61 protein-coding genes and 1 riboswitch (2 of these 62 cut by a window edge) are annotated in these 57,671 nt (G+C 40.5%); of the genes, 36 read left to right on the top strand and 25 right to left on the bottom strand.

Annotation, left to right across the window (positions count from 1 at the left end; translation table 11 throughout):
* The 4 genes from ACFFGV_RS12740 to ACFFGV_RS12725 all read right to left on the bottom strand — a co-directional run.
* On the bottom strand, window positions 1-174 hold the 5' portion of the coding sequence (locus tag ACFFGV_RS12740; RefSeq protein ID WP_377348433.1) for a DUF4282 domain-containing protein. The gene continues 96 nt to the left of window position 1, outside the view; the window shows 174 of its 270 coding nt (coding positions 1-174); its start codon is at window positions 172-174; its stop codon lies beyond the left edge, outside the window.
* An 820-nt stretch (window positions 175-994) separates the two neighbouring features.
* Window positions 995-1,978, bottom strand: a complete 984-nt coding sequence (gene guaC, locus ACFFGV_RS12735; protein WP_377348432.1) for a GMP reductase — start codon at window positions 1,976-1,978, stop codon at window positions 995-997.
* A gap of 375 nt (window positions 1,979-2,353) precedes the next feature.
* A complete protein-coding gene (locus ACFFGV_RS12730; protein WP_377348430.1) occupies window positions 2,354-3,268 on the bottom strand; it encodes a hypothetical protein in 915 nt (304 codons plus the stop codon).
* Between the two features lie 186 nt (window positions 3,269-3,454).
* Window positions 3,455-3,775: a hypothetical protein gene (locus ACFFGV_RS12725; RefSeq protein ID WP_377348428.1), complete on the bottom strand. Its 321-nt coding sequence runs from the start codon at window positions 3,773-3,775 to the stop codon at window positions 3,455-3,457.
* 208 nt (window positions 3,776-3,983) lie between these two features.
* Between ACFFGV_RS12725 and ACFFGV_RS12720 the strand changes: the two genes are divergently transcribed.
* On the top strand, window positions 3,984-4,352 hold the full coding sequence (locus ACFFGV_RS12720) for a thiol-disulfide oxidoreductase DCC family protein (protein WP_377348426.1): 369 nt from the start codon (window positions 3,984-3,986) through the stop codon (window positions 4,350-4,352).
* 31 nt (window positions 4,353-4,383) lie between these two features.
* On the opposite strand, the gene ACFFGV_RS12715 is transcribed toward ACFFGV_RS12720, so the two are convergent.
* Together ACFFGV_RS12715 and ACFFGV_RS12710 are read right to left on the bottom strand one after the other, a co-directional pair.
* Window positions 4,384-5,208: a hypothetical protein gene (locus ACFFGV_RS12715; protein WP_377348424.1), complete on the bottom strand. Its 825-nt coding sequence runs from the start codon at window positions 5,206-5,208 to the stop codon at window positions 4,384-4,386.
* A 107-nt stretch (window positions 5,209-5,315) separates the two neighbouring features.
* A complete protein-coding gene (locus ACFFGV_RS12710) occupies window positions 5,316-6,437 on the bottom strand; it encodes an NADH-dependent flavin oxidoreductase (RefSeq protein WP_377348422.1) in 1,122 nt (373 codons plus the stop codon).
* Window positions 6,438-6,615: 178 nt separating this feature from the next.
* Here ACFFGV_RS12710 and ACFFGV_RS12705 point away from each other — a divergent pair, with 178 nt between their 5' ends.
* Window positions 6,616-6,900 carry a hypothetical protein gene (locus tag ACFFGV_RS12705; protein ID WP_377348420.1) on the top strand — a complete coding sequence of 95 codons (285 nt, stop codon included), beginning with the start codon at window positions 6,616-6,618 and terminating at the stop codon, window positions 6,898-6,900.
* A gap of 36 nt (window positions 6,901-6,936) precedes the next feature.
* Here ACFFGV_RS12705 and ACFFGV_RS12700 read toward each other — a convergent pair whose 3' ends face one another.
* Together ACFFGV_RS12700 and ACFFGV_RS12695 are read right to left on the bottom strand one after the other, a co-directional pair.
* Window positions 6,937-7,827: a manganese catalase family protein gene (locus tag ACFFGV_RS12700; RefSeq protein ID WP_377348418.1), complete on the bottom strand. Its 891-nt coding sequence runs from the start codon at window positions 7,825-7,827 to the stop codon at window positions 6,937-6,939.
* Window positions 7,828-7,860: 33 nt separating this feature from the next.
* Window positions 7,861-8,070 (bottom strand): YuzF family protein, encoded by a 210-nt coding sequence (locus ACFFGV_RS12695; RefSeq protein WP_377348416.1) that lies wholly within the window; start codon window positions 8,068-8,070, stop codon window positions 7,861-7,863.
* 321 nt (window positions 8,071-8,391) lie between these two features.
* On the opposite strand from ACFFGV_RS12695, the gene ACFFGV_RS12690 reads away from it, so the two are divergent.
* On the top strand, window positions 8,392-8,565 hold the full coding sequence (locus ACFFGV_RS12690) for a hypothetical protein (RefSeq protein ID WP_377348414.1): 174 nt from the start codon (window positions 8,392-8,394) through the stop codon (window positions 8,563-8,565).
* A 392-nt stretch (window positions 8,566-8,957) separates the two neighbouring features.
* Here the strand turns inward: ACFFGV_RS12690 and katA are convergent, their stop codons facing one another.
* Together katA and ACFFGV_RS12680 are read right to left on the bottom strand one after the other, a co-directional pair.
* A complete protein-coding gene (gene katA, locus ACFFGV_RS12685; RefSeq protein ID WP_377348412.1) occupies window positions 8,958-10,415 on the bottom strand; it encodes a catalase KatA in 1,458 nt (485 codons plus the stop codon).
* 407 nt (window positions 10,416-10,822) lie between these two features.
* Window positions 10,823-12,160: an FAD-dependent oxidoreductase gene (locus tag ACFFGV_RS12680; RefSeq protein ID WP_377348410.1), complete on the bottom strand. Its 1,338-nt coding sequence runs from the start codon at window positions 12,158-12,160 to the stop codon at window positions 10,823-10,825.
* A gap of 303 nt (window positions 12,161-12,463) precedes the next feature.
* Between ACFFGV_RS12680 and yknW the strand changes: the two genes are divergently transcribed.
* The 15 genes from yknW (at window position 12,464) to ACFFGV_RS12605 (ending at window position 28,759) form a co-directional block, all read left to right on the top strand.
* Window positions 12,464-13,135, top strand: a complete 672-nt coding sequence (gene yknW, locus ACFFGV_RS12675) for a YknW family membrane protein (RefSeq protein ID WP_377348408.1) — start codon at window positions 12,464-12,466, stop codon at window positions 13,133-13,135.
* Window positions 13,135-14,256, top strand: coding sequence for an efflux RND transporter periplasmic adaptor subunit (locus ACFFGV_RS12670; RefSeq protein WP_377348406.1), 1,122 nt, complete (start codon window positions 13,135-13,137; stop codon window positions 14,254-14,256). Before yknW ends, ACFFGV_RS12670 begins: the two co-directional genes overlap by 1 nt.
* Window positions 14,253-14,939, top strand: a complete 687-nt coding sequence (locus ACFFGV_RS12665; RefSeq protein ID WP_377348404.1) for an ABC transporter ATP-binding protein — start codon at window positions 14,253-14,255, stop codon at window positions 14,937-14,939. Before ACFFGV_RS12670 ends, ACFFGV_RS12665 begins: the two co-directional genes overlap by 4 nt.
* A complete protein-coding gene (locus ACFFGV_RS12660) occupies window positions 14,936-16,129 on the top strand; it encodes an ABC transporter permease (protein ID WP_377348402.1) in 1,194 nt (397 codons plus the stop codon). Before ACFFGV_RS12665 ends, ACFFGV_RS12660 begins: the two co-directional genes overlap by 4 nt.
* Before the next feature lie 392 nt (window positions 16,130-16,521).
* Entirely contained in the window at window positions 16,522-17,193 is a 672-nt protein-coding gene (locus ACFFGV_RS12655; RefSeq protein WP_377348400.1) for a GNAT family N-acetyltransferase, read from the top strand.
* Entirely contained in the window at window positions 17,177-18,136 is a 960-nt protein-coding gene (locus tag ACFFGV_RS12650; protein ID WP_377348398.1) for an alpha/beta hydrolase, read from the top strand. Before ACFFGV_RS12655 ends, ACFFGV_RS12650 begins: the two co-directional genes overlap by 17 nt.
* Window positions 18,137-18,151: 15 nt before the next feature.
* Window positions 18,152-19,540, top strand: a complete 1,389-nt coding sequence (locus tag ACFFGV_RS12645) for an aspartate aminotransferase family protein (protein ID WP_377348396.1) — start codon at window positions 18,152-18,154, stop codon at window positions 19,538-19,540.
* A 13-nt stretch (window positions 19,541-19,553) separates the two neighbouring features.
* A complete protein-coding gene (locus ACFFGV_RS12640; RefSeq protein WP_377348394.1) occupies window positions 19,554-21,056 on the top strand; it encodes a pyridoxal phosphate-dependent decarboxylase family protein in 1,503 nt (500 codons plus the stop codon).
* The gene (locus tag ACFFGV_RS12635; protein ID WP_377348392.1) at window positions 21,038-22,867 is read left to right on the top strand and encodes an IucA/IucC family protein; all 1,830 of its coding nucleotides are present in this window, start codon (window positions 21,038-21,040) and stop codon (window positions 22,865-22,867) included. The genes ACFFGV_RS12640 and ACFFGV_RS12635 overlap by 19 nt, the downstream gene beginning before the upstream one ends.
* The gene (locus ACFFGV_RS12630; RefSeq protein ID WP_377348390.1) at window positions 22,848-23,426 is read left to right on the top strand and encodes a GNAT family N-acetyltransferase; all 579 of its coding nucleotides are present in this window, start codon (window positions 22,848-22,850) and stop codon (window positions 23,424-23,426) included. The genes ACFFGV_RS12635 and ACFFGV_RS12630 overlap by 20 nt, the downstream gene beginning before the upstream one ends.
* Window positions 23,410-24,717 carry a lysine N(6)-hydroxylase/L-ornithine N(5)-oxygenase family protein gene (locus ACFFGV_RS12625; RefSeq protein WP_377348388.1) on the top strand — a complete coding sequence of 436 codons (1,308 nt, stop codon included), beginning with the start codon at window positions 23,410-23,412 and terminating at the stop codon, window positions 24,715-24,717. Before ACFFGV_RS12630 ends, ACFFGV_RS12625 begins: the two co-directional genes overlap by 17 nt.
* A 29-nt stretch (window positions 24,718-24,746) precedes the next feature.
* Window positions 24,747-26,555 (top strand): IucA/IucC family protein, encoded by a 1,809-nt coding sequence (locus ACFFGV_RS12620; protein ID WP_377348386.1) that lies wholly within the window; start codon window positions 24,747-24,749, stop codon window positions 26,553-26,555.
* 103 nt (window positions 26,556-26,658) lie between these two features.
* Window positions 26,659-26,910, top strand: a complete 252-nt coding sequence (locus ACFFGV_RS12615; protein ID WP_377348384.1) for an alpha/beta-type small acid-soluble spore protein — start codon at window positions 26,659-26,661, stop codon at window positions 26,908-26,910.
* A 276-nt stretch (window positions 26,911-27,186) separates the two neighbouring features.
* Window positions 27,187-28,485, top strand: coding sequence for an alpha/beta hydrolase (locus ACFFGV_RS12610; RefSeq protein WP_377348382.1), 1,299 nt, complete (start codon window positions 27,187-27,189; stop codon window positions 28,483-28,485).
* A 118-nt stretch (window positions 28,486-28,603) separates the two neighbouring features.
* On the top strand, window positions 28,604-28,759 hold the full coding sequence (locus tag ACFFGV_RS12605) for a hypothetical protein (protein WP_377348380.1): 156 nt from the start codon (window positions 28,604-28,606) through the stop codon (window positions 28,757-28,759).
* On the opposite strand, the gene ACFFGV_RS12600 is transcribed toward ACFFGV_RS12605, so the two are convergent.
* Both ACFFGV_RS12600 and ACFFGV_RS12595 read right to left on the bottom strand, forming a co-directional pair.
* On the bottom strand, window positions 28,756-29,451 hold the full coding sequence (locus ACFFGV_RS12600; RefSeq protein ID WP_377348378.1) for a PdaC/SigV domain-containing protein: 696 nt from the start codon (window positions 29,449-29,451) through the stop codon (window positions 28,756-28,758). The genes ACFFGV_RS12605 and ACFFGV_RS12600 overlap by 4 nt on opposite strands.
* A 277-nt stretch (window positions 29,452-29,728) precedes the next feature.
* Window positions 29,729-29,884, bottom strand: a complete 156-nt coding sequence (locus ACFFGV_RS12595) for a DUF1540 domain-containing protein (RefSeq protein ID WP_377348376.1) — start codon at window positions 29,882-29,884, stop codon at window positions 29,729-29,731.
* 133 nt (window positions 29,885-30,017) lie between these two features.
* On the opposite strand from ACFFGV_RS12595, the gene ACFFGV_RS12590 reads away from it, so the two are divergent.
* The 4 genes from ACFFGV_RS12590 to ACFFGV_RS12575 all read left to right on the top strand — a co-directional run bounded on the left by ACFFGV_RS12590 (window position 30,018) and on the right by ACFFGV_RS12575 (window position 34,833).
* Window positions 30,018-31,439, top strand: coding sequence for an amidase (locus ACFFGV_RS12590; protein WP_377348374.1), 1,422 nt, complete (start codon window positions 30,018-30,020; stop codon window positions 31,437-31,439).
* Between the two features lie 107 nt (window positions 31,440-31,546).
* Entirely contained in the window at window positions 31,547-32,755 is a 1,209-nt protein-coding gene (locus tag ACFFGV_RS12585; RefSeq protein ID WP_377348372.1) for a cation:proton antiporter, read from the top strand.
* 129 nt (window positions 32,756-32,884) lie between these two features.
* On the top strand, window positions 32,885-33,718 hold the full coding sequence (locus ACFFGV_RS12580; RefSeq protein WP_377348370.1) for a CAP domain-containing protein: 834 nt from the start codon (window positions 32,885-32,887) through the stop codon (window positions 33,716-33,718).
* Window positions 33,719-33,963: 245 nt separating this feature from the next.
* Window positions 33,964-34,833 carry a 5'-3' exonuclease gene (locus tag ACFFGV_RS12575; protein WP_377348368.1) on the top strand — a complete coding sequence of 290 codons (870 nt, stop codon included), beginning with the start codon at window positions 33,964-33,966 and terminating at the stop codon, window positions 34,831-34,833.
* Window positions 34,834-34,894: 61 nt separating this feature from the next.
* Here ACFFGV_RS12575 and ACFFGV_RS12570 read toward each other — a convergent pair whose 3' ends face one another.
* Window positions 34,895-36,283, bottom strand: a complete 1,389-nt coding sequence (locus tag ACFFGV_RS12570) for a cell wall-binding repeat-containing protein (RefSeq protein ID WP_377348366.1) — start codon at window positions 36,281-36,283, stop codon at window positions 34,895-34,897.
* A 267-nt stretch (window positions 36,284-36,550) separates the two neighbouring features.
* Here ACFFGV_RS12570 and ACFFGV_RS12565 point away from each other — a divergent pair, with 267 nt between their 5' ends.
* The 8 genes from ACFFGV_RS12565 (at window position 36,551) to ACFFGV_RS12530 (ending at window position 43,072) form a co-directional block, all read left to right on the top strand.
* Window positions 36,551-37,162: a trimeric intracellular cation channel family protein gene (locus tag ACFFGV_RS12565; RefSeq protein WP_377348364.1), complete on the top strand. Its 612-nt coding sequence runs from the start codon at window positions 36,551-36,553 to the stop codon at window positions 37,160-37,162.
* A gap of 64 nt (window positions 37,163-37,226) precedes the next feature.
* A riboswitch (TPP riboswitch) is annotated at window positions 37,227-37,328 on the top strand.
* Window positions 37,329-37,419: 91 nt separating this feature from the next.
* Window positions 37,420-38,181: a thiazole synthase gene (locus ACFFGV_RS12560; protein WP_377348362.1), complete on the top strand. Its 762-nt coding sequence runs from the start codon at window positions 37,420-37,422 to the stop codon at window positions 38,179-38,181.
* A 15-nt stretch (window positions 38,182-38,196) separates the two neighbouring features.
* Window positions 38,197-39,300 (top strand): 2-iminoacetate synthase ThiH, encoded by a 1,104-nt coding sequence (gene thiH / locus ACFFGV_RS12555; RefSeq protein WP_377348360.1) that lies wholly within the window; start codon window positions 38,197-38,199, stop codon window positions 39,298-39,300.
* A gap of 20 nt (window positions 39,301-39,320) precedes the next feature.
* Window positions 39,321-39,917 carry a thiamine phosphate synthase gene (locus ACFFGV_RS12550; RefSeq protein ID WP_377348358.1) on the top strand — a complete coding sequence of 199 codons (597 nt, stop codon included), beginning with the start codon at window positions 39,321-39,323 and terminating at the stop codon, window positions 39,915-39,917.
* Window positions 39,914-40,117, top strand: coding sequence for a sulfur carrier protein ThiS (gene thiS / locus ACFFGV_RS12545; protein WP_377348357.1), 204 nt, complete (start codon window positions 39,914-39,916; stop codon window positions 40,115-40,117). Before ACFFGV_RS12550 ends, thiS begins: the two co-directional genes overlap by 4 nt.
* Window positions 40,117-41,151: a MoeB/ThiF family adenylyltransferase gene (locus tag ACFFGV_RS12540; protein WP_377348356.1), complete on the top strand. Its 1,035-nt coding sequence runs from the start codon at window positions 40,117-40,119 to the stop codon at window positions 41,149-41,151. Before thiS ends, ACFFGV_RS12540 begins: the two co-directional genes overlap by 1 nt.
* Window positions 41,152-41,162: 11 nt before the next feature.
* Window positions 41,163-41,978: a bifunctional hydroxymethylpyrimidine kinase/phosphomethylpyrimidine kinase gene (gene thiD, locus ACFFGV_RS12535; RefSeq protein WP_377348354.1), complete on the top strand. Its 816-nt coding sequence runs from the start codon at window positions 41,163-41,165 to the stop codon at window positions 41,976-41,978.
* Between the two features lie 242 nt (window positions 41,979-42,220).
* A complete protein-coding gene (locus ACFFGV_RS12530) occupies window positions 42,221-43,072 on the top strand; it encodes an SDR family oxidoreductase (protein WP_377348352.1) in 852 nt (283 codons plus the stop codon).
* A gap of 44 nt (window positions 43,073-43,116) precedes the next feature.
* Here ACFFGV_RS12530 and ACFFGV_RS12525 read toward each other — a convergent pair whose 3' ends face one another.
* Window positions 43,117-44,355: a YeeE/YedE family protein gene (locus tag ACFFGV_RS12525; RefSeq protein WP_377348350.1), complete on the bottom strand. Its 1,239-nt coding sequence runs from the start codon at window positions 44,353-44,355 to the stop codon at window positions 43,117-43,119.
* Between the two features lie 87 nt (window positions 44,356-44,442).
* Complete coding sequence (locus ACFFGV_RS12520; RefSeq protein WP_377348348.1) at window positions 44,443-44,625, bottom strand: hypothetical protein; 183 nt, start codon at window positions 44,623-44,625, stop codon at window positions 44,443-44,445.
* A 194-nt stretch (window positions 44,626-44,819) separates the two neighbouring features.
* Here ACFFGV_RS12520 and ACFFGV_RS12515 point away from each other — a divergent pair, with 194 nt between their 5' ends.
* Window positions 44,820-45,221 (top strand): secondary thiamine-phosphate synthase enzyme YjbQ, encoded by a 402-nt coding sequence (locus tag ACFFGV_RS12515; protein WP_377348346.1) that lies wholly within the window; start codon window positions 44,820-44,822, stop codon window positions 45,219-45,221.
* Between the two features lie 85 nt (window positions 45,222-45,306).
* Here the strand turns inward: ACFFGV_RS12515 and ACFFGV_RS12510 are convergent, their stop codons facing one another.
* The 4 genes from ACFFGV_RS12510 to ACFFGV_RS12495 all read right to left on the bottom strand — a co-directional run bounded on the left by ACFFGV_RS12510 (window position 45,307) and on the right by ACFFGV_RS12495 (window position 47,076).
* Complete coding sequence (locus tag ACFFGV_RS12510; RefSeq protein ID WP_377348344.1) at window positions 45,307-45,666, bottom strand: hypothetical protein; 360 nt, start codon at window positions 45,664-45,666, stop codon at window positions 45,307-45,309.
* A gap of 129 nt (window positions 45,667-45,795) precedes the next feature.
* Complete coding sequence (locus ACFFGV_RS12505) at window positions 45,796-46,131, bottom strand: four-helix bundle copper-binding protein (protein ID WP_377348342.1); 336 nt, start codon at window positions 46,129-46,131, stop codon at window positions 45,796-45,798.
* Window positions 46,132-46,201: 70 nt separating this feature from the next.
* Window positions 46,202-46,672 (bottom strand): flavodoxin, encoded by a 471-nt coding sequence (locus tag ACFFGV_RS12500; protein WP_377348340.1) that lies wholly within the window; start codon window positions 46,670-46,672, stop codon window positions 46,202-46,204.
* 20 nt (window positions 46,673-46,692) lie between these two features.
* Complete coding sequence (locus tag ACFFGV_RS12495) at window positions 46,693-47,076, bottom strand: hypothetical protein (RefSeq protein WP_377348338.1); 384 nt, start codon at window positions 47,074-47,076, stop codon at window positions 46,693-46,695.
* Window positions 47,077-47,239: 163 nt separating this feature from the next.
* On the opposite strand from ACFFGV_RS12495, the gene pgmB reads away from it, so the two are divergent.
* Window positions 47,240-47,899, top strand: coding sequence for a beta-phosphoglucomutase (gene pgmB / locus ACFFGV_RS12490; RefSeq protein WP_377348336.1), 660 nt, complete (start codon window positions 47,240-47,242; stop codon window positions 47,897-47,899).
* Window positions 47,900-47,989: 90 nt separating this feature from the next.
* On the top strand, window positions 47,990-48,970 hold the full coding sequence (locus ACFFGV_RS12485) for a zinc-binding dehydrogenase (RefSeq protein ID WP_377348334.1): 981 nt from the start codon (window positions 47,990-47,992) through the stop codon (window positions 48,968-48,970).
* Window positions 48,971-49,032: 62 nt separating this feature from the next.
* Here ACFFGV_RS12485 and ACFFGV_RS12480 read toward each other — a convergent pair whose 3' ends face one another.
* Complete coding sequence (locus ACFFGV_RS12480) at window positions 49,033-49,563, bottom strand: hypothetical protein (protein ID WP_377348332.1); 531 nt, start codon at window positions 49,561-49,563, stop codon at window positions 49,033-49,035.
* A 151-nt stretch (window positions 49,564-49,714) separates the two neighbouring features.
* Here ACFFGV_RS12480 and ACFFGV_RS12475 point away from each other — a divergent pair, with 151 nt between their 5' ends.
* A complete protein-coding gene (locus ACFFGV_RS12475) occupies window positions 49,715-50,140 on the top strand; it encodes a pyridoxamine 5'-phosphate oxidase family protein (RefSeq protein ID WP_377348329.1) in 426 nt (141 codons plus the stop codon).
* 48 nt (window positions 50,141-50,188) lie between these two features.
* Here the strand turns inward: ACFFGV_RS12475 and ACFFGV_RS12470 are convergent, their stop codons facing one another.
* Complete coding sequence (locus tag ACFFGV_RS12470) at window positions 50,189-50,713, bottom strand: hypothetical protein (RefSeq protein WP_377348327.1); 525 nt, start codon at window positions 50,711-50,713, stop codon at window positions 50,189-50,191.
* 133 nt (window positions 50,714-50,846) lie between these two features.
* On the opposite strand from ACFFGV_RS12470, the gene ACFFGV_RS12465 reads away from it, so the two are divergent.
* Both ACFFGV_RS12465 and ACFFGV_RS12460 read left to right on the top strand, forming a co-directional pair.
* On the top strand, window positions 50,847-51,536 hold the full coding sequence (locus ACFFGV_RS12465; protein WP_377348325.1) for a TspO-related membrane protein: 690 nt from the start codon (window positions 50,847-50,849) through the stop codon (window positions 51,534-51,536).
* Between the two features lie 56 nt (window positions 51,537-51,592).
* Window positions 51,593-52,906, top strand: coding sequence for an amino acid permease (locus ACFFGV_RS12460; protein WP_377348323.1), 1,314 nt, complete (start codon window positions 51,593-51,595; stop codon window positions 52,904-52,906).
* A 92-nt stretch (window positions 52,907-52,998) separates the two neighbouring features.
* On the opposite strand, the gene hutG is transcribed toward ACFFGV_RS12460, so the two are convergent.
* The 4 genes in view from hutG to hutH are tightly spaced (at most 23 nt apart) and all read right to left on the bottom strand, a layout consistent with a single transcriptional unit that may run on beyond the window.
* Window positions 52,999-53,937: a formimidoylglutamase gene (gene hutG, locus ACFFGV_RS12455; protein ID WP_377348321.1), complete on the bottom strand. Its 939-nt coding sequence runs from the start codon at window positions 53,935-53,937 to the stop codon at window positions 52,999-53,001.
* Window positions 53,918-55,189 carry an imidazolonepropionase gene (hutI, locus tag ACFFGV_RS12450; protein ID WP_377348318.1) on the bottom strand — a complete coding sequence of 424 codons (1,272 nt, stop codon included), beginning with the start codon at window positions 55,187-55,189 and terminating at the stop codon, window positions 53,918-53,920. Before hutI ends, hutG begins: the two co-directional genes overlap by 20 nt.
* A gap of 23 nt (window positions 55,190-55,212) precedes the next feature.
* The gene (gene hutU, locus ACFFGV_RS12445; RefSeq protein ID WP_377348316.1) at window positions 55,213-56,868 is read right to left on the bottom strand and encodes a urocanate hydratase; all 1,656 of its coding nucleotides are present in this window, start codon (window positions 56,866-56,868) and stop codon (window positions 55,213-55,215) included.
* A gap of 1 nt (window position 56,869) precedes the next feature.
* Window positions 56,870-57,671, bottom strand: partial view of a histidine ammonia-lyase gene (gene hutH, locus ACFFGV_RS12440; protein ID WP_377348313.1) — the 3' portion only. The gene runs 731 nt beyond the window's last position; only the last 802 of its 1,533 coding nucleotides appear in the window; its start codon lies beyond the right edge, outside the window — the gene reads right to left on this strand; the stop codon is at window positions 56,870-56,872.

Genomic DNA, 57,671 nt, shown 5'->3' with positions numbered 1-57,671 from the left:
TAAAATAATCGTTACTAGGCCTGTTAGAATCTGAAGACCACCTCCCCAATCACTTGTAGCGCCTGATATCACCATAATGAATCCGGTTAAAATAGACAACCCAACTCCTATCCAGAAAATCGCTTTAATAATGGTGGGGGTTATCATCTTATCAAAATGAAGATAGTCCTGCATTCCAATCCCTCCCTGTGTATAGGTGGTATATAAAGAAAACAGTATTATGTATATTATACAAATGGTGTATTATGCCTTATATGTTTACGAACAATGTATTTGGCATTTATTCCATGTATGAAATGGCATTATATTTTTTGAATATAAAAAAAGACCTTAAATATTATCATCAATGTATAAAATGATGCATATTTAAGGTCTTTTTGTTCGCGAAGTTTGTTAAAGTAAAGCCCCCGTACGTGGAAGACTCAGTTTCGAGGCTTCTGTTGAGTGGATGGGGGCTGCGAGGAATATCTCGAAATCACTTTCAGAATTAGGTGCATTCTATACGTATAGGAACTGTAACACAAAGCTTCCATTGTATGGATAGAGCTCATAACCGCTTGTAATAGAGCTCTTTCTTGCTATAGGTAGTGATGGTGGAAGATACACCTTCTTGGTATAGGGGTTCGTTTCTCACATAATGGAAGGGGTGGTTGGGAAGCTGCGAGACTCCCGCGGGAATGGCTTGCCGTCATCCCCGCAGGAAAGCGAGTGGCTTCCCAACCACCCCTTACTTTCAAATCAGCAACGAACCCCGAAAAGTCTCGAAACGGAGTCTTCCACAATCCTTCCCTTTACTTAAAGACTCAGTTTCAAGATAATTGCCAAACATTGAATGATAATACACATTAATGCACTTTATAACGCGTTTATTTATACACTTTGTCTAATAAACATGTTGCCAAAACCTACAAAGAATAAATGCCATATACACAAACAACAATAAACAATGAAAAAACGAGCAGTTCTCATATGACTGCTCGTAAAAGTTACAAATCTAGTACACCTTATCACCATTAAAGATAGAATTCTTTACAACAACGTAATCGACGTGACGTATGGCATCTATGTTTGTACCCCCTGCATAGGAAATAGCAGATTGGAGATCCTGCTCCATCTCTACTAATGTATCATGCAGCTCTCCTTTATGCTCCACATACATCTTTTTTCCTTCCACGTTTTTCTTTTCACCTTTTTGAAATTCTGAAGCAGAACCGAAGTACTCCTTATACAGCTTTCCATCCTGTTCTACTGTTTCTCCTGGTGACTCCTCATGACCGGCAAAGAGGGAACCGATCATGACCATAGAGGCACCGAATCGAATGGATTTGGCAATATCTCCATGCGTACGAATTCCTCCATCTGCAATAACGGGCTTACTCGCAGCTTTCGCACACCAGCGAAGTGCAGCTAATTGCCATCCTCCTGTTCCAAAGCCTGTTTTCACCTTAGTTATACATACTTTTCCAGGACCGATGCCAACTTTGGTAGCATCAGCTCCAGCGTTCTCTAACTCCCTGACGGCTTCAGGAGTACCAACGTTTCCGGCGATGACAAACGTATCAGGTAGTAACGCTTTGATATGCTGAATCATTTCAATTACTGGATTGGAATGGCCGTGAGCAATATCAATAGTTATATATTCTGGAATTGTATCTTCTTCTTTAAGTTCCTGAATAAATGAATATTCTTCTTCTTTAACTCCGACGCTAATGGAAGCGATCAGGTCGCGCTCATGCATATTTGAAATAAATGCTTTACGTGTTTCTGGCTCAAAACGATGCATCACATAAAAATACCCATGCTCTGCTAGAGTAGTTGCTATGCGGTCATCAATAATAGTTTGCATGTTGGCTGGAACAACAGGCAGTTTAAATGTATGATTGCCTAAAGTAACAGATGTTTCACATTCAGAACGACTTGTTACGACACATTTTGCAGGAATTAATTGAATATCTTCATAATCGAATACATTTTCCACTAAAAAACACTCCCAAAAGCGAATGATATTTGTTTATTAAAAATTAATGTTCGTACATTGTGTAATTTACACCATTATTTACATATTGTCAAAGGGGAATATACTTAAAGACGAATGAACGTAATAGTAGTTGATTAGAATGTTCTGCATAGAAAAGCCTCACGCTCGCCACTAAGCGTGAGGCTTTTCTCTTGGGAGGGAGATTGTAGATGTTGCTGCAAGATTTGGGGGCATCTCTATGCAAAAAATACAGAAGCCCAAGGTCAACACCTTGTATTTCTACTCTGTTTTCCAAGGTTGGATTGAGTTCCTATTTTTACCCATGTAAGAGTGAAAAACACTTGGAAATACTTGTTAGGAAGACAGGGCAACAGATTATTTTGGTAAAAGATTTTGATGATACTCCTTAATATAGTCTATGATGATGCCCAGAGTTTGGCCTTTGAAGTCGTCAGGTACGGATGTATCATTTGGATCTTTATAATAAAGTGTTCCTAACTCGTCATTGTAATAGAACCCAAGGGCTTTTAACTTATGCTTTAACTCTGTAGGTAATTCTGTTAAGCCGGTTTGTTTTTGGAAATACTCTGTAGGATAAACCCAAACCTCAATATCTGTAATTCCAGTATGGACAACAAATAAATCAGTTTGATAATGCGTAATCCATTGACCTTTAGAGTAGATGGACACACCTGAACCTTCCAAACTAGATATACCATCTAGGTTTGTACCAAATATTTGATTAATGGTTCTTCGGATAGAAGAACCGTCTAAAGTACGGTCGAGGGATTGAAAATATAGATCCATTATTTCTACTTTTGATAAAGAGAGGATATATTCATCAAGAGGCTGCTGAATATCTTCTCTTTCTAATACCTTTTTCACTCCATTTACAATTTCTTCAGGATAGGTGCTGCTCTGCTTCCCGGCCCCAAGATCAGATATTTTTACCAAGTCTATCCCATAAATCGAATTTATAATACTACGAATTCGTTTAGGAGAATCGAATGCATGAGAGAATCGAAGGTATCTGTCCATAGCTTCCACCTTGGACATTTGATTAATTTCTTTTAGGGCTCTTTTATAGGGTAAGTATGTGGAAGTTTCTTTCCAAAGGTCGATATAAATCCCGGTGGTTATGTGTTTATTGTATTTATATTCGTATTGGCAAACCCCCTTCTGACCTTCAACTTGTTTCGCAAAACTAATTTCTGGGGCTGCTAACAAGCCGATTGCAGCAAACATGACAAGAACTAAAGCTACTTTCATCCTGTTCTTAAGGAAGTGCATGATGTTTCCTCCTATACCTATTTTTTGCAGCATATTTATCGAATGATGTAAATGCTCTCTTTTACTTATATCGGACAATGTTGCTTGGTTTGTAAGTAATTCGTAGGATTAACAAATGGTGTAACGACTTATAAATTCTGGAAGAACCCGAATAAAAAAAGCAATGTGATATTATCACACTGCTCATCAGTGACCGCTGCCTTCTAATTCCTCTGATTCATCTACAATAGACAGAATAGTAGGCTCAATGCTGTCGGCGTATTCATATGAAATATTATAAGCTTCTCCCTCTTGTATTAAATCCCAAGTAGATTTATGCTTTACAATCAAGGTCATACCATCTGCGTGGATAGTGTAATGTTCCTTCCCTTTATCTGTAGTGTGGTGTTTTTCTTCTACTTTAACGTGGTGTAGTTCATCTGTATGTACAAGCTTTGTGCTGAAGTAATATATAACACCCGCAGTTAATAGTACACCAATAACAGTGTATAATATAATTTTCTTCATAGCTTTCATCCTCTGTTCAAAAGTTATATTTCTCGTGCTTGAATAGGTTATAGGTTCATTAAAACTGGGAAAACTTTGTGAAGGGCTAATGTACAGTAACTTGGCCAAACTTCTAAGTAACCCGATACTACATTAGCATAAGCTTATTTAATTGTATTATAAAATTAACGCTCCATCAAATGAAGCATAAGGAGGAGGTTGTTACGAAATGAAGCATATTGTGTTTTATGATGCACAGTGTCCTTTTTGTTATCACGTTAAGTTAGTGTTAAAGAAGCTGGATTGGTTTGGTAAAATAGAATGGAAAGCAGTACAAGAAGCAGAACAAGAAGTAGCCTATTACGATTATTTAGAAGGTCGTAACGTTTATGATGAGATCCATATGCTATCTTCAGATAATGTACTTTATAGTGGCTTTTATACTGTTCGTAAACTGATGTCTATGCTGCCGCTTACAGCACCGTTTGCAATGCTGTTATACATTCCATTGATCGATAAAATTGGTGTTCCTCTATATAATTGGTTTTCTCAGCATCGGTATCAATGGTTTGGCAGATATGAAACACCTCAATGGTAATGCTGAAAACCCCCCTTAGTGGGGGTTTTTGTTATGTTTGAAGTCGATGACGGAAATGCTCGATTAGATAAAGGATGATAAGGATTTCAAGATGAAATACTGCAAAATACACAGGATGTGTAAAATACAATAGATGAAGCAGCATTAACATGGCATTGAAAAGTAGAATAGTACACAGGACCAGTCTTTTTTTCACTCTTTTTACGATACCGAAGCTGATAGCTAATGAATAAAGAAATAAAAGCGGAACCGATAAGCTTAGGTGATTTCTAAAAGAATTCTCATATAGATTTATTTGATAATTAATCGTTTCATACGCTCCTAATGTAGTAAAGGTGAGAAATCCCTGAGAAGAAACACAAGCAAAGTACAAAAGCAACCATTTTACTATAGCGGATACTTGCTTATTGCTGTATGTGTTCAGCTTATTCCAAGCAAGCGTGGAGAGGTAAAAGTGTATAGGAAGCAGCAAAAAGGTATAATACGTTTTCCACCAATTCCTTTCAAATATTCCGAGGTTAACAAACGTCAACTCTATTACCACGAACAGGAACGCGATAGGGAAGTACCATCTTTTCTTAATATGGTTAACTGCTATCCACAAGCTCGCGGCAGGTACTGCAAGTAAATTAGAAACAAAATTCCCAACTACACTATCCTTATATATATTATTGAAGATTCCTAACTCATAGGTGTAGGCCTCAGTATAGATTAGAACAATTAACTCGAAGGGGTAAATGATACCGGAAATAGCAAAGAAAAGAACGATGATCCGGCCATCTTTATGAGTCCGCAGCGTGTATAGGATGATAACAATACTAATAATCGATAGTAGGAGATACCAATACAAAATCAACCGCACCACCTTATACGTAGTATGATTTAGTATGAGTATGAGGAGCATATAGTATCCATGAAAGAAGGAGCTGCCTGACGGCTAGCTCCTTTAGACTTATACTATCTTTATTCATCATCTTTTGGGAACCAATTTGGTACAGAATTTATATTAGTCCACATTGGCTCTGGAATGACAAGCTGTTCTTGCTGCTTCATCTTCATTGCAACGCGTATCTCTTCTTCCCGGCCTTCCGTTACTTTCTGAATCCAGTCAGGCTCCATCAATAGTTCGCGCCCTAAGGAAATAAGTGGAACAGTCGATAATGCCTGTTCAACCTCGTCGGGTGTATGGAGACTTCCAACGCCCATTACTGGAATAATATCCCCAACTCTTTCCTGTATTAATGTAATTCGAGGTTTAGTGTCTCCTTCATCGCGCATAGAACCTTGATTAAAGGAGGATAGGGAAACATGCAGGTAATCAAGGCCTTGCTTGGATAGGACATCTACTAACTGAAGAGTGTCGTCCATTGTAATCCCTGGTTCCTCTTTCTCCTCTGGAGAAAAGCGATAGCCAATAACAAAAGGATTTTTTGCATGCTTTGCTACAGCTTTTCTAACGGATTCAACAACCGCTATTGGAAAATTCATTCTATCTTCTACACTGCCTCCCCACTGATCATCTCTACGGTTAGAGTGAGGGGAGAAAAATTGCTGTACTAGGTACGTATTTGCACCATGAATTTCAACACCATCAAATCCAGCTTCAATGGCACGACGGGTAGCTTCACCAAAATCTACAATTGTTTGTTGAATTTCTTCTTCTGTCATTGCTCGAGGTGTTGCAGAACCTTCTCGCAGAGCAGGCACTGCACTTGCACTTAAGACGTCTTGGTTAGGCACAAGTCTTGCTGGTACCATCCGTCCGCCATGAAAAATTTGTAAAATTGCTTTTGTTCCTTGTTCATGTATGGCATCTGCTAGTTTTTTGAGCCCTGGGATAAGATCGTCTCGATGGGCGCCAATTTCATAATCAAACCCTTTGCCGGACTCGTTCACATTAGCGCATGCAGTTATAACTGCACCAAGTCCTTCGGCGCGTCGTTTATAATAGGCAATTTCTTTATCAGAAACAGAACCATCTTCATTGGATAAAAAGTTGGTCATCGGTGCCATTACTACACGATTATTTAATTGGACACCTGATGGAAATGTATAAGCAGTAAATAACTTTGTACGTTCTGACATAGTTAGGCCTCCCTAGCATGATTTCGTTCAGCAAAGTATTGAAGAACACTGTAAGTTTATCACCAGAGGGAGTGCTTTGTCTGTTAAGGCGACTTATTAAAGCATGTAAGGTAAACTGGTAGTACCTTTCCTGAATAGAAGGGCATAATACAACGCAAAGATTCAAGAGGAGGTTCCTATGAGTTACATTATTTCTCAGCCATATGTGATGGTGGAACGTCGCATAAAGGATTATAAGCAACAATATATAGAGGTGAAAGAATACCTATACTTATATGAGACCTCAGTTTCTTCGAAAACGAAGCAATTCCACCTGCATCATATTTTTGATATATCCTACAAACCAACAGATGGTAGATATGGATTTCTGTATTTACATACCAATCAAGGGGTCATCTCCTACCAGGTTACTGAAGACCCCTATTCTTTCATTGAGGCTTTCAGGAAATTAATTAATAAGTAAATGGAGAAACTTTTTCTTTTGTGACAGCTCGCAACATTACAAATTCTCCATCAATCTTTTAGCTATCTTTTTGTAATCATCTTGATCAATTCCGGGAGCAAACTCTTCAGGAAGGTCATTTAAATCAGGTACAGGTGCCCCTTTCGGAGAGCCATATACTACCTTAACCGGCTTTCCGTTTTCCGGATTTTCTCCTTTCCAAATTTGATTGATATCCCGGTAATCCGTGTCACTAAAAGTATATAATATATTGTTTAGCCCTTGCTCTTCATATTTTTTAGCGTAGTCAAATTTAGAGTTATCGAGATTTGGGACAGGGAGCATCTTCGTGACATCTACTCCTGTGGCAATCTCCAATGCTTTGGCATAGGCGATGACGTGCACTCCACCTCGAACTAATAAGTACCCAATCATCTCGCGAGCTGTAGGGTGATCAGTCATCTCATATACGCGCATTTTATGTGTTCTTGCCCCAAGCTCCAGAAAAAAATTATGGAGTAAATCTAATACTAAATTGCCGCTATTGAATACGTTGTCACCGGTCCACGCCTTTCCCATCGAATCACCCGCTAAGGCAGTTTGGGCTGTTGCGATAAACTGATACGTATTTCGTGCATCCAAGCCATTGTGTAATGGAGTGATGTCAGGATCGCCTGGATAAGTTACATCACGAGTTAATAAATTTATTGCCGTGGTAACTAGCTCCACGTGACCCAATTCTTCTGCTGTTATACTTGCTACAAGGTCGTGGAAGGGCTTTAATTTCTTTTTATGTCGAAAATTATGAGATTGGAACATGTAATTGTTCAAGGTCGACATTTCTCCAAACTTACCACCTAATAGTTCCTGTACAGCTGCAGCAGCATTCTTATCTCCTACTTCAGGGATGGGAAGCTCTACAAGAATGCGATTTTCTCGTTTAAACATTACTACACCTCCAATGTAATTACATGATTTCAGTTAGGAAGGAAACACCCACACAATTTGTTGAGTACGTATAAAAAAAGGAGTATTATTCATTTCGACAACTATGTGGTCTGGAAGTACATTTGTTAAAGTCCCTCTCACCGAGCCTTGGGTTGTCTGCACGGTAACACTGCTGCCAATAACTGAAGTTAGTGTCTTGTAGACATAAGGATCATAAAAGCTTCTGAAAATATTATCGTCCATACAAGAACCTCCTAAATTATAGTATCGTTCATGTATATGACAGTTCAGAACCAGCTTATGTCCTTAACCTATTATCTTCATTAAGCGGTAAGGGAGGAGCATGAATGCTTGAATAAAGCCATAAGAAATAGGGAGGGGGAAAATAGTGGGTTCAGGATAATTTGTTTTATTAAAATAATAATTAATTGCATATGTGTGTACAGAGTACGGCAGAATTGTTATCATTGAAAGTAGTCCTACTTGTATTGGAAGGAGTTAAGGGAATCGGTTAAATTCAAATCCTTTTTGAAAATCAAAGTAGGATAAAGAAGGGAATCCATTATGTATAGAGTTATTGGATATTCCAATCAAGTACGAGTTAGCTTTGCTGATAATCGTAAAGAAATGCTGTTTACATCTTTTACAGATGCTGAGCAGTTTGTTGAGAAAATACGCAGAGATGAAACATTTCCTCAAAACTACAGCCTCAAAATTGAAGAGGTGCAATCTGCGTAAGTATTGGAATTGGATCTCCCGGTCACTAGGAAATATTGGTTTGTAAATGTTTTTAGAATATAAGAATTTTAGGTGGTCAGTAGTAGTGGAGCCTACACGGGGGTATATCACTACTACCGGGACTTACCGTAGATCTTAAAGCTCGAAATTGCATCGAGCTTTTTTTGTTTTGTGAGCATTCATAGCTCGCCCACTTGCTCAAACGACGTGAGTAAGTTATGTGTAATAATGAATAAAGCTCAAGAAACCCTTCCCGCTTTAAAGGGGGGGCGGACAATATGCTCATAAAGGTTAACGTTTGCCTATTGGTGCGAACAATAAAAAAGCCTGCAGAGAAACAGGAGCTCCTCTGCAGGCTGAATTAATATCTTCATCACATAAGAAATTATTATTTACTGAACACTGGATGGGACGGACAGGCCTAGACCTTGGGCTACTCTTGTACCGTAATCAGGATCAGCCTTATAGAAATGTTCAATTTGGCGCAGTTTTATTTCTTCTTTTTCCACTGGTTTCATAGCACCTACAATATTTTCAATAAGTCTTTCTTTCTCGTCGTCAGGCATTAAGCGATATAAATCACCAGCTTGAGTGAAATGGTCATGGTGATCATATGACACACTGTCTGCCATACCAGAAACCGGGTAGGAGGCCTGCTTGTTTTCTGGAGTTTCTGTTGGCCCTCCATAGCTGTTAGGTTCGTAGTTAATTTGTTGACTACCATTGTTATCAAAACGCATCGCACCATCCCGTTGATAGTTGTTTACTTGAACGATAGGACGATTGATTGGCAGTAATTCATGATTTGCACCGACACGATAACGATGAGCGTCTGAATAAGCAAACAGGCGTCCTTGTAGCATTTTATCCGGCGATACATCAATGCCAGGAACTAGCGTACCAGGGGAGAATGCTGCCTGCTCCACTTCTGCGAAATAATTCTCAGGATTTCGGTCTAATACCATTCTTCCTACTTCCACTAATGGATAGTCTTTATGAGACCATACTTTGGTTACGTCAAATGGATCGAAACGATACGAGTTAGCATCCTCTAATGGCATGATTTGTACATAAACTTTCCACGCAGGGTAATGCCCTTCTTCAATAGATACATATAAATCCTCTGTAGCATGGTCTGGGTTTTCGCCTGCTAGTTTAATAGATGTGGCTTCGTCTAAGTTATGAATTCCTTGCTCCGTTTTAAAGTGGTATTTAATCCAAAACGATTCCCCTTTAGCATTGGTCCATTTGAAAGTGTGGCTTCCATATCCATTCATGTGTCTGTATGTTGCGGGAACGCCACGGTCGGAGTGCAAAATGGTAACTTGATGTAAAGACTCTGGGGAAAGGGAGAAGAAATCCCATACCGCATTTGGGTCTTTTAAATTTGTATTAGCATTTCGTTTTTGGGTGTGAATAAAGTCAGGGAATTTAATAGCATCTCGAATAAAGAATACCGGTGTATTATTCCCAACTAGATCATAGTTTCCTTCTTGTGTATAGAATTTCAAGGCAAATCCCCGAGGGTCTCTTAGGGAATCAGCCGAGCCCTTTTCACCCGCTACTGTGGAGAATCGAGCAAACATAGGTGTTTTTTTCCCGACCTCAGACAAGAAGTCTGCCTTTGTGTATGGAGTTACATCGTTGGTTACCTCAAAATAACCATGTGCACCTGCCCCTTTGGCATGGACCACTCGTTCTGGAATACGTTCTCTGTTAAAGTGAGCTAGCTTCTCTAAAAGATGGACGTCCTGAATAAGGGTTGGTCCTCTAGATCCTGCAGTTATTGAATTCTGGTTATCGCCGATTGGTGCACCAGCCTGATTAGTTAAGTAACTTTTTTCATTCATTATATAACACCTCTTTGGAAAGAATGTTTAACAATAATTATTATAAACTAATTCAAATAAAAATCAATATCTATTTATAATTATTTTAAATAAAATATTCTATGGTAGGTGGAGATAGAAGAAAAACACTAGTCAGCCTTGAGCAGGAAAAGCGTAGGAAATCCATTTGATTAGATTACAATCTTACTTTCAACAGTGCTTTGAGGGAAGAGGAATGTTAATGGATCCATAAATGTAATCTGCTTTTTACATATATATGCTATTCCGAATTATGGACTTACATGCATTAGGTGCGTAATCATATTTGCTTGGTAAGGATAGAGGAACCTCATTGTTATCAATTATTGTATTACAATTGAAAATAATTTCATTAAAAACACCTCTCCGTTAGAGAGGTGTGTTGCCATTTATTTTAATGACTTTCTTGCAGCTTGCTGAATGGGATCCCACACACTGTTATAGGGTGGAGCATAGGAAAGATCTAAATCCTGAAGCTCATCTATGGTCATCCTGTGATATAGAGCAGTGGCTACCACATCAATTCGTTTATCTACTCCTGCCTTTCCTATTATTTGGGCTCCCAATAGTACACGATTTTCTTTCCCATATATCAGCTTCAGTGTCATGGGGTCATCTTTGGAATAGTATCCTGCTGCATGTGTTGATTGTATGGTGATAGTTTCAAATGGGTAAGAAAGTGATGAAGCTTCTTTTTCAGATAAGCCTGTTTTGCCAAGCGTTAAATTAAAGAACTTAATAATAGACGAGCCTACTATACCTTTAAATGTTCTAGGCTGGTTTACCATATTTACTCCGGCTATTTGACCTTGCTTATTTGCGTGTGTGCCAAGTGGTATGTAATCATCTCTTTCCTTTACTCTATGGTACTGGGTAGCGCAGTCTCCTGCAGCATAGATATCCTTAATGTTTGTTTCCATGTATCCATTGACGTTAATTGCGCCGTTATAGCTTGTGTACACCCCGGTTCCTTTCATGAAACCTGTATTTGGAGCCACTCCTACAGCGACAAGTACCATGTCTGTCTCGTGCGTTCCTTTATCTGTAATAACTTTCTCGACGTGCCCTGAACCCTCGAACCCTTCAACTGATTCATGGAAAGAAATAGTTATACCTTGTGCGAAGGCCTCTTCATGGATAGATTGTGCCATATCTTCATCAAAAATTTTGGCTATTTGCCCGCCTCTTTCAATAATCTTTACTTCCTTTCCTATTCCTCTCATGCTTTCTGCCATTTCTAACCCTATATAGCCACCGCCAATTATTGTAACGTGATTCACATTGTGTTGGAGGTAATTATCGATATCGTGGACATCGGGTATTGTTTTTAAAGTAAATATCCCATCTACATCATCCATGCCACTCCAGGGAGGGCAGATAGGGCTGGCACCACTTGCTACAAGAAGCTTGTCGTAGCTTTCTACAAAAGCAGAATTTGTTTGATGGTTTATGCCGTGGACTATCTTTGACTCGCAATCTACTTGTGTTACTTCGTGAAGGGACTTTGTTTGGATACCGTATTTCTGTTGAAATGTTTCTGGGGACCGTGCTATTAAATCATCAGTTGATTCTACTTGATTAGTAAATGTATAGGGGAGACCACATTGGCCGTAGGAATAAATGGTCCCTTTTTCTAATGCAACTATTTCATTTCCAGAGCTGTTTCGAACAATTTGCATGGCTGCACTCATCCCCGCTGCGTCGCCTCCGATAATAACAAATTTCATCCTAGCTTCACTCCTATATTTTCTAGTATTGTTTAATTCCACCTTACGCTTTTATTAGAGATTTTCCAACGAAGAGCCATCTTAAACCTTTTATCTTTTGTAAGGAGCTATTTTTCCTTCCACATCTTACTAAACATTTAGGTTATTGGACCGATGAGTAAATAGAATTCTTTTCTCCTCTCCTTCCATATCAGTCGGACTGAACCTTGAAAAAAATGTAACTTTTTCGAAGGAATATGAAACTTCTGTTAGGATGACACGTAAGTATGGGGGAATACATAAAAAGAAGGGATTGTGATCCAAATGGAAACAAATGTAGAAACGAATGTGCAAAATTCAGGCAAGCCATCCTTATTTGGCATGGTATTAAACCCTGGAGAACAGTTTGAGAAAGTTAAATCCAACCCAAAGGTATGGGTGCCGTTAATGTTTGTCACCTTACTATTTACGATTGGCATGTCGTTAATGGCCATGAGTTTGGACGCGGAAACCATACAGGGTCAACAGGCAGGGGCTGTGCCAGCTGAGCAGGAAGAAATGCTAATGATGATAGCCAAAGTGACAATGGCCATTACTGGTATTTTTATAGCTCCTTTTACCGCGCTCATTTATACGGTGATTTATTTAATTGTTGCTAAAATTGCAGGATCCCCGGCAGGGTTTAAGAAATTATTTTCTATGATTACATATACATTGGTTATTTCTGGATTTGGCTTAATCCTAAATAGTTTACTCATGATGGCCTTTGGTGGGAACGAAATGGTACATTATACTAGTTTAGCTGGTCTACTAGGTCAAGGTTCAGGTATTATGAATGGAATTGAAATATTTGCAATATGGCAAACAATTCTAACTGCTATTGGCCTTCAGAAAGTAGGAGAGATGTCGAAAGGATTGTCCTGGACTGCTGCTATCCTATTATTTATTGCTACCGTCTTTATTGGAGCATTGAGTGGCGCTGCGGGGACGATGTAATGAAGAAGGGTTGGATTATAGCAGGGGTCGTAGCTCTTATTATTGTTGTAGCTGGGGTAGGTGTGTATCGGCAGGTAAGTGCTGAATCCCCGTCAGTAAGCACCGTTACTATGAAGGAGGAGAAGCTTTCTTCTACTATTATGGTTCCTGGTACATTAGAAATAAAAGAAAAGCAAATTATTTACCCAACTGCTGATCAGAGGGAAATTAAAGACATTCCAGTTAAGGAAGGTCAAGCCGTTAAGAAGGACGATGTCTTAATTACCTACGAGAATGATCAGTTGGAGATGGAAAAAGAACAAAATCAGAATGCCATTAACTCAAGCTATCTACAAATTAATCAAGTAGACAAGAAAATAGACCGCTTGAATGAGAAAGAGAACGAATTAGCGGATCAGGTTGGAGAAGAGGAAGCTAGCGAGCAAATAGAAGAGCAGCGTGATCAATTAGATTACGAGAAGCAAATGGCTAACAATGATTTAAAGCAGAATTTACTACAAAAAGAAATGCTAGAAAAACGCAAAGCAGACCTGAAGGTGAACAGTAATATTTCTGGTACTGTATTGAAGAAAAATGAACAACAAAATGCAACATCGATGGAAAATGCTGACCCCATCATTTATGTAGCTAACCTCTCTAGCATGATTGTCACAGGAACATTATCAGAATATGATACGTTAAAGGTGAAGGACGGCCAAAAGGTAACAATCAGCTCTGATGCCTATCCAGACAAGACATGGGAAGGGAAAGTAGCTACAATTGGTACACTTCCAGAGCAAAGCTCTCAAGGGTTAGGTAATGAGAACCAAGCAGTACAGTACCCTGTAGAAGTTTCTGTTTCTAGTAAAAGCATGGAACTTAAGCCAGGCTTTCAATTAACAATGGAAATTGAAACAGAGTCCAAACAAGCTACTACTCTACCTGTCACTGCTGTAAAGCAAGAGGGAGAAGAGAATTTCGTCTATCTGCTTAAAGATGGAAAAGCTTCTAAGCAACAAGTGGAAATTGGTCTTGCTACAGGAGACAAGTTAGAGATTATTAAAGGAATTAACAAGGAAGATAAAGTAATGGAAGACCCTCCATCCAATGTAGCTGATGGTATGGAAGTGAAGGAATCATGATTCAGTTAAACAATATTACGAAAAGCTATCAGACTGGCTCAGAATCTATTGATGTACTAAGAGGAATTGATTTAACCATTTCAGATGGTGAGTTTTGCGCGATTATGGGGCCATCTGGTTCCGGTAAATCCACGCTGATGAATATCATTGGCTGTTTGGATAAACCGACATCTGGTGATTACCTTTTACAGAATGAAAACGTATCTGATTATAAAGAGATGGAATTGGCCAAGGTTCGCAATGAATCTATTGGTTTTGTGTTTCAGCAGTTTCAATTATTGCCAAGGCTAACGGCTAGAAAAAACGTCGAGCTCCCTATGATATATGCGGGTGTGAAGAAAAAGGAACGGGAAGATCGAGCATTAGAAGCATTACAAAAAGTTGGGCTTGAGGATAGGAAGGATCATCTCCCTAGCGCCCTTTCTGGTGGACAGAAGCAGCGTGTAGCAATAGCTCGTTCCCTTGTTAATAACCCTAAATTACTCCTAGCAGATGAGCCTACGGGCGCTTTAGATACGAAAACGAGCGAATCTATTATGGACATTTTTACAATGTTAAACAAAGAAGGTTCTACTATTATTTTAGTAACTCATGAACAAGAGGTAGCAGATTATGCTAGTACAAGAATAATGGTACGTGACGGATTAGTGGTGACCGAATCAGCAAAGGGGGCAGCGCAATGAGTTTCAAAGAGAATCTAATGATGGCATTAACCTCATTGAAAGCTCACAAGATGCGTTCCATGCTCACTATGCTTGGTATTATTATTGGCGTGGCAGCAGTCATTATTGTAGTAGCAATCGGTCAAGGTGGAGAAGCCATGCTAAAAACGCAGATTACAGGTCCAGGTAATACAGTTGAAGTGTATTATCAGCCATCTGATGAAGAACTGCAATCAAACCCGAACGCATGGAACCAAGCCCCTTTCACCGAGGAAGATATTCGGCAGCTAGAAACTATTCCGGAAGTTAAAGAAATAGTTACGTCTAGTTCTAATACATCGAGTCTTCGTTATCGGGAAGATACGACAGATTCATCTGTGACTGGCATTAACCAAGCTTATTTAGACGTTAACGGATTAAACGTTGCAAAAGGGCGTAGTTTGACCACTTCGGATTTTATTGGCGGACAGCGTGTTGCTGTTGTGAGTCATTCAATGCAGGAGGAGTTCTTTGAAGAAGAATCTGCACTAGGTAAAGTAATAAAAGTGGGTGTACAGCCTGTTGAAATTATTGGTGTTCTTGAAAAACCAACAGGTCTCTTTTCATTTGGTGCGGTAGAAATGTATATGCCTTTTAAAACATGGAAAACCATTTACGGGTCTAATGATATAACTGCAGTAACTCTTCAGACTAATAATGCAGATGACATACAAGTAGCCGGAGAGAAAGCTTCCTCTATGTTAAATGATTTACATGATACAGAGGAATCCTATCAAGTTTTTAATATGGAGGAAATGGCAGAAGGAATTGGTCAGATTACGAATATTATGACCATTATTATTGGAAGTATTGCCGGAATTTCCCTCTTTGTTGGTGGTATCGGCGTTATGAACATAATGCTTGTATCTGTTACAGAGCGTACCCGGGAAATAGGGATACGAATGGCCCTCGGAGCCACAAGGCAGCAGGTACTCTCTCAATTTCTTATAGAATCCATCACCTTAACCATTATTGGGGGAGGCATCGGTATCTTACTAGGATGGGGCATTGCGTCTATTGTCTCCATTTTTGCCGGATGGCCAGCTCTTATTTCTTGGCAGGTAGTTATGGGTGGATTATTATTTTCTATGCTGATAGGTATTATATTTGGAATTTTGCCGGCCAACAAAGCATCCAAGCTAGACCCTATTGAATCATTGCGCTATGAGTAATGGTCGGTTTACTTTATATAACACTCCAACTCCTTTGTTGGGGTGTTTTTTGTTATTTTTTTATATCATTTGAACGGTTTTTCCACAACATTCTTGAAGTAGGAAACAAAGCTTTTTCACAAATAGGAGATTCCCTTGGAAAAATGGTGGAGTTTACTCCCATTAACTAGCTTAAACTAAAAATCTATAACTGCGAGAGTGATGTTATGTGACGTATGCCTTTTTTCTTACTTTCAACTATTAGGAGGTTGATTTTGGAAAATGACTGTCTGAAAATTGGTTCTTTCTTATCAAGATGCTCATGGTTAATTGACATTGATTTTCAATTGCATTAATCTTAGATATAGTATTTGGTAATGATAATCGTTATCAATTATTCGGGAGGGATGTAAGTGGAATCCATAGACCACCATGAATGCGTTGTGGAAGATCCGGCACTGAATCAAACCATTTCGTTTCGTGCTGCAGACTATGACAAAGATATACATACATTATTTAATTGGATGCACCAAAAACATATCTATCCATTTTGGAAATTGAATGTAGATTGGGAAGATTTTAAGATATTCTTTCACCATTCTGTTACAGCTAGTCATAAACGGGTTTTCTTCGGGTTTATTAATGGAGAGCCGGTATGCTATGGCATCGCATACCGAATAGAATCAGACCCTCTAAAGGAGTACTATGCGTATAAGCCAGGTGACTTAGGTATGCACCTGTTAATTGGACCTAGAGAATATTTAAACCGTCAAACTGGATTAGCCATTATTCGCGGTATGAGCTATTACCTATTTTCTAAGTATGAAGCACAGCGAATTATTGGTGAACCAGATTATCGAAATAGAATCGTCATTCCTATCCTTACTAGCATTGGTGCAGTTGACCATGGGGTATTGGAGCTGCCTCATAAAAAAGCAAAATTAGTGATAGGAGAACGACATACTGTATTAGCAGCCATTACTTCCCATTACAAAAGAGTGACCTGGAACTTGTCCAAATCACCTATGGAAGAATGGAAGGAGCTAATGGGGGAGGAGGAAGCGCCGATTGAGAAAGGAAGTTGATCAGGAAACCATACAGCTATTGAACAAAATCGGTAGGCGGATGAAGGAATTAGAACACCCACCATTAGCTGCTACAACGCCTGAGATGTCCCGATATTATTACGAGGAAGCAAGAGCTTTTTTTACTCCCCTAGATGTGGAAGGAATCAACGTTCTTCAGTTTGAAATAGGTAAGCATTCTATACCAATTCGCATTTATCGTCCAACTAATCTGGAAGAAGCTCCAATAGAGCTGTTCTTCCATGGAGGAGGCTGGGTATTCGGTCATATCGATAGTGTTGATTCATTCTGCAGATACATGGCGAAAGAGATAAATGGTATCGTTATTTCTGTTGGATATCGACTTTCACCGGAGAACCCATTTCCTGCTCCTTTAGAGGATGCATTAGATGTGGTGGAGTGGGTGACGCGACATAAATCCATTCATAAAGGGGACATAACTAGACTAGGAGTTGGAGGAGAATCCTCTGGCGCAAATATAGCAGCAGCATTAACTATTATGTTGAGAGATCGAGAAGTAGCTGATGTTCATCATCAATTTCTCATAACACCTGTTACGAACTTTCATTTTGACACCCCATCTTATCGAGAGAACTTCACATATAATTTAACAACCGAGAAAATGAAATGGTTCTGGAATCATTATTTACCAAATGAAGAGGCCGGATTGCACCCCCTTGCCTCCCCTTTACAAGTGGAGGACCCGAAAGGGCTTCCAACAGCATTAATAGTTACGGCAGAATACGACCCATTACGTAGTGAAGGTGCTGCTTATGCTGAGATGCTCGATTCACATGGAGTGGAAGTAAACCATCTTCACTTCACCTCGTTAGTTCACAGTTTTATTAATATGATGGGAGAAGTAAAGAAGGCAAAAGAAGCAGTTGATTCGATGTTGTCTCAGCTTAAGCGAAGCATACAGAAAGAATCAGGGGTCGTTTAATCTATTTGATTGAGAATGAATATTATTATCATAAAAACGCAAGGAGATGAGAACATGAATAATCAAACCTATTTACAGAGTCAGAATGAACGGGAATCCAATGCAAGGTCATATCCTAGGCGTATCCCTATAGCTATTGATAAAGCAGATGGGATATATGTAACTGATGTAGAAGGTAACAAGTATTTAGATTGCTTAGCAGGAGCTGGAACGCTTGCGCTAGGTCATAATCATCCAGTCGTAATTGAGGCAATTGAGGATGTACTGCACCACCAACGCCCTCTACATACCCTTGATATTACCACTCCAATGAAAGAAGAGTTTGTAAATGAAATCTATGATAGCTTACCAGAAGCATTTGCAAAACGTGCCAAGATTCAATTCTGCGGGCCAACGGGATCTGACGCGATAGAAGCCGCCGTTAAGCTTGTTAAGACAGCTACTGGAAGAAGCGGCATGCTTTCTTTCCAGGGAGGTTACCACGGAATGACAAATGGTGCCCTTGGTATGATGGGAAATATCGGCCCGAAAGAGAAGGTAGCAAATGTAATGTCGGATGTTCAATTCCTTCCGTATCCCTACGCGTATCGTTGTCCATTTGGTGTTGGAGGAAAGCAAGGAACTGCTATTAGTAGTAACTACATTGAGCGGTTGCTTACCAACCCTGAAGGTGGTGTACCTAAACCTGCTGGAATGGTCATGGAGCTGGTACAGGGAGAAGGAGGAGCTGTACCTGCACCAACGGATTGGGTGAAGGAAATGCGGAGAATTACCAAAGAACAAGGAATTCCACTTATTTTAGATGAAGTACAAACCGGTATAGGACGAACTGGAAAAATGTTTGCTTTCGAGCATGCAGATATCACTCCTGATGTGCTTGTGTTATCAAAAGCAATTGGAGGAACCCTTCCGCTTTCCGTCGTTATTTATGATGAAAAGCTTGATACGTGGGCACCAGGTGCTCATTCAGGGACATTCCGTGGAAATCAGATGGCTATTGCTGCAGGTACTGCTACTCTGCAATACGTGAAGCAGCATCAGCTGGATAGACATGCGGAAGCAATGGGAGACCAACTAATGAACGACTTGAAGAAAATTCAAACGCATACCAACACAATCGGGAACGTTAGAGGTCGAGGTTTAATGATAGGAGTAGAAATCGTTAATCCTTCTCTTTCCGCTGATTCCATAGGAAGCCATCCAGAATATCCTGAAATGGCTAAGCAAATACAAAAAGAATGCTTTGATCGAGGTCTGATATTAGAGCTTGGAGGACGTTATGGAAGTGTTGTACGCTTTCTACCGCCATTAATTATTACGAAGGAACAGGTGGAGGAAGTTAGCTCTATTTTCCATCATGCCGTAGAAGCAGCAGAAAACAAGCTGTTAACACAATTAGTTTAAAGAGGTGTGGCACATGGGACAAAGGCCTTTTCAACGTTGGTTTCTCAGCGCGGAACCTTCCAGTACACAATATTATCAAGATACGATGTACCAGACTGTACAAATGTTACTGCAACATGTGACCAGAGAGACGAAAAGTTTCTCTGGTACCACTCCTATGCAAGCAGAAGAAAGATTGCGCACATTATTTGGAGAATCAGTTTCTAAGAATGGAAAAGAGTTACACGAAGTTTTGCAAAACGTTCGCAACGGTGTCATGGAACATACCTTTCAAATACATAACCCAGTTACAATGGCGCATTTGCAATGTCCTCCTCTTGTTCCATCCTTAGCTGCCGAAGTAGTACTCACTGCATTAAATCAATCTATGGATTCCTGGGATCAAAGTGGAGCAGCCACAACAATCGAACAGCAAATGGTGCGCTGGTTATGTGAAATTTACCATATGGATGAGGGAGATGGAATCTTTACAACTGGGGGTACTCAATCTAATTATATGGGGGTATTACTTGCCAGGGAAGCTGTTTCTAAGAAACGTTGGGGCTGGGATGTAAAGCAAAAAGGGCTGCACCCAAATAGTTCCTCTTTACGTATATTATGCTCGGCAGAAGCTCATTTTACTTGTCAGCAGTCTGCTGCTGAGCTTGGACTTGGAGAACAAGCGGTCGTTCCTATTCCTACAGATGATACCTATAAAATGTCCATCCCACACCTGGAAAAAACCATTCAATCCTTGAAGGAAGAGGGGCTCATCCCATTTCTCTTATTTGGAACAGCTGGGACCACCGACTTTGGAAGCATTGACCCTTTAGAGGAGATGGCTTCTATAGCTTCTGAGCATGACATGTGGTATCACGTAGATGCTGCATACGGCGGAGCGTTGCAATTGAGTAAACAGCATGGAAGCAAATTGAAAGGTGTAGAACAAGCAGATTCCTTAACGGTGGACTTTCATAAAATGTTCTATCAGCCTATCAGCTGCGGGGCATTTCTAGTTAAGCAAGCAAACTCTTTTCACTACCTCACTCACCATGCAGACTACCTGAACCCTGAACAAGATGAAGAAGATGGTATTCCTAATCTTGTTCAGAAGTCGGTGATGACAACCAGGCGGTTTGATGCACTGAAGTTATTTATGTCGTTACAAGTAGTTGGTACAGAAACGCTAGCTTCCATGATAAATTCCACATTAATAAATGCTCAATATATTGCTAGTCAACTGGAACAGGAAGAAGCATTCCAATTGATACATGAACCTGAAATAAATGCAGTCGTCTTTCGTCTTTATCAAGAGAACTGGAGTGAGGAACAAACAGAATCTATTAATTTGGCGGTACGGAATGAGCTTTTGAATAGTGGAAAAGCAATTATAGCGCGAACCAGAATAAATGGTAAGGTACATCTGAAAGTGACAATACTAAATCCGACCATTACAACCAAAGACATTGAAGAAGTAATAGAAGCTATGAAAATAATCGCTGGACAGGAGGCGGGAAAGTGGAGCAAAACAAACTAAAGAGTATAGCCGAGCATGCAACTTTTCAAAGCTACTTCAACTGTTTTCTTAGAGAGACAGGGCTAGGGGAGAAAGTAGAGCGTAAGGAACTGCCTGCCGTAGAGTCTATAGGAAAAGCTGATGAGTGGTTACTATGCCGGTTAGAGAAGCAGAAGATTACCTTGTATGTAGGGCTTACCTACTGGTCAAAGACTCAACGTCATCTTTTCTCTAAACAGGATGTGTACTATCAAATGGGAGATGGAGGATTATTACCTCTCGATTATGTAACGCTCGTACAGCTTACAACTAAAGAACTTGCATTAGGGGCTCACACATCCGCACAATCAGCTGTTGATGAGCTGATGCTTCGAATAATTCAGAGTGAACAAATGATGGAAACTATTTTGGACTATCGCAGTGAAGATCAAGCTGCATTGTATAATCGGGATTTTACTTTCCAGGAAGCAGAACAATCGCTTCTATTCGGTCATTTGCTTCACCCGACCCCTAAAAGTAGACAAGGGTTTTCTGATACGGAAACACTGCACTATTCTCCGGAGTTAAAAGGGGCATTTCAGCTTCATTACTTCCGTATCCCGAAAGAGTGGGCATACGAACATTCTGCACTCCATTCATCCTCAACAGATTTAATAAAGCAAATGATGTGGATGGATCCAGAAATGGATGAATGTATCAAGCACCAATATGCTCAACAAGACAGCTATACGGTCATTCCGCTTCATCCTTGGCAAGCTGTTTTTGTTAAAGAGAAGCCAGAAATTAAAGAGCTTATTTTACAAGGGATAGTAGAGGATCTTGGGCAAATGGGGAGAGAATTCTATCCAACGTCCTCTCTACGCACCGTATATCATCCAGAGGTTCCGTATATGTTCAAGTTCTCCCTGAATATTAAGATTACAAACTCAGTCAGAGCAAATTTATGGAAGGAATTAGAGAGAGGAGTAGAAGTGAGGAAGATATTAGACAGTGAGATAGGGGAAGAGCTCCAATCGAAATACCCTGACTTTGCCATAATGTCTGATCCAGCCTTCCTAACATTGAAGCTAAATGGGAACAAGGAAACAGGCTTTGAGGTTATTCTGCGGGAAAATCCGTTTATGGGAGAGAAGGCGAAACAAGCAACACCGGTTGTTGCATTGTGCCAAGATGCCATGGAAGGGAATCGGTCCAGGCTCCATACCATTATTCACGACATCGCTATTAGAAAGGGGCAATCTACAGCTGTCATTAGTGAGGAATGGTTCCGTCGTTATTTAGATATTTCTTTTTCCCCAATTATGTGGCTTTATCTTAACAAAGGCATTGCACCGGAAGCTCACCAGCAAAATAGTGTGGTGACCTTAGAGGATGGGTATCCCAAATCATTTTATTATCGAGATAATCAAGGGTATTACTTTGTGAAATCCCAACAAGAGCGTTTAGAGAAGCTTATTCCAGGTTTTAATGAAAAAAGCGATACGGTTTGTGCAGATGATGTTGGAGACGAGCGTTTGCGCTACTATTTCTTTGTTAATCATATCTTTGGACTAATTAATGCGTTTGGTACAGCAGACCTAATTGAGGAGGATGTTCTCCTTGTCATTTTGAGAACATATTTAGAGGAGCTGCCGGTGGATAAGCAACATCCATCGAGTCTTGTAGATAGTTTATTATCGGATGCTACTATTGCAGCGAAAGGAAATTTGCTTACTCGATTTTATGACATGGATGAATTAGTAGGAGCAATGGAAACACAATCTGTTTATACTCATATCCCGAATCCACTCTATCAGCTAAAGGAGTCAGTTTATGAGACCACAAGTTTTTGACCGCCAATTAGAACAAACCATTTCCTTTCGAGAAGTGAAGTGGGAAGAGGATGTTGAAAGACTGCACAGCTGGCACCAGGAAGAGCACGTGATTCCTTTTTGGCAGCAGAACATGCCGTTAGAGCAATACAAAAGTCATCTTAAATCGTTATTGGCAGATACACATCAAACATTATGGATTGGTGAAATAGATGGAGTACCGATGAGCTATTGGGAGACATATTGGTGTGAGAGAGATTCTATTGGAAGCTATTATGAAGTGGAAAAGGGTGACCAGGGGATTCATCTTCTTATCGGTAAACAAGAGTATCTAGGGCAAGGATATGCTTTACCAATGCTCCGCCTTTTAACAGAACATGTACTGAATACAAATGGTACTAATCGGGTAATAGCGGAGCCAGATAGCCGGAATGACAAAATGATTTATATATTTGGGAAATGCGGATATGAAAGCAAGGGCCAGCTTTCCTTACCAGACAAAGAGGCTAGATTAATGATTTGTCATCAATCCGTATTTCAACAACGATGGGAGAGATTGCTGCATGACACAAACGTATGACGTTATTGGAGTTGGATTAGGTCCATTTAACTTAGGGATGGCTGCGTTAACGGCAGATGTAGAGGATGTAAATACGCTCTTTATAGAGCGTAAGCCTTTTTTTCAGTGGCATCCTGGGCTTTTATTAGAAGGGACAACGTTACAAGTGCCGTTTCTTGCCGATCTTGTTACAATGGCCCATCCTTCAAGCCGTTTTAGCTTCCTTTCCTATTTACATGACAAGGGACGATTATATTCCTTTTACTTTCTAGAGTCATTTCATATTCCAAGAAAAGAATATAATGCTTATTGTCAATGGGTTTCTGAGCAGCTATCTTCCTGTCAATTTGATACTACCGTAACAGACGTAGAATGGGACAATGATACGGAAACATACCGTGTTACTGCTAAGCGGGGCGGAACTATACTAACGTATAAAGCTCGTCATGTTGTATTTGGTATGGGTACAGAGCCATCTGTTCCTAATTGGCATGCAGCTTCATCTGATAAGGTGTTTCATTCTGCATCCTTTGCAGAAAGGCAGCAGGAACTTAGAAATGCCAATCACATTACTGTAATCGGGTCAGGACAAAGTGCCGCAGAGGTATTTTTAACTTTGTTAACAGAACAGAAGGAACATGGCTATACACTAGAGTGGTACACAAGATCAAAAGGATTCTTCCCTATGGAATACTCCAAGCTTGGTTTGGAGCATTTTTCACCGGAGTACACAAATTATTTTTATCAGCTGGAGCAGGAGAAGAAGGATGCTGTATTACCAAAGCAGGATTTGCTCTATAAAGGGATTAGCGCTGATACGATAGCAGAAATATATCATCTTCTGTATGAACGATCCATAGATAACGCACCGTTAGACGTTCGATTACAAGCAAAAACGTCTATTATGGATATTACCTCTGCTAATGGAAAACTATGTTTGGAAGGGTACCAGTGGGAGCAGGAAAGAGAATTTATGACGGAATCTGATTATGTCATAGCGGCTACAGGATACCAATCCCCAGCTTCTCTTCCATTCCCTGGGATAAAAGCGGATCTGGAAGAGGATGAGTTAGGTCGTCCGATTATAAGTCAGCATTATGAAGTAAAAACAGTGAAGGAAAGAGTAGGTAATCTGTTTATCCAGAACGGAGAAATGCATACACACGGTGTTGGGGCACCGGACCTTGGCCTTGGTGCTTATCGCAACGCCACTATTATTAATCAAATAGTTGGTAGAGAAGTGTTTACCATACGAAGCAAAAATGTCTTTCAGCAGTTTGGACTAGAAGAAAGTGCTGTTCTTACGAAATAGGCCTTATAATCTGGAAAGGGGAGATGGAGATGAATAATGATTTTCTACATACAAGAATAAATAAGGTTCTGCAATCCCATTTGTGGAAGGATGCCAATCGTAAGCTTGTTGCAAAAATGTTGGCAGAATTCACCTATGAGGAAATGATATTTCCAGAGGAAGTGAGTGCAAGTACTTTTCATGTGAAGATTCCTCCTAACGCGGAATACAGGTTTACTGGAAAGCGTCGCTTAATGGATTCCTTATATGTGGATCCAAGCTCTATTCAACGATATAGCGAAGAAGGTTGGAAGGAGGCTGATGATGCAATAGAGCTGTTGTTAGATTTACAGCCTTACTTAGGGATGACTCCAGAAACAACAGCTTATCTTATAAAAGAATATAAGCATACCCTACTAGCTGATGTTCATATTCTTGATAAAAAGCAGTATCGATCGGCAGCAGACTTAGTTGGGATGAGCTATTCCGATATAGAAGCTGAAATGGAAGGACACCCATGGATCACATACAATAAAGGGAGAATTGGTTTTTCTTATCGAGACTATGTAGAATATGCCCCGGAGCATAAGCGGATGACACAGCTATATTGGATTGCTGTTCATAAAGAACAAGCAACTTTCCATGCTGTACCGGGTATTGACCATCATGAATTTGTAAGAAACGAATTAGGGGAAAGCCAATATCAGTCATTTTGTGATGTGTTAGCTGAAAAAGGAAGGGCTGCCGCTGATTATTACTTTATTCCTGTCCATGAGTGGCAGTGGGAGGAAACGATTATCCCTCTATACGCTGAGCAAATAGCCTTCCATCAGCTTGTGTACCTTGGAAAGGGAAATGACGCTTATTTACCACAACAATCTGTGCGAACCTTTGTTAACCAGGATAAAGCACTAAAGCATCATGTGAAAGTGCCAATGAGTATCTTGAACACATTGGTTTATCGTGGACTACCAGGAGAGCGAACGGTCCTGGCTCCTGAAATTACTCAATTCATTCAAGGTATAAGAAATCAGGATTCCTTCCTGCAAGAGGAATGCAGAATTATTTTACCTGGGGAAGTAGCAAGCGTCAATGCAGATCATCCTAATTACACAAGTCTAAATGGAGCTCCTTATCAGTTTCTGGAAATGCTAGGTGTTATATGGCGGGAAAGCATTTTCACCTATTTAGAAGAAGGTGAAGAGGCTATTACGTTGGCAGCTCTATTGTATGAAGACATACATGGGAATCCATATGTCCTAGAGCAAATCGACCGCTCTGGATTAACTACAGAGGAATGGGTGGAACAAATGTTTCAGGTTGTATTACCACCTTTATTGCATTTCTTATATCAATATGGCACGGTATTCTCCCCACATGGACAAAATACAGTACTTGTCCTAAAAGATAACCGCCCTCACCGATTAGCGATTAAAGACTTTGTGGATGATGTAAATATAAGTGATCAGCCAATTCCAGCGCTGGATCGAGTTTCTAAAAACCTAAAGGGTGTGCTGCGCAGCGAGCCCCCTGAAGGATTATGTCAATTTATCTTTACTGGCTTATTCGTGTGTCACAATCGTTATCTGGCTGATATTTTAGATCGACATACCAGCTTGAAAGAGGAGAGGTTCTGGGAAATTATTGGGGAAACCATTCTTTCGTATCAGAAGCGCTTCCCTGAGCTGAAGGAAAGGTTTGAGCTATTTGACCTGCTTCGTCCTCGTTTCACTAAGCTTTGTTTAAATCGAAATCGAATGGTCGAGTATGGTTATGACGATGGGGATGATCGACCTCACGCATCAGAATTTGGATATGTTACCAATCCGCTTCATGCAGTAGTGAAGCAAACGTTATAGAATTACTTTGAAAGACACGTTCTGCCAATAGAGCGTGTCTTTCATTTACCACGAATACCTTGGAAACCATGAGGAATACCAAAATAGAAAGGAGGGAAAACAATTGGCTAACAATAAGCTTTTAGTACCAGAAGCACGAGCTGGTATGGATTCGTTAAAAGCGAGCATCATAGAGAGAAAAGAAATAAGTCAAGGGAATAGGAAGACTGCACACGAAAATGCTGTACCCTCTCAAACAGATAAGGGGAACCTGACGTCTAGAGAAGCGGGACAGCAGGGAGGAAGCCTTGGTGGTAATATGGTGAGAGAGCTAGTCAGGATGGGAGAACAACAATTGAAAAACAACAAGCCTTAATTGCAAACAGAACGTTGTGAAGTATATCAGCTTGCAGCAAACCCCCGGTTTCTCTGCAAGCTTTTTTGTATGAAAGGGAAGACTGTTTCTTCGTATGGATTAGCAGGAGCTCGCATTTTTACGCTCTCTCTATAGCTGCAAGAAAGGTACAGCTCATCAACCATAGCTCGCTATTCTGAGAATACTTGGAAAGGATGTTCCTTTTTTTGCAAATTGTAGAAACGTAAAGAGGGAGAAATCCGTTTATAGAGAAAAGGTAAAGGAGGAGGGTTATGTGTGTACAAGGTTGGAGGAGTTATGATAGTGGCCGTGCTTTTATTGTTAGGAGGTTGTAACGCTTTGGAGAATGATTCAAACAGTTTAGAAAAGGATATATCGGGCTATTGGAATGGGGCTATTGAGATACCTGGAAGTCCATTGCCAATTGAAGTTGAATTAGAACAGGAGGAAGACCTCACAGGCACTATCCATATCCCATCGCAAAATATCGACAGTTACCCACTTTCCTCGATTACAATAAAGGAAGAACATGCTTCATTTACTATGGATATCCAAGGGCAAATGCTAAGGTTTGAAGGCAAAGTGCAAGAGTCACAGTGGAGCGGCACTTTTACTCAACAAGGTCAGAGCTTTCCGTTTACTTTAACAAAAGGTACTAAACCACAAGCTAAAGAAGAATTTGGTGTAGAAGAACAAGTGGAAACGACAAAAGGTCCTCTATATGGAAATCTTGCAACTCCTGAAAATAAGGATACCTTTCCTGTTGTGTTAATTATTCCAGGCTCTGGACCAACCGATCGGAATGGAAATTCGAGCTTAGCAGGAAATAACGATAGTTTAAAGCTATTAGCAAAGGAATTAGCACAGCAGGGAATAGCCAGCCTGCGGTACGATAAGCGAGGAGTTGGTAAAAATGCCAATGCCTCCATACCTGAGGAAGAAATGACATTTGGTCAGTTTGCTGCGGATGCAACTCACTGGCTGGAATTATTAAAAGCGGACGATCGCTTTACGCAAGTAGGCGTGATTGGACATAGCCAAGGGTCATTAGTTGGCATGCTGGCTGCACAAGAGGAGAACATAGAAGTATTTATTTCTATTGCAGGAGCAAGTGAACCAATTGGTGAAGTACTATTAAGCCAGTTAGAGCCTCAAGTATCTGATGACATGCTGAATAAAGCTGAACAACTTGTTGAAAGTCTAAAAAAGGGGGAAACCGTTCAAGATGTTCCTTCAGAGCTAGCTTCTGTCTTTCGTCCATCTATCCAATCCTTTATGTCATCTTGGATGGCATATAAACCAAAAGAAGAAATAAAAAAGCTAGATATACCAATATTAGCTGTGGGTGGTACGACTGACCTACAGGTACCTGCCACCAGTGCAGAAGCTTTACATGAGGCAAGTGACAATAGTGAATTACTTATTGTTAACGAGATGAATCATGTTTTGAAAAAAGCTCCTCGCAATCGGGAGGAGAATGTTAAAACATATAACGACCCAGCCTTGCCATTAGCTGATGGATTGATGGAAGGGATTTTAGAATTTTTGGAACAGCAGCAATTTGTTGACCATTAGTAATACGAAGAGCCTGGCACCCAATGATGTCAGGCTCTTCGTTATGGAAAAGAGGAATGAATCTTTTCTCATCTTCATAGGAGTGTATATAGAGAGTGACAAGAAGCGGAGGGAGACGATGCGCATCTCGCTACCTGCGTTATTATTTGTACTGTATTTGCTTTTAATCGGTACGCATGTCTACCAGCATTTTGATGGAGCCTTTATTCCTTCTAAAGCAAGCATATTACATGTATTTTTCCTGCTAATTCATAAGGTAGCTAGTGGCTTCTAATAGTGGTGCTGAAGCAGAAGTTTCTTATATTCTTTCTTTAAATACGGTCTTAGTTCCTCATAGCCAATTTCAATGTAGGGAATTTCATGATTTATTGGTAAATACTCTCCTGGTAAAGCAAAGATAACAAGACAAGATGGTTTCAAGTAATACTTCGGTCTTTCCCCAAGGGACTTAAAGTCTGCATTATTGGTGTACTTTTGGAGCTCTTTCGTTATCTTTTTGAAAAGAAAATCTTTATAATGTGTATGCTCTTGAAAGAGGTCGAACAATGCTAATTCTTTTTCACTTTGTAAATCAAACGTTTTAGCGTAAGGATAAGAGAAATCCTTTGGACCATTGGAAAACTCATAGTGTTTATACAAAACGCTGAGAAGTCCGTTTTGATTTAGCGGTACTGTAAAGGAGGAGGAGTACTCTAATGGTACTTCTCTTTTTTTGGCTAAATACTGATATACCTCCGCATGCTCCTTACTGCCATGAAATTTTTCTTGTGCTTGCTGTTCAAAAACATTATTAATCGTTTCTAAATAACTTCCATATCGATTATCTTTAAATAAAGGATATTCAACGGATATGTTGTAATAGTCACCTTTCTCCTCTATGATGCGTTTATCGACTTCTATACCTTGATTGGAAGGAGACCAAACAGAGAAGAAGGTTAGAATGAGACTAGATAAAATGGGTAGCATTTGCCACTGCCTACTTTCTGTACAATACCTTTTGGGTGTTAGTATCTGTTGTACATCTCTTGAATATCAAAAGAAGTAGTTGCTAATTTTTTCTTTAGGCTCTGTTAAAGCCCAAGAAGTAAGGTGATCTATAGAATGGGGATTTTGTGAAGGACTGTTTTGTTAGAGAGGGGTTTGTTATATTTCTATTTCTTGCATTAACTAACATTAAAGGTAGAAGAATGATAAAAAGCTTGCACCTTAGAGCAACGATGCAAGCTTGGAGCGTACTACCTTTTTAGTGGAGGGGCTTAAATGTCTTACAGTCTGTTTCTTCTTGAGAGTCCGCCTGCTTTCCAGTATGACTCACAACAAAGATTTGATCTGCACCACATTTTTGTCCATCCATATTATGAACGCAGTTGTTCACTTCACATAATACATCTTGTGCCATCGTAATACACCTCCTGAAACTAGCTTAACCACAAGAAAGTAATTTTACACTGTACCGTAAAAGCAATTGGTTTACTTATGTAGCGTGACATAAGATACTAATATTAATGAACATTGGAAGGGATGGATTTAATATGGATTTATCTGAAATATTAAAGGGAACCGACGCTCTAGAGCAAAAATCACTTCTTAAAGAAGAGCGTATTTCTTCATTGGATTTGACTCAGTACTACATAGATCAAATACAAGCTAAAAATCCAACACTGAATGCAGTAGTTCATACGATGTTTGCAGAAGGGATAGAGTCTGCTGAAACGGTGGATCTTAATAAAGGTATATTAAGCGGACTTCCGTTTCTTATGAAGGACTTACATTCGGTAAAAGGTCATCCTGTTACATCAGGGTCCAGAATGCTTGAAGGCTATGTAGCTCCTGAAGATGATGAGTATGTTAAACGCTATAAACAAGCTGGATTAGTTTTCCTAGGGAAAACGAATACGCCCGAATTTGGTTTTTTGCCAACAACCGATCCTGATTTTCTCGGTCCAGCTCGAAACCCATGGGATACTACGCGTTCAGCAGGAGGATCTAGTGGCGGTGCTGCTGCTGCCGTAGCTGCTGGAATGATACCTTTCGCACATGGCAGTGATGGCGGAGGATCCATTCGTATTCCCGCTTCATGCTGTGGTCTTTTTGGGTTAAAGCCTTCTAGAGGAAGAAATCCTTATGGTACATACATGAACGATTTCGGGGTTACTCATGCCCTCACTCGCTCTGTTAGAGATAGTGCAGCATTATTGGATGTTGTGAAAGGGAAAGGTAATTATGAAGGATATCCCTCCTTTACAGAAGACATTTTATATATAAATGAAATGTACAAGCAGCCCAGGAAGCTAACCATAGCGGTTGCGCCTAACTGGAACAACCAGGTTAGTATTACGGAGGACAATCGGAAGGCGTTAGCCGAAACGAAGCAGCTGTTAGAAGAGCTGGGGCATAGAGTCGAAGAAGACACTCCAGTATTTGATTTCGAGCAGTTTGCCAAGGATTTTATTACCGTTTGGATCGCAAGTGGCTCTGTTATTATTAAACATTTGGCACAGCTTACAAATAGAACTCCGTTACAAAGTAATTTGGAGCCTGTTTCCTATGATGTTTTTAAGCAGGGGGAGCGGTACTCTGCTAGTGAGTATGAGGAAGCTAGAGTTCGGTTAAACATGACGGCTAAGAAGATGCATGCATTTCATGACAAGTATGATGTGCTTGTAACCCCTACTTTAAATGGTCTACCGGCAGAAATAGGTTCATTTGACCATCAAACTAATGCTAAGCTGGATATGCTGGATACGATGATGAATTATGTAAGCTTTACGCAAATGGCTAATGCTACAGGACAACCTGCTATGAGTGTACCTCTTTATTGGAATAAACAAGGGCTTCCAATAGGTGTACATTTCACAGGAAGACTTGGAGAAGAGGACACTTTACTGCAATTGGCAAGACAACTAGAAACGAAAAAGCCATGGATTAATCGGTATGAAGATATTACCGTATAGGATAAACAGAAACCCTTCCAAAGCGAAGGGTTTTTGACAGTATGGATGGAGTGATGAATATTCCATACTAGGATATAAAGGATTAATGAAGAAATGGGGGTGTAGAGGTGCAGGCTTATCACTTCGTCATCCTGCTCTTTGTAGGATATTTAATATTTACATTAGACAAAAAGAAGCAGAATGTTCCCGTTCCTGTCATTCTCGTTCTTATAGGGATAGGTTGTTCCTTTGTCCCGTTTTTTGATGACGTGATGGTTACAAAGGAAATAATCTACGAAATTTTCTTGCCTGCATTATTGTTTATTTCGGCCTATCGATTCCCTACAAAAGCCCTCAAAGAAAATGCGGTGCTAATAGGACTTATGAGTACCGTCGGTTTATTGCTGACCACTATTCTTTTGGGCATAAGTATTTACCTTGTATGTGAGTTGCTTTTTCCTGTTTCTATTGTAGGTGCACTTTTAATGGCTAGTATGCTAACCCCGACAGATCCGGTCTCTGTTACTTCTATACTAAAGCAATCAGGAAGTAACCCTCGAATAGCGGATGTGGTGGAAGGGGAATCGATGATAAACGATGGGACCAGCATCGTTTTATTTACAGTATTCACAAGTATGTATATCTCTAACACCCCGTTTTCTATCTTTCGTTTTATGAACGAATTTATAACGGTATCACTCGGTGGGATTGTTATTGGCGTTAGTTTAGGGTGGGCAGTCAGTAAGGCTGTCCATGTGACTCATCATAAACAATACCAGGTAATGTTAAGTATAATTCTTACCTACGGGACGTTTTTTATTGCAGAGCATTTACATGTCTCAGGAGTATTAGCAACCGTCGCTGCTGGTATAATGCTGTCGTATGAGTTTGAACATACCAATAAGGAGGACCATTTCAGAGAATCGCTAGCGGGGTTTTGGGACATTGTAGAGCCGTCCATTTTGTCCTTAGTTTTTCTGCTTATTGGTATAAAGGCAACAAGCTATTTAACGATAGCATCATGGCAGGTCGCTTTTATATTATTTGCTGCAACATTATTAGTACGTTTTCTTGTAATAAGTGTACTAATACCACTAGTACCAAAATGGCGTAACCAATCCTCATGGAAGGATATCTTTATCATTAATTGGGCGGGTATTAAAGGTACTATGTCTATTGCTCTTTTGTTAAGCCTTGAATCTCAGCTAGGTACACAGGAACAAAGGCTGTTGGCCATTACATTTGCAGTTGTACTATTGTCGCTGGTCATCCAAAGTGTAGGGATATACCCGATCACTCGTTTTTTTGAAAAAAATAAAGTATTCAAAGATATGTAAAAAAACGAAACAGTCCTTCATTCATAGAGCCTTTCCTTGTTTTCCTTTTATTGAACAGCATATCAATTACAGGAGAGCACATACTACAAATGGCTAAACAAAGTAGCCCTATTGAATGGAGGAAATAGTATGAAAAAATATATGGCCCTATCCTTATCAGCAATTCTCTCTGTTAGTTTGCTTTCAGCTTGTGGAACAAATGATGAGCAAGCGGCAGATAATTTAAATAATTACGCAAATCGTAATGCAGAGCGTCTTTCCTTTGAACCAGGAGGAAATAATTATGAAAATGTACAAAACGGCGATGGTAAATATATGAACCGTTTCGACGTTCAAGGAAAGGTTCGTAAATATACCATTCCTGGGGGAGATGTTCAAGAGTATAATGTGAACCCTGAGGAATTTGGTATAAATCCAAAGCAGTTTGAAAACGGTCAACAAGCACCGGGTACAAGAAATGGAAACAACGGGCAACAGCAACAGCAGCAACAAGGTGGAAATGAGCAGCAACAGCCTCAAGCTGAAAGAGGAGAAGCACCATCTAGTGATGGTAAAGCTCCCGAGGAAACTAGTGAGAATAAGAACTTTAAACAGCAGGTTGTGGATTTAACAAACAAGGAACGCGAGAAAAAAGGTTTGCCAAAAGTAAAAGCGTTTGATGAATTAACAAACGTTGCTCAAAAGAAATCAGAAGATATGGTAAACAACGGGTACTTCTCGCACAATTCACCAACCTATGGCAGCCCATTCGAGATGATGGATAACTTCGGAATTGAATATAAAACGGCAGCAGAAAATATTGCAGCAGGGCAGAAGACTCCTGAGAAAGTTGTAAAGGGCTGGATGAATAGCGCAGGACACCGCAAAAACATTTTAAACAATAAAGTAACCCATATTGGAATTGGTGTAGAACGCGGTGGAGATATGGGAATATACTGGACACAAATGTTTATTCAAAAATAAAAAGCTCAAGGTGATGCATCGTAAGCAGGTGTATCACTTTTTTTGAGTAACTGACCAGTTGGTATTTATATCAGTATTTCTCCATCATACATATTGAGAAATTATAGGTCAGCATACCAAATCATTAATACAAATAAATGGGTGAAAACAGAAACGTCCTGCATAAATGTTCCAATTAGCTTTGACTGTATTAAATCAGACGTTTTGTTATAATAGTATCCATGTAGAGTGATAAAGGAGTCGTGATGATGGATAAAAATAAAGTCATGCTGGTGGATGGAATGGCGTTATTGTTTCGTGCTTATTTCTCAACGGCAATGAGTGGTTATTTTCGAATAAATAGTAAAGGGGTACCAACAAACGCTGTTCATGGATTTGTCAGGCACTTATTTACTGCCATGAATCATTATCAACCAAGTCATGTGATTTGCTGTTGGGATATGGGGAGCTCGACGTTCCGTACGGAAATGTTTCCTGATTACAAAGCAAACCGCGATGCTCCCCCTACGGAATTAATACCTCAATTTGACTTGGTTAAAGAAGTAACCTCTTCTTTGAATATTCCAAATGTAGGCTTAAAAGGATACGAGGCAGACGATTGTATCGGCACACTGACATCTAATTTACGCGAAGATGCAGAGGTAGTAATACTGACGGGAGATCAGGATATACTTCAACTGTTAACGGAAAATGTTTCGGTTGTATTATTGAAAAAGGGCTATGGGAATTATGCTGAATACACGGCAGAGACATTCACGGAAGAAAAAGGTATTACCCCGGAGCAGATGATTGATTTAAAAGCATTGATGGGGGACAGCAGTGATAATTATCCTGGAGTAAAGGGGATTGGAGAAAAAACAGCATTAAAGCTGTTACAAGCCCACGGTACAATTGAAGGGTTACTAGATAATCTGGATAATGTAACGAAAAGCCAGCGAGAAAAAATTGAACGGGATATGGAAAATTTACGTCTTTCTCACCAATTGGCAAGAATATATTGTGAAGCAGATGTTACATGTGGCTTAGACGAAGCGTTACTAACCATTGACAGAGCATTAATGATGGAGAAATTTAAGGAAGTAGAACTTGGAAAATTACATGATATGATTAGTTAATAAAAAGCGCTATGTGTCAGAACATAGCGCTTTTCCATGTTTAGTGTTGGTACTTGTAAAGTTATTTTTGGATAAACATTTGTGTCCAATAGTGGCCAGGATCTAAGTAACCAATCCCAATATGGGTGTAATTCTCATTAAGGATATTCCTGCGATGGCCTTCACTATTCATCCAACCGTTTACCATGTCTTCTGGGCTTGGATATCCTAACCCAATATTCTCTGCTGAAGCGCTAGTGTTAATTCCAAATGATTGGATCATTTCAAATGGTGTTCCATACGTTGGACTTGTATGCTTAAAGTATTTGTTACGCTTCATATCGGTTGATTTTTCTTGTGCAACCTGGGTAAGGTATGGATCGATGTCCAGTTTTGAAAGTCCTCTTTTTGTACGTTCTTTGTTGGTTAACTCCAACACCTGTTTTGCTTCTTGACTAATAGAACCATTTTTCTTCAACAAATACATATTGGTCAATGCTCGTTCAGGTAGAGCATTCTCCCCTCCGAGTACGAACCCAGATATCTCTTTGTTGGATATGTAATGTTCAGTTGCTTTCATATCCTTGCTAGGATGTACTAGTATGACTTGGGCTTTTAAGCGATTTGCCAAACCGGAGGCTGCGACAGCGTCTGGGTAATCTTCCGTATTACTATTCGTAGAAATACCTCTTACGAATAACATCTTATTAGCTGTGGAAGAGAGATGCTTTGCTGCGTCTATATTCGTTTCAAAGCGGTCATTTCCAGATAGTCGAGTGGTGTCAATTCCAGATTGTTCCATTTGATTTTGCAGCTCATTACTAATAACTCCAGGACCTCCATAAATAGTAACATCTTGGACAGATGAAGATAATGAGGAAGGAAGTCTGTTATTCCTCGTTAGGTATATAGGTGTTTCTTCTATTGCAGAATGACTAGATGCCGATAGAGCGTCTGCGATAGTAAATCCATTAGCCACAATTGCCTTTGTGCTGTTTTTAAGACCACTTGCTTTATGGATTGCTTTAGCCGTTTCAAATCGATCATCTCCAGCAACACGAGTTGTGGTCAATCCCATTTTTTCCAACTGATTGATAACACTTTGGCTAATGGCATTTGGTCCTCCTAACACATACACTTTTTTCGCGTTTAGTCTTTTCATTTCCTCTTGTACCGAGGAGGGAAGATTTGAGGTTGAGGTTAATAAAATAGGCGCGTCCTTAACGCCTGAGAGACTGGCAGATGCAAGGGCGTCCGCTGGATTGTCGCTCCTTGCTAAGATAACAGAGTTGTCCTGATTAGTAAGCCCATTAGGCCAGCCTTGTTTAGATATTGCGATAGCTGTTTTGTATCGATCTGTTCCATTTACTCTTTCATACGTGTTCAATTCATTTGCAGCCAAAGAAGAGGGAGAGGAAATAATAAAGCTGCCTATCATACCGATGAGTAGAAACAGAATAGTTTTTTTCACGTTAACGCTACCACCTTTTTCGACAAAATTTTTTCAATTTAACGGTAGCATAATCTATTCCGCTTTACTATGGGAATAAAGGTGCCCAACCATAGTCTGGGAGGATGAAGCTTTGAGACTGAATAGAGGAAAGGAGAGCTATTCCAATATTAATGATATACCTTATTCGTGCTTTGCCATTTCATTGGGGAAAATCCGTGTAATATCGTTGATGTATGCTAAAATAGAGAATGATTTGTATTTGGATAAAAAGAGGAAAGATGTTAAATGGCTTGGGACTTATTAAACTTCATAGCAGTAGCAGCCTTTGCTTTCAGTGGTGCAATCGTTGCAATGAGTGAACGATATGATATATTTGGTGTCATTATACTTGGTGTTGCTACTCCCTTCGCCGGAGGAATTGCACGGAATTTATTTTTACAAGAAGATGTTATCCATATTTGGGAGCAGGGAATTTTTCTCTACGTAGCCTTTGGGACTATCATGATTGTGTATTTCTTCCCAAAGAGCTGGGTGATGTTCTGGAATAGATGGAATTTATACCTTGATGCATTTGGGTTATCCGCCTTTGCAATTCAGGGAGCAATCTTTGCTATGAATCACGAATTGCCTTTAGGAGCCGTAATGTTCTCTGCTATTCTTACCGGGGTAGGAGGAGGAGTAACACGTGATATTTTAGCGCAAAGACGCCCCATGGTGTTACATACTGAAATTTATGCGGTATGGGCATTGATAACAGGTGCTCTGATTGGGTTTGGAATAATTGATTATACGAGTACAGTGCAGTTGTACACTTTATTTGTAGCCATTATTGTCTTGCGGTTATTATCATTTCATTTAAATTGGCATTTGCGTTTTCGTGATTTATATCGATTATAATAGGTTTACAGCGAAACCATTTTTTGTTAACTTTAGTTTGTAAGCTTAAATTACTTAATTTCATAAAGCAAGCTAGGGGCGCCACGATGATGGCTGAGAGGACTCAATCCGACCCTTTGAACCTGAATTGGTTAAGACCAACGGAGGGAAGCGCGTGACTAACGTCACATGGACAGTACAGTGCAATGCATATCGTCTATCCAAAGCTCATCCTCCAAAGGATGAGCTTTTTTTATGAACAAAAAGGAGAGGATTCCATGTTAACGATAGCTGGACAAACGTTTTCTAATCGCCTTTTGACTGGTACAGGAAAATTTAAGGATCATAAAGAAATGAAAGAAGCCATTGAGCAATCAGGATCAGAGATTGTAACGGTTGCCCTTAGGCGGGTGGATCTTCGCGGTAATGATCAATATATATTAAATGATATACCAGAGGGTGTTCAGCTTATGCCGAATACATCTGGTGCAAGAACCGCAGAGGAGGCAGTGAGAATAGCAAGGCTAAGTCGGGCTAGTGGTATGGGGAACTGGGTAAAAATAGAGGTGATTTCTGACCAAACCTATTTATTACCAGACAATGAAGAAACGATTAAAGCAACTAGAATACTTGTGGAGGAAGGCTTCGTTGTATTGCCTTATATGAGTCCGGATTTAATGGCTGCCAAGCGAATGGAAGAGGCTGGAGCTAGTGCTGTAATGCCGCTAGGTTCTCCAATTGGATCGAATAGAGGGATTCGAATGAAGGAAATGATTTCAATCATTATGGAACAGATTGATGTACCTATCATTGTGGACGCCGGTATAGGGAAGCCGTCAGAGGCAAGTGAAGCAATGGAAATGGGGGCAGATGCAGTTCTTGTTAATACTGCCATAGCAACTGCCGCCTCTCCTGTAGATATGGCGAAAGCATTTGATTTAGCAGTAAAAGCAGGACGTATTGCATACGAATCTGGTTTGGGAGCGACATCAAAATCAGCAAATGCGTCCTCACCGTTAACAGGATTTTTAACCACATAATGTAAGGGGGATTCCATGAGTTTTTATGAAAAAGTACAGCAAATAAAGGAAATTCCTTTCTCTTCCCGAATGGAACAGGTATCAGCAAGTGATGTAGAGCATGTACTAAGAAAACAACGATTGGATGAACATGATTTCTTTGTATTGCTCTCCAAGGCTGCAGAAGGTTATTTAGAGGAGATGGCTCAGGCAGCACATCAAAAAACGATACAGCATTTTGGTAAAACAATGAAATTGTTTTTACCATTATATTTGTCAGACTATTGTGTTAACACATGTAAATACTGTAGCTTTAGTATCGATAATGTCTTTCCTCGCCGTAAGCTGACCATGGAGGAAATTGATCAGGAAGCTCGTGTTATTTCAGATATGGGCATTGAAGAAATTATTCTCTTGACGGGAGAGTCAAGGAAACATTCCTCCGTGGAATATTTGAAAGAAAGCATGAAGGTGTTAAAGCAATATTTTTCCTCTGTAGGGATTGAAATACAGCCGCTTAACACAGATGAATATGAGGAGCTAGTGGAAAGCGGTATAGATGGATTGACTGTGTATCAGGAAGTGTATAATGAAGAAATTTACCGTGATATCCATGTGAAGGGACCTAAGCGAAACTATAAATACCGTCTCGACACCCCCGAAAGAGGATGCCAAGCCGGAATGCGGAATGTGAACATAGGTGCGTTATTAGGTCTTGATGATTGGAGAAGAGAAGTATTTATCACAGGGATGCACGCAAGTTATCTAAAGCATAACTATATGGAGACAGAAATAGGTGTATCCTTTCCTCGCATAAAGCCAAATGTTGGAAGCTTTGAGCCGGCAGTAGAGGTATCAGATAAGAATATGGTACAGGCAATGCTGGCAACTAGACTGTTCATTCCAACTGCAGGCATTACCATTTCCACGAGAGAGCATCCCAAACTCCGTGATGAATTAATTCCGCTAGGAGTTACTAAGATGTCTGCTGCCTCTTCTACAGAAGTAGGTGGTTATTCTGAGCCTAATGAAAATCAAAGTCAGTTTGAAATCTCTGATGAGCGTAGTGTAAATGAAATTCAACAATTGCTTAGAACAAAAGGATATCAGCCTGTCATGAAAGATTGGCAAATTATTTAATAATAAGAAGGATGAGATAGTTGGAATTACATGCATTATCAAACGGTTCCATGAGTATGAAAGAATTTGTGGATAAGGCAATAGAGATCTATCCTTATGTAGATTATATTCATGTCAGAGAGAAGCAGCGCACAGCAAGAGAGCTTGTTTATTGGATTGAAACATTATTAGAAAATGGTGTTCCTGCTGACCGATTAGTGATAAACGATCGAGTTGATGTAGCGTATGTAACAGGTATTGGAGGCGTTCACTTAGGAGAAACTGGCCTGAGTCCAGCAGTTGTTCCTGCTTTTTTTAAAGGGTTGAGGGCAGGGAAATCCGTCCATTCCCCAAGAGGAGCAATGGATGCAGAAAGAGAAGGCGCCGATTATCTTTTCTTTGGGCATGTGTTCCACTCCACATCGAAAGAGGGAGTTTCCCCAAGAGGATTGGAAACCTTTCAAATAATAAATGAGATGGTTGATATACCAGTGATAGCAATCGGAGGCATCACTCCGGATAACATAGCACAGGTAATGAGGAAAGGAGCAGCTGGGGCTGCCGCCATGTCTTTTCTTTGGGACTCTGAGGACGCGAAAGAAGCAGCTAAACAACTACGGGAGGGGTGGTTTTCATGACGATACAGGTGAATGGAAAAAACGTGGAACTTCCTTATAATATAGAGACCATCACACATCTACTAACCTTTTATGCATTAGAGGACAAGCCAGTTATTGTCGAGTGGAATAAGGCGATTATTCCTAAAGAGCAATATGCAACGGCAGCTATTCAACATGGTGATGAATTTGAATTAGTTCATTTTGTTGGAGGTGGCTGATGATGGAGTCAGAACGGTATTCAAGACAGGAACGATTTGAGCCCATCGGTACGAAGGGGCAGCAGCTTATTCAAGATAAAACTGTACTCATAATTGGCGCAGGGGCATTAGGAGCAGCTTCGGCCGAGGCTTTAGTTAGAGCGGGAATTGGTCAACTGGTTCTTATTGACCGGGATTATGTAGAATTTAGCAACCTACAGCGGCAGCAGCTATACACTGAAGAAGATGCGGAAAATAGGATTCCAAAAGCGATTGCTGCTAAACAACATCTCAAACGCATTAATAGTGATGTAACTATTCAAGCTCATGTTATGGACGGACAAGTGGAAGAATTAGAGCAGCTAATACCGAAGGCAAATCTAGTACTGGATGCTACAGATAATTTTGATACAAGGCTTATCATCAATGATATATCTCAGAAATATCAGGTACCCTGGATTTATGGCGGATGTGTTGGAAGCTACGGATTAAGCTATACCATTATTCCTGGTTTAACGCCGTGTCTGCAATGTATGCTGGAGTCGGTTCCATTAGGTGGTGCTTCCCCAACCTGTGATACAGTAGGTGTTATTTCACCAGCCGTGCAGATGGTAACCTCTCTTCAAGTTTCCGAAGCCATGAAGCTACTTGTAGAGGATAAAGAGGCATTACGGCCAACCCTTGTATCCTTTGATGTATGGTCTAATCATTTTACGTCTATTGATATAGAAAAAGTAAAAAAGGAAAACTGCTCTTCCTGTGGGGAAGGGGCAGTCTATCCTTTCCTCCAATACGATAACCAGATGAGGACGGCAGTGTTGTGTGGACGTAACACGGTACAAATTAGGCCTGCACCACCAGCTGAGCGTAACTTGAATGCTATTCGGGATACCCTCCAGCAGGTCGGTACTGTGGAAAGTAATGACTTCCTGTTGTCATTTGTTCCAAAAGGAAGTCAGCAAAGGATGGTCTTATTTCGAGACGGACGTGCTCTCATACATGGGACAGCAGATATAACTGCAGCAAAATCAATGTATTATAAGTGGATAGGATAGGAGAATATAGTATGGAAATTTCTAAATCATTAACGATAGCTGGCTCTGATTCCGGCGGTGGAGCTGGAATACAAGCTGATTTAAAAACGTTTCAGGAGTTATCCTCTTACGGCATGTCAGTTATAACAGCCGTTACTTCCCAAAATACGAAGGGGGTACACGATGTCCATCCCATACCCATGAAGCATATTGCATCCCAATTGGAAGCCATCGCAACTGATGTAAATCCTCAAGCTGTTAAAACGGGGATGCTAGGAGACATGGATACCATTCATTTAATTGCTGACAGGGTTAGGCAGTATGAATGGAAGAATCTCGTTGTAGATCCTGTTATGGTCGCAAAGGGTGGGGCCAGATTGCTGGAGGAGCAGGCTGTATCTACTATTAAGCAAACGCTCATCCCCCTTGCGAGTGTCGTGACACCAAACATACCAGAAGCAGAAGCGCTGACAGATAAACAAATTAAAACAATGGAGGATAGGAAGGAGGCTGCTGTGCTTCTTGCTCAGATGGGAGCACAAACAGTAATTATTAAAGGTGGTCACGGTACAGAGGATAAGGTGTCTGACCTTTTATTTGATGGAGAAGAGTTTACCATATATGAAGGAGAACGATACTCTACTAGGAATACACATGGTACAGGATGTACGTTTTCTGCGGCTATTACTGCCGAATTGGCGAAAGGAAACAATATTCGACAGGCGGTAACAGTTGCTAAAGAATTTATTGAACTGGCTATTAAAGAAGATTTGCACATAGGAAGTGGCCATGGACCAACAAACCATTGGGCTTATAATCAATATTACAAAAGGAATGGAATAAATTAAATTTTTTGAAACAATATGGGTTACTCATTCGTCTTACTATAAGAAAGCATCACTTTCGTACCCGAAGGTGATGTTTTTTTACCTAATACATATGGTGAAACGGAGGATTGTGTTACGATAATGATATATAATATCCAAATTATGGATGTTATTAAAGCTAACTTCGTCGCATTGTCCTCCTATCATATTCCTATAATCCATGATAAGGGACTTGAATTCGTAAAACAGGAGAGAGGGATAGTATGACAGAAAGAGTTGCTGTTGTTACAGGAGCATCGAGCGGTTTTGGATTGCTCGTAACTGTAGAGCTAGCTAAGAAAGGTTTTCATGTTTATGCTACCATGCGTAATTTGCAAAAAAGTCATTGCATTAGTGAAGCTGTACCAAATGAAGAGGTGTTGAATAACATAACATTTTTCCCACTAGATGTTACAAAAGAGGATTCCATTGCATCTTTCCAGAATTTAGTTGGCAGCTTGGATCGCATTGATGTGCTAGTAAACAATGCGGGTTTTGCAGCTGGTGGGTTTTGCGAAGAAATTGACGTAAATGATTATCGTGATCAATTTGAAACAAATGTCTTTGGTGTCATGGCAGTGACTCAGGTTGTATTACCTGTTATGAGGACAAGGCAGCAGGGGACCATCATAAATATGAGTAGTATTAGTGGAAGAATTGGTTTTCCTGGACTATCGCCATATGTTTCTTCCAAGCATGCCTTAGAAGGATATAGCGAAAGCCTGCGGTTAGAAATGAAACCGTTCGGGGTAAATGTCGCCCTTGTAGAACCAGGCTCCTACAAAACGAATATTTGGTCTACTGGAAGGAAGGTGAGTGAACGATCTCTTCAATCCTCCTCTCCTTATCAAGCATACATGAAGCAATTAGAAAAGCAGCTTTCTACAGGAGAAAAAGACCTAGGTAATCCTTTGGATGTAGCTAATTTAGTAGTTGCACTGGCAGAGAAGACTACTATATATAAGTTACGTCACCCGATTGGTAAGGGAGTAAGCATGATATTGCGCTTGAGAAGTATGCTAACCTGGCGATCATGGGAAAAGGCATTATTGAAAAAGATAAATGTAAGGCTATAAAAAACCAGGCTGACCTGGAATAATAAGTCAGCCTGGTTTTCCTATTAACAGAATGAATCTTTTGAATTTGGATTTTTCAGCCCGAAAAGGGGACGAATGTATAGGGCGACAAAGGTGCCGAGTAGTGCCATAATCATCCATACCCAACCATGAAGACTCATGGAGGCTATACCTCCGAAATAAGCCCCAATGTTACAGCCAAATGCTAGACGTGCACCATATCCCATAAGTACACCGCCAATAAGAGAAGAGGCAGCTACACCGGGTTTGAATGCTTTCGGCTTAAAGGAGCCTTGTGCAGACGCAGCGATAAAGGCACCAAGAATAATGCCAAAGTTCATCACGCTTGTGGAGTCTGCCAGTACAGTCGTATTTAACGCTTCTGTATTACCTGCCCAATAGCCCCAGCTGCTCACATCTACACCAAGAGCCATTAATACTTTAGAGCCCCATAGGGCAAAAGCTGAAGTAACCCCCCATGGATTCCCACGAACAGATAACGTAAGTGCATTTAACAATGCCAGAACAACTGCCGCAACGAGTAGAGGCCATGAACCTCTTAAAACCTTCTTGAAGCCGGTCGTTGTAGCTAAAGGTTTCATTTGAGGAGGGCGCTTCTTATTCGCAATTAGGATAGTCATGCCATATATCCCGGCAAATACGACTATTTGTAAAAGCCATCCACCTGCATAACCAAGTCCAGTATCTTGAGCTAGTGAAATAGCGCCTAAGCTTGGTGTGTCTTCCATCCACCATGTAAAATGATATGCGCCCAGCACAGAGCCGGCAATAAAACCGAACAAGGTAATAAATAAGGAGGCTTTTCCGCCGCCTACATTGTATAAGGTACCTGAGGCGCATCCGTTCCCCATTTGCATACCAATACCGAATATAAAGGATCCAAATACAACACTGACTCCAACAGGTGATACGTACCCAGCAGGTGTGACACCAGTAAAGCTAAACCCTGTTGCCAGTATAATCGCAAATAGTGTCGTTGCCACGGCTAGCATAAGCATGTGGGATTGTAATCCTTGTACGTTCCCGACAGATGTTAATCGACGAAATGCTGACGTGAATCCAAAACGAGCGTGCAGTAAGGTGACACCTAGGGCTATTCCGATTAAAAAGAGAACTCCCTGTGTCCATCCCGTTACACTAATTATAACAGCCAATAAAATAATAGAAGCTAAAAGACCAAGAGTGACAAGCGGCTTTTGTATAGGATTAAGCTCCGAAACTACTGTTGTAGCAGGACGCTTAGTAACTTGTGCTGTTTGCACGATAAAACACCTCAATTCCTATATATTTAGTCAGGATTATTGCGTTGCTTTGAGTATAATAGTATATTTTTCTAAATATGTAAAGTATTAAACATCGTCACCCTTGTATAGGATATAGCTGTGGCAAAGGGACACTATTACTATACTAATCTTACTAACCATCAGAAGGGGCTTGCCAAAGTAAGGAGGTGCGGTTAAAGCCGATACGTTCTGTAGCAGCACCGAACTAACCACATCGTGTGGCGCAGTAGGGACGTGAGTGTTTTCCAAGCCATACCTTCCTTCTATAAGTAAATTACATCCACGTATCCTAGGTCTTCCTCAGAAAGGTGCTATAAAGTATAATGAACAACAAGCTTCAAGAGATCCTCTACAAAAGAGTAAAAAAATAATAAAAAACAAGTTTATACCAATCTATTACGTGGAATTAGAAGAGTATTATGCAAGAAAGAGGTGTGCTTTTCATGTTAGAGACATTCAAGGTGCAGACACAGTCACACGACCAAATGATTGATATAACCGATACATTACAGCAATGGATTACGGATAATGAGATAAACGAAGGTGTCCTTGTTGTTTCTTCCTTACATACTACAGCGGGAATAACTGTAAATGAGAATGCAGACCCTGATGTTAAAAAGGACATGCTTAATCGATTACAGGAAGTGTACCCTTGGGAGCATCCTGAAGATGAGCACGGAGAAGGGAACACGGCTGCTCATTTAAAAACAAGCACTGTAGGTTCATCAGAAAATATTATTATTAAGGATAATAAATTGGTGCTTGGAACATGGCAGGGCGTGTATTTTTGTGAATTTGATGGACCTCGCAGTCGTCGATATGTTGCGAGAGTAGTTCAGGAATAAGGTGAAATAGGTGTATTTGGTCCATTCCAAATACCCTTTTTTTGTGCTCGAAAAAGGCTGTCCCATACTTGGATGGACAACCTTTCTAGCTAGGCTTTGTATTCATTGTAGTGAAGAAGCTGTATATCGTAAGAAACAACAACTCTAATAATAGAATGATATACATTATCATAACGCTAGTTGCACCGGGGAGAGCAGCTATCATTAGTATCATGTTACCAATTGTGGCGACTACTAATAATATAGTGTACATTTCAGGTGTATGGTGGTATTCTAACTGCCCCATTACAAGGAGAGCCAGTATGCCTGTTATTACAGTAGAAAGATAGAACATAATTAACTCAGACGAGTTAGGAGCAGGACGTTGTGCAGCTAATGCGGCTAGAAGGAAGCTGGTCCAGCTTAATCCTATAATGGTGAGTAAAATGAAGAGGAATCTTTTCATGAAATTCTCCTTTACAAATGGTATGTATATTTTAACATATTTGTAAGGAAGTAGTGTTGTGAGGGTGATGGAACAGCTATAAAAAAAGGTGTAACGAATCTATCATTGGATTCGTTACACCTTTTCTAATTAGGATACTAATGCTTTACAAGCTTCTGCGCACGCTCTGCATGCCTTCGCACATTGCTGACAGTGATCATGGGGGTGGTTTTCGCATGTATCTGCACACTCTTCACAGGCAGTTACACATACGCTAGCAAGCTCTTGAATATAGGGCGAATTTCTGGTGATAGACTGTTCTAAAAATCCACAAATGTCAGCGCACTCCCGGTCCAATCGGATACACTCAACCATATTTCCTACATGTTCTTCTTGCAAGCATGCATCGTAGCACCTGTTACAAGCTTCCATACAATTGTGCAAAGCTGTTAACACTTCATCAAAACGGTTATGTTCTTTCTGCATAAAGGGAACCTCCTATATCATGTGTTATATAGGAGGTGTATCCATTTATTAGCTGTTTTAAACTTTTACGTTAAGAGTAGGAGAGAGCTGCCGTTTGGTTAAAAAAAGCAGCGAACTGCTTCCCGAATTGTTCAATAGCATCAAAATCTTCATCCGTTGTTGGTGCCATTTCAACTTTCAATCCTTCTTGAACAATAGCTGCCCCTTGTGCCTTTAATTGATCTTCAAACGTATGGACCGCTTCACAGTATTGTGGATATGCGGTGTCACCGGAACCAAATACAGCAGCTTTTACACCGGTCAAATCTACATTTGCCAGCTCCTCATAAAAGTCCTCCGCCTCATACGGTAAATCACCATCATTCCATGTATAGCAACCAATTAAAACACCTTCATACTGCTGAAGGGAGTCTGCCTCTAATTCTTCTATTTCATCCATGGTCACTGTGTGCCCAGCATTCTCCAAATCTTCTTTTAGTAAATCTGCCATTTCCTCTGTATTCCCAGACATACTAGCAAATCCAATTAGTATTTGTGCCATTGTGTCCACACCCTTTCTTCTTAATGAACTGCTTCTTCTTCTAATAACTCCTTATGATGCTCAAGAAGGGAAACATAATGACGGAACGTTTCTTCCTCTTTGGCATCCAGTGCCTCGTTTATTTTAAATTCGTAATAATTTGCTTCTAGTTCCACATCCAAGAGTAGTCGAAAGTATTGGTGGCTATATAATTCCTCTATATCGTTCTCATGTAAAAAGGCAGTGTACATATCGTTTATTACAATTTGTACAAAGAAACCAATTTCATCGATATACCGTGTATGGTTTGTTAGTTCTATTCGATTTCCTTTCCGGAATGTGATTGTGTTTGTATGCCTTGTCTCAGTGCAAAAGCACTCAACATCGTGTTTGAAAGACTCGTTAACAATAAACATATCAAGCATAGGGAAAGCCCCTTTCCACGTCAATTTGTTAGGTCTGGATTGTTATGTTCATATTAAATGAAAACGATTCTCAATGTCAATTATATTTTTTGGGGAAAGGTATGTTTTTTTGGTAAGCTAGCTATGTAAGTACATGGATATGTTAAAAGAGAAGAGGTGTCCTATGGCCATTGATGCTATTATTTTTGACTTAGATGGAGTTATTGTTGACACAGTTCCATTTCACTACCAAGCAACCAAACGAGTTGCAGATGAATTGCAGGTTTCCTTTACAGAAAAAGACAATCTACATTTTCAAGGCAGACCCCGAGAGGATCTTGTACAGGAATTGACGAAGCGAGGTAACAGATTTTATTCCAGTGATGAAAAAGCTAACATCGGTAATAGAAAGAACCAATATTACCAAGAGTTATTGAAAGGACTGTCAGAGAAGCATATCATGCCTGGTATTATTCCATTCTTAACGGAAGTAAAGAAGGCGAGCATTCCTATTGCGTTAGCTTCTTCTAGTTCTAACGCTCGGCTTGTATTAAAAAAATTAGGCCTTACTGAATTCTTTGATATTATTATGAACCCTCATGAGTTGACAAAGGGGAAGCCAGATCCTGAAATTTTCACCAGAGCCTGCGACGAATTACAAGCGGAATATCACCGTTCGGCTGCCATAGAGGACGGGGAAGCGGGCTTGGCAGCTATACTACAAACCCCTATGTTTTCTATTGGAGTCGGAGAGGAAACGTTTCTGGAGAGAGCAGATTGGCACATTTATTCCTCCAGGGAATTATCACTGGAGACCTTACAGGATTACATGTCGATGAGATAATAGGTGGTTACTTCAAAGTACCTACTGTTCATGGAAGTAAGCGAAAAGCTATAATAACATAAATCATATCAATAAGGAGGCATTTCTACTATGCAAGCACTCGTTCTACACCAAGCTGGACAATGGCGAGAGATGGAAGTGGAAACATTGCCAAAGCCAAGTCCTAATCAAGGGGAAATCGTTGTACAAGTGAAAGCAGCTGGCTTAAATCCGGTAGACTATAAAATCGCCACGAATGGAAATCCTAATTGGACATATCCACACGTCCTAGGGGTAGATGGAGCCGGTATTGTCGAGGAAATTGGAGAAGGTGTTACAGAAGTAAAACCAGGTGATCGAGTCGTGTATCATGGAAATATGCAAAAGGATGGCAATTTTGCAGAATATGCAAAGACACCAGCGCATACTGTTTCTATCATTCCTGACTCCCTTTCTTTTGAAGACGTTGCTGCCATTCCTTGTGCAGGATATACAGCTTATCAAGCTCTTTTTCGAAAAATGAATCTGGAAGCTGGACAACATATTATCATTCATGCCGGAGCAGGAGGAGTAGGTGGGTTTGCTATTCAATTAGCGAAATATGCAGGATTAAAGGTAATCACCACCGCTTCTGGTGCTAATCATGACTATGTCAAACAGCTCGGAGCAGATTATGCCATCGATTATAAAGAAGAGGATTTTGTAAAGCGTGCACTAGAGATTACAAATGGAGAAGGCGTTCATGCCGTTCTAGATACGGTTAGTGGGGATAATGCAACAAAATCGATTGAAGCAATTGGATTTAATGGTCATATTGCCTTTATTGCAGGTGCTCCAGACATAACTGCTAATATCCATTTTGCACGTTCTCTTTCCTTCCATCAAATTGCCTTAGGTGGTGCTCATATGGTAAACAATCATCATCAGCAACAAGATCTGAGTAGAATGGGAAATGAAATGGTGGAATTATTAGCAGAAGGACATATCTCTTCTTTACTGGAGGAAGTAGTGAACTTGGAGGAAGTGCCTGAAGCTTTGGAGAGATTGTCTCAACGACATGTAAGAGGAAAAATAGTTGCGAAGCCCTCTTAGAGAATAATATTAAAAAGTCCTGACCATGCTTGCTTTCGGTCAGGACTTTTTGTGTCAGCTTTCTATTTTTGTTGTTGAGCTAGACCAAAGTTTAATGCTGCCAGCTGTTTCTTAGATGTGGTATGAAGTCTATTAAATTGACTGGTAACTTCTTCAGGATAAGACTCTTTCAATAGTTTCTCATACATAGCTATGTTGTTCGTTTCAGCACGAATGCTGTCTTGAAAGGCTTGATACAAAGTGAGGGGCGGTGCTATGACGTTAGATGTGTCAGACATTGGCGGCTTTATATTATGTTGTGTACACAATCCCTCTAGTGCTTTTATATCCTTTACCTTTGATTGCAGCGTTTGCTGGAAAGGAATCTTGCTGCCGTAACGAGTAAGAATCGCTTTATACCTATCTCGTGCAGCGTACTCATCCTCTAATGCGTAGGTTAATGCTTCTTGAAGAGTAATAGTAGAATCCCGTAAAGCCCCATTTGCTCCGTAATCTGAATTAGATTCCGCTTCTGCGCGTGCTGATAACAAGTACACCACTACCATGATTCCGATTAGGATTAATCTCCATCTTCGTTTGAATATCCAATGCATCGAACCGTCTCCTTTTTGAAAATATGAGTGTAGTGTGTGTGATATAAAAGGAAAACATACAAAAGTTTGGAAATGGGCACATCCTATCGTTTAATTTTTCCATAAAACAGGAACACTACTTCTGAAACATTATGGAAGGAGTTGAAGGAGAATGAATAACCAGCACATTAAAGATAAAATTGAACAAATTATGGAGCAGCATAAAGTAGGCTCTCTTGCAACCGTACAAGACGGAAAGCCTCATTCTCGCTATATGACATTTCACCATGAGGGGCTAATTATGTTTACAGCGACAGATAAAGACACTCATAAAGTAGAGGAAATTGAACGCAATCCGGCAGTTCATATTCTAATGGGGTATGATGGGCAAGGCTTTGAAGATCCTTACATTGAAGTAGAAGGGAAAGCCAAGATAAATGATTCACAGGAAATGAAGGATAGACTGTGGAACGATTATATGGAATATTGGCTAGACGGCCCTCAGGATCCAAGCTATACAATACTAGAAATACATCCTACGAACATTCGCTTGTTAAATGTAGAAGGAGAAGACGGTCCCCAAACGTATCAGCCGTAAAAAAAATCCTGGCACATATGCTGTGTCAGGATTTTTCAATAGCTTGTCCTAGAATTTCATAAATGTCAGCTTTTCGCCATTTTGCTGTACCTCTAAGCCTGTAACAAAAGGCTGAAAATTACTAATGACTTCAAGTTGATTCATATCTTGAGCCTCAAAGGATATGGATCCTTTCACAACCCAGTTTCCGTCTTTTTGCTCCACAGACGTTATTTGTTCTGTATCCAATAATTCGGCAAGACCTTCTGCAGTATTAATACTAATCTGTTCTTTAGATAATTGAAGCTGCTCTTCATCAGATAACGTGTATTCAAAAGTAAATTCATGCTTTGTACTTTGTTCATCTTTCGATTTTAACTGCTCTACTTTGTCTGCTATCTTATACGTATTTTCATCTTTCTTCGTTTCATTTGCTTCATGACTTTCGTTTACTTCCGGTTGTTCTGAAGAACTAGTGGTTTGTTCTTGTTCTGTTTCTTGTTGTTCTTTATTTTCATTGCTTTCACTATTGGCATTTGAGCACCCAGCGGCGATTAGGATAAGCAGGAAGCTGGTCATTAGAAGTTGTTTCATTATGCTACCTCCATTCTGTTTTCTAGAGCATTATAGCACAGAAAAGTATGTAGTATAAAGAAAATTTGTACAATTTTACATATACCATAGTAGAGCCATTCTAAAGGGAAGTAACTATTCAGAGGAGGGGACCATGGTGTACAAACTTATTAATATTTTTAGTTATATCTATTTGCTTATTTCATCACTTATCATCGCAGGTGAGGTAGGAGGGGGAGCAGAGGAAGAAGTATATGTCATGCCGGCTGGTTATGCATTTTCTATATGGGGAATTATCTATTTGTTATTACTTGGTCTTTTCATTAGACAGTTCTTTGCAAACGAGCAAGAAGAAGCGTTTCTTCGAAAGAGTGGATGGTGGCTTGCTGTTAGTATGGTGTTATCTGGGACGGCAGTTATTGTATCCACAACACTTTCTATTCTATTTATTGCTGGAACTCTTCTGACCTTATGTGTTTTATATACAAAAACAAGGAAAGAGCTTTCTATATCATGGATGTTGTCCGTCCCTATTACGGTGTACCTTGGTTGGATTTCCGTTGCTACCATAGTGGATGCATTTGTGGTGATGGAGGCTAATGGAATTACAGAGCTGTTCGGAATTGAACAATTAACATGGGCAGTATTAATGCTTTCCATAGGTGGTTTAATTGCCCTTGTCTTTTACATCGTTCATAAGGATGTAATGTTTCCCCTTGTTTTCATTTGGGGGTATATAGCCATTTGGATAAAACAGGATGTGTTTCTTATTCAATTGGTAACAGGTACAGTGATCATTCTATTAGCCGGTGTCATTACATTCAAAAATCATCGTATCAGCTAAAAAAGCATAAAAATCCTCTTTTGTCTGAAACTATTGGGGACAAGGGGGATTTTTTTATGGGTAACCGTATCGGGACTCTAAAGTGGTGGCAGCTTTCTCTCATTGGAGTGGGATGCACGATTGGAACAGGATATTTTCTAGGCTCCTCTATTGCCATACAACTAGGAGGACCTATAGCCGTTGCATCTTTTTTTATTGCGGGGATAGGTACATATATTGTGTATATGGCTCTAGCTCATATGACGATGGACCATCCAGAGAAGGGATCGTTTCGAGCATATAGTAAAAATGCATTTGGTCATTGGGCTGGTTTTTGTAATGGGTGGATTTACTGGACATCTGAATTGCTCATTCTCGGCAGCCAACTAACTGCTATTGGGCTCTTTATGAAATTCTGGTTCAAAGATATACCACTATGGATATTGACCCTTGTCTTTGCCGTCTTAGGTCTAATTGTTATTTTTACAGGGGTCAAAACTTTTGAAAAAATGGAAAATATATTTGCCGTAATAAAGTCAGCGGCCATTCTCATGTTTATTATTTTAGCATGCTTAGGTATATTTGGTTTGTTATCTGGTGGGGAGGGTGCACAGCTAAATGAGCAATCCTTCCTCCCAAAAGGAATTACGGGTGCATGGGGATCGCTTTTGTACGCTTTTTATGCTTTTGGAGGAATTGAAATGATGGGGCTTATGGCAACCGAGTTAAAGGATACAAATGATGCACCTAAAGCTGGCAAGCTAATGCTTATCCTCCTGACTCTTGTGTATGTTCTCTCAATTGGAGGGGCATTGCTCCTTGCTCCATGGAAGAGCTTTACTCCGGATGAAAGTCCATTTATAACCGCTCTAGAAGCATTTAATCTCCCGTTATTCTCTCATCTATTTAACGGGGTATTTATCATAGCAGGCTTCTCCACTATGGTTGCAGCTCTTTATGCCGTTACGACGATGCTAGTATCATTGTCAGAAACAGGAGATGCACCTAAGGTTTTTTCTCATAAAGGCAAAAGAGATTTTCCGATGAGCGCCATAGCCTTCACTACCTCGGGTATGGGATTATCCATCATTATCGCTCTGTTGCTGCCAGAAAAAGTGTATGAGTATATTACTACAGCAGCAGGCTTAATGGTATTGCTAAATTGGGTTTTTATCTTGCTTGCCTTCCGAACACTTATTCAAGCAGGGAATTGGAAGAAGGTTCAAACCTGGATTGGCCTTATCCTGGTTCTATTCGCCTTGACCGGTGCCCTATTGCAAGAGAGCACAAGACCCGGAGTATGGGTAGCAGCAGCCTTCCTCGGTCTGATTGGAATAGGGTGGAGGAGCTTCCGTCAACGGATTATGGGGAGGGAAGAAGACCAGCAGTGAGCTAATATTACAGAATTTTTTGTAAAGAGAGACAATCCGTGAGGGGGAGCAGAGAGCCCTTCACAAAAAAAACACTCCCTACAGTGGGAGTGTTACCTGTACATAAAGCGCATCATCGTATGGGCGGCAAGTCGGCTGGTCATATCGCGCATATCCTTGGATGGGTCTACTTCGACAATATCTATTGCTTTTACTTTATGATGTTTGGCCGCTATACGGACGCTGGTTAGTAATTCTCGACTGGTCAGGCCGCCGGGGCCAATGGCTGGACAACCGGGTGCGTGGGCTTGGTCAACAGCATCCATGTCAACGGATAAGTACATCATATCCACTTGTTCTGCTAGTCGAGTGATCTCTTTCTGCACGAGGGGGATAATTCCCTGTTCTTCTACATCGTCCATTGTATATACGTGAATATTATTTTTCTGGCAGTAATCGTCATAGGCTTTAGCGTTGCTATAATCGCGGATACCTATTTGAACTAGGTGAGATCCTGCTAATAACCCTCCGTCTATTAAGCTTCGAAAAGGGGTGCCATTTGTGCGTCCACCGTCCTCTAGGTTTCGGACATCATGGTGGGCATCCCATTGCAGCACACCAACTGTTCCGTATTTTTTCTGGAAGGCATGTATGGCTGGATAACTGACGCCGTGATCACCACCAAGCAAGACATAACGCTCGCATGCTTCCTCCTCTAGCATTTCCAGGACACTAACATGTAGTCGTTCTAGTGTTTCCTCTACACTTGTAGGATGAATGGGTGTATCCCCAAAATCCAAAACTGTCATTCCTTTAAAATCACGGCGGGTGCTTGCTTCGTATGTAGAGAATGATTGTAGAGCTGTTCGAATAGTGATAGGCGCATTGGCTGCCATTGAAAGGGAAATGGAGGATTTAGAAGAAGGCAGGCCAATTAAGCCTACTTCTCCTTTTAATCCTTCTTCATACGTACGCACGGTTTCCGCAACTTTTGTTACATGACGGTCTTTAAATGTGGTGGGCTTGCCGGGATTAAGATAGGTAAAAGGCATTTCCTTCTTTCCTTTCCCAGAGTATTTGTCCAGATTTCATTACGATGTGGGTATGGTTAACGCCATAGTGATAGGGGATATAGTGATAATTTGGGGCTTCCCATATAACTAGGTCAGCTTCGTCCCCTTCTTGTAAAGTACCGGCTTCTTGGGCCTTTCCAATGGCATGAGCAGCATTAATAGTAACGGCATTCCATATTTCCTCTGGAGACATCTTTAACTTCAAGGCTGCAAAGGACATAATTAATTGTAGGTTCTCCGTTACATTACTGCCAGGGTTGAAGTCAGTTGCAAGCGCAACAGCAGCTCCTTGCTCTATCATTTCGCGTGCGCGCGCATATTCATCTTTACCAAGGTAGAAAGTTGTCCCTGGCAATAAGACTGCTACTGTGTCTGATTCACTCAATTGCTGGATCCCCTCATTACTTGCTGCAACGAGATGGTCGGCACTAATGGCTTCCATTTCCACAGCTAACTCAGTCCCGCCTAGTGGAACAATTTCATCGGCATGGATTTTGACCCCAAACCCTCGGTCACGGGATTCCTTCATGAAGCGGCGTGCCTGCTCTATGGTAAATACTCCTTCTTCGCAAAATATATCCGTATAATCTGCAAGCTGTTGTTCCTTTATCGTGTCGAGTAAGAGAATCATACTATCGAGAAATGCTGTTTCGTTCCCTTTGAAAAAAGGTGGTACAGCATGAGGTCCAAGGAAAGTAGAGACGAGATTAATAGGGTACGTTTCTTTTAACAGCTTCATGACGCGTAATTGCTTTAATTCCGTTTCGGTATCTAGCCCATAACCACTTTTTCCTTCCAGCGTGGTGACACCGTGAGAAACCATTCTTTCCAGGTGGGAGCTTGCTTTTTGATACAATTCATCCTCAGAAGCACTCCTTGTTGCCTCCACAGTTGCAAGGATTCCACCCCCATTTTTTAAAATATCAAGATAAGGGACTCCTTGCTGTTTGAGAGACATTTCTTTCTCACGGGATCCACCATGAACGAGATGGGTGTGAGGATCTACTAACCCAGGTGAAACGAGACGTCCTCTGGCATCAATTACTTCATCTGCTTTTACGCTATCTTTTTCTGTGTTGGAGCCAATCCAAGCAACCTTGCCGTCTTGAATTGCAATAGCAGCATCTTCTTTTACGTTTAGTTGCTTCATAGCTTCCCCTTTAAGTGGTGTGGAAGCTGCCTGTGGAAGGATTAATTGTCCGATGTTGATAATTAGTTTGTCGTAATGCACTAGATGCACTCCTTTCCTGAATTCTAATCTAGCATTGGTATATCTACATTTGTTTCTTTCGCTATTTGTATTGCTTTTTCATAACCTGCATCTGCATGTCTAACGATCCCCATACCAGGGTCTGTGGTTAACACACGCTCGAGTCTCTCTTTCGCTAGGTCTGTTCCATCGGCCACTACGACCATACCTGCGTGAAGAGAGTAACCCATTCCTACACCTCCACCGTGATGGAAGGAAATCCATGAACCTCCTGCTGCTGTGTTGATAAGAGCGTTTAATATAGCCCAATCTCCTACAGCGTCACTTCCATCCCTCATGGCTTCTGTCTCCCGATTTGGTGAAGCAACTGACCCACAATCTAAATGATCACGTCCGATAACGATTGGTGCTGTTAGCTCTCCGGTACGAACTAATTCATTAATTGCAACTCCCATTTGTACTCTTTCCCCATATCCGAGCCAACAAATCCTAGAAGGTAGTCCTTGGAAGCTAACTTTTTGTTGAGCCATCTCAATCCATCGCATTAACGGCTCATTATGAGGAAAAAGCTCCTTTAATAATTGGTCGGTTCGATATATATCCTGTGGGTCTCCTGATAGAGCTGCCCAACGAAATGGACCTTTTCCTTCACAGAAAAGAGGGCGGATATAAGCTGGAACAAACCCTGGAAAATGAAAGGCATCTGTAACCCCTTCATCCAAAGCAACCTGTCGAATATTATTACCGTAATCAAAAACAATAGAGCCGGATTTTTGGAATGATAGCATGGCAGTAACGTGGTGAGCCATGGAGGCACTGGATTTGGCGGTATATTTGGTTGGATGTTCTTTTCGTAACGCTTCTGCTTCCTCTAACGAGTAGCCTATTGGAATATACCCGTGTAGTGGATCGTGAGCAGATGTTTGATCCGTGACAATATCTATTGGAATTCCGGTTTGTAGAATTTGGTGGTGTATATCAGCGGCATTACCAAGTAAGCCCACGGATAAAGGTTTACCTGCTTTCTTAGCTTCCAAAGCCCACTGTAATGCTTCCTCTAATGATTCTGTCATCTTGTCTAGGTACTTTGTTTTTAAGCGTTTCTCTATTCTAGAACGATCTACCTCCACCGCTATGATAACGCCTTCATTCATGGTAACAGCTAACGGTTGGGCGCCACCCATGCCGCCAAGCCCGGCAGTCAATGTAATGGTGCTTTTGAGACTTCCATTAAAATGCTTCCTGGCAACCGATGCAAATGTTTCATACGTTCCTTGCAGAATACCTTGGGTTCCAATGTAAATCCAACTGCCTGCTGTCATTTGTCCATACATCATTAACCCTTTCCTGTCTAGTTCATGAAAGTGCTCCCATGTAGCCCATTTTGGAACAAGCACAGAATTAGATAACAATACACGTGGGGCTGCCCGGTGTGTTTTAAAAACAGCTACTGGCTTGCCGGATTGAATCACCATAGTTTCGTCTGCTTCTAAGCGGCGTAATGTATTTTCAATGGCTTGAAATGCCTCCCAGTTCCTTGCTGCTTTTCCAATGCCGCCATACACAACAAGCTCCTCTGGCTTTTCAGCTACCTCTGGGTCTAAGTTATTATACAGCATACGTAAAACGGCTTCCTGCTCCCATCCCTTACACTCGAGCTCTAATCCTTTTTTAGCCTGAATGGTTTTTGAATGATGCATATTATATTCCTCCTTCATACATGGTTGGATGTGTCCTGTACACATCCCAAGGGAAATCATTGTCTTTCATCCAATTAGACACAGTTTCTATATCGGTTGAGAATATACGGTCCTCTGTAATGGATGGGACCATTTGTCTGCCTCGGTCATATAAAGATTTAGTAGCAGAGCTCATCTTATTCCTATCCCGGTACTCTACAGCCTGCATAGCACAAATAAATTCAATGGCAAGCACGTTCCTGGTATTTTGGATAATGGATGAGGCATGTCGTGCTCCAATGGTCCCCATGCTTACATGGTCTTCTTGATTAGCAGAAGACGGAATGGAATCTACACTAGCAGGATGGGCAAATGTCTTATTCTCGGAAACAAGGGAAGCGGCAGCATATTGCATAATCATGGCACCAGACTGAAGTCCAGGCTTTGCGCTTAAAAATGGGGGTAAATCGTTTAATTGCGGATTAACGAGACGCTCCACTCGTCTTTCGGAGATACTCGCAAATTCTGCAATCGCTATTTTCATGAAGTCCATCGCAAGGGCAATAGGCTGCCCATGAAAGTTACCGCCAGACACCACTAGGGATCCATCATTAAAAATTAATGGGTTATCTGTTGCTGCGTTAGCCTCAATGGTTAGTTTGTCTTTTACATAAGCGAGTGACTGCCAGGATGCGCCATGAACCTGTGGTATGCACCTAAGGGAATAGGCATCCTGAACACGAAGCTCTCCTTGGCTTGTAGTCAGCTTGCTGTCTGATAGTATCGTTCGTATTCTAGCCGCAACATCAATCTGTTCTTGATAG

Origin of the sequence: Pontibacillus salicampi, from assembly GCF_042434395.1 — a bacterium.
In the GTDB taxonomy this organism is placed as follows: Bacteria; Bacillota; Bacilli; order Bacillales; family BH030062; genus Pontibacillus; species Pontibacillus salicampi.
This window is presented reverse-complemented; position numbering and strand designations above follow the sequence as displayed.

Coding starts and splice junctions, on each gene's coding strand:
- ACFFGV_RS12730 (WP_377348430.1), bottom strand. CDS start 3,268: ATGCACTTCCTTAAGAACAGGATGAAAGTAGCTTTAGTTCTTGTCATG.
- ACFFGV_RS12725 (WP_377348428.1), bottom strand. CDS start 3,775: ATGAAGAAAATTATATTATACACTGTTATTGGTGTACTATTAACTGCG.
- ACFFGV_RS12720 (WP_377348426.1), top strand. CDS start 3,984: ATGAAGCATATTGTGTTTTATGATGCACAGTGTCCTTTTTGTTATCAC.
- ACFFGV_RS12710 (WP_377348422.1), bottom strand. CDS start 6,437: ATGTCAGAACGTACAAAGTTATTTACTGCTTATACATTTCCATCAGGT.
- ACFFGV_RS12705 (WP_377348420.1), top strand. CDS start 6,616: ATGAGTTACATTATTTCTCAGCCATATGTGATGGTGGAACGTCGCATA.
- ACFFGV_RS12700 (WP_377348418.1), bottom strand. CDS start 7,827: ATGTTTAAACGAGAAAATCGCATTCTTGTAGAGCTTCCCATCCCTGAA.
- ACFFGV_RS12695 (WP_377348416.1), bottom strand. CDS start 8,070: ATGGACGATAATATTTTCAGAAGCTTTTATGATCCTTATGTCTACAAG.
- ACFFGV_RS12690 (WP_377348414.1), top strand. CDS start 8,392: ATGTATAGAGTTATTGGATATTCCAATCAAGTACGAGTTAGCTTTGCT.
- katA (WP_377348412.1), bottom strand. CDS start 10,415: ATGAATGAAAAAAGTTACTTAACTAATCAGGCTGGTGCACCAATCGGC.
- ACFFGV_RS12680 (WP_377348410.1), bottom strand. CDS start 12,160: ATGAAATTTGTTATTATCGGAGGCGACGCAGCGGGGATGAGTGCAGCC.
- yknW (WP_377348408.1), top strand. CDS start 12,464: ATGGAAACAAATGTAGAAACGAATGTGCAAAATTCAGGCAAGCCATCC.
- ACFFGV_RS12670 (WP_377348406.1), top strand. CDS start 13,135: ATGAAGAAGGGTTGGATTATAGCAGGGGTCGTAGCTCTTATTATTGTT.
- ACFFGV_RS12665 (WP_377348404.1), top strand. CDS start 14,253: ATGATTCAGTTAAACAATATTACGAAAAGCTATCAGACTGGCTCAGAA.
- ACFFGV_RS12660 (WP_377348402.1), top strand. CDS start 14,936: ATGAGTTTCAAAGAGAATCTAATGATGGCATTAACCTCATTGAAAGCT.
- ACFFGV_RS12645 (WP_377348396.1), top strand. CDS start 18,152: ATGAATATTATTATCATAAAAACGCAAGGAGATGAGAACATGAATAAT.
- ACFFGV_RS12640 (WP_377348394.1), top strand. CDS start 19,554: ATGGGACAAAGGCCTTTTCAACGTTGGTTTCTCAGCGCGGAACCTTCC.
- ACFFGV_RS12630 (WP_377348390.1), top strand. CDS start 22,848: ATGAGACCACAAGTTTTTGACCGCCAATTAGAACAAACCATTTCCTTT.
- ACFFGV_RS12625 (WP_377348388.1), top strand. CDS start 23,410: ATGACACAAACGTATGACGTTATTGGAGTTGGATTAGGTCCATTTAAC.
- ACFFGV_RS12620 (WP_377348386.1), top strand. CDS start 24,747: ATGAATAATGATTTTCTACATACAAGAATAAATAAGGTTCTGCAATCC.
- ACFFGV_RS12605 (WP_377348380.1), top strand. CDS start 28,604: ATGCGCATCTCGCTACCTGCGTTATTATTTGTACTGTATTTGCTTTTA.
- ACFFGV_RS12600 (WP_377348378.1), bottom strand. CDS start 29,451: ATGCTACCCATTTTATCTAGTCTCATTCTAACCTTCTTCTCTGTTTGG.
- ACFFGV_RS12595 (WP_377348376.1), bottom strand. CDS start 29,884: ATGGCACAAGATGTATTATGTGAAGTGAACAACTGCGTTCATAATATG.
- ACFFGV_RS12590 (WP_377348374.1), top strand. CDS start 30,018: ATGGATTTATCTGAAATATTAAAGGGAACCGACGCTCTAGAGCAAAAA.
- ACFFGV_RS12580 (WP_377348370.1), top strand. CDS start 32,885: ATGAAAAAATATATGGCCCTATCCTTATCAGCAATTCTCTCTGTTAGT.
- ACFFGV_RS12575 (WP_377348368.1), top strand. CDS start 33,964: ATGATGGATAAAAATAAAGTCATGCTGGTGGATGGAATGGCGTTATTG.
- ACFFGV_RS12565 (WP_377348364.1), top strand. CDS start 36,551: ATGGCTTGGGACTTATTAAACTTCATAGCAGTAGCAGCCTTTGCTTTC.
- ACFFGV_RS12560 (WP_377348362.1), top strand. CDS start 37,420: ATGTTAACGATAGCTGGACAAACGTTTTCTAATCGCCTTTTGACTGGT.
- thiH (WP_377348360.1), top strand. CDS start 38,197: ATGAGTTTTTATGAAAAAGTACAGCAAATAAAGGAAATTCCTTTCTCT.
- thiS (WP_377348357.1), top strand. CDS start 39,914: ATGACGATACAGGTGAATGGAAAAAACGTGGAACTTCCTTATAATATA.
- ACFFGV_RS12540 (WP_377348356.1), top strand. CDS start 40,117: ATGATGGAGTCAGAACGGTATTCAAGACAGGAACGATTTGAGCCCATC.
- thiD (WP_377348354.1), top strand. CDS start 41,163: ATGGAAATTTCTAAATCATTAACGATAGCTGGCTCTGATTCCGGCGGT.
- ACFFGV_RS12530 (WP_377348352.1), top strand. CDS start 42,221: ATGACAGAAAGAGTTGCTGTTGTTACAGGAGCATCGAGCGGTTTTGGA.
- ACFFGV_RS12515 (WP_377348346.1), top strand. CDS start 44,820: ATGTTAGAGACATTCAAGGTGCAGACACAGTCACACGACCAAATGATT.
- ACFFGV_RS12510 (WP_377348344.1), bottom strand. CDS start 45,666: ATGAAAAGATTCCTCTTCATTTTACTCACCATTATAGGATTAAGCTGG.
- ACFFGV_RS12505 (WP_377348342.1), bottom strand. CDS start 46,131: ATGCAGAAAGAACATAACCGTTTTGATGAAGTGTTAACAGCTTTGCAC.
- ACFFGV_RS12500 (WP_377348340.1), bottom strand. CDS start 46,672: ATGGCACAAATACTAATTGGATTTGCTAGTATGTCTGGGAATACAGAG.
- ACFFGV_RS12495 (WP_377348338.1), bottom strand. CDS start 47,076: ATGCTTGATATGTTTATTGTTAACGAGTCTTTCAAACACGATGTTGAG.
- pgmB (WP_377348336.1), top strand. CDS start 47,240: ATGGCCATTGATGCTATTATTTTTGACTTAGATGGAGTTATTGTTGAC.
- ACFFGV_RS12485 (WP_377348334.1), top strand. CDS start 47,990: ATGCAAGCACTCGTTCTACACCAAGCTGGACAATGGCGAGAGATGGAA.
- ACFFGV_RS12480 (WP_377348332.1), bottom strand. CDS start 49,563: ATGCATTGGATATTCAAACGAAGATGGAGATTAATCCTAATCGGAATC.
- ACFFGV_RS12475 (WP_377348329.1), top strand. CDS start 49,715: ATGAATAACCAGCACATTAAAGATAAAATTGAACAAATTATGGAGCAG.
- ACFFGV_RS12470 (WP_377348327.1), bottom strand. CDS start 50,713: ATGAAACAACTTCTAATGACCAGCTTCCTGCTTATCCTAATCGCCGCT.
- ACFFGV_RS12465 (WP_377348325.1), top strand. CDS start 50,847: ATGGTGTACAAACTTATTAATATTTTTAGTTATATCTATTTGCTTATT.
- ACFFGV_RS12460 (WP_377348323.1), top strand. CDS start 51,593: ATGGGTAACCGTATCGGGACTCTAAAGTGGTGGCAGCTTTCTCTCATT.
- hutG (WP_377348321.1), bottom strand. CDS start 53,937: ATGCCTTTTACCTATCTTAATCCCGGCAAGCCCACCACATTTAAAGAC.
- hutU (WP_377348316.1), bottom strand. CDS start 56,868: ATGCATCATTCAAAAACCATTCAGGCTAAAAAAGGATTAGAGCTCGAG.